This is a genomic window from Caulobacter sp. GW821-FHT10A10, assembly GCF_059415745.1.
Genome location: NZ_JBWKNV010000008.1, coordinates 1 through 57,671 on the forward strand (window position 1 = coordinate 1; position 57,671 = coordinate 57,671).

A 57,671-nucleotide genomic window follows, 5' to 3' on the forward strand; every position below is an offset into this window, starting at 1 on the left:
GACCTTCAAGTTCCACACCATCGGCGCCGACGGCCAGCGCGTGGTCGTCTCCTATCCCCCGCAAACCCAAGCCTGAGTTCGTGTCGTCGTGCTGATCGCTACTCTCGCCGCGGCGGGCGCATTGGGTCTTTCCTGGCCCAGCCTGCCGCACTCCATCCCGTTCCCGACCGAAGGGATGCATCGGCGCGCCGGCTACAAGGTCAAGACCAAGGCCTATCACCTCAAGGGCTGGGAGATGCGCATCGAGCGCGACGGTTTCACGGGCCTGACCCGCTGCCGGCTCTATGCGCCCTCGACCGTTCTTCAGGGGCGCATCACCTACGCCCGCGACGTGCTCGGCTTCCATCTGGGCGAGGACGTCGATGTGGGCGAGGCCTGGTACAGCATCGACGACAAGCCGCCGGTCGCCTGGCGCGATGACTTCCCGACCCTGGCCGCCCGGCGCGAGCCGCTGTCGACCGACAACCTGTTCAACCCTACCGGCGGCGTCGTGCTGATCCCGCACGAGAAGCTGGACGGCGCGCGCACCGTGACCATCCGGGCCGGTCGCGACCAGACTCCCAAGCGCTTTCGCCTGAAGGGGTTCGAGCCGGCCCTGGCGGCGGCGCGGGCCAATGGTTGCGGCGCGGCGGGTGGTGAAGCGGGGAGCGACGCGTTCCAGCGCGACGCCCTGACGCCGTGAGGCGGACCAACGGCGCCGCGCTCGCTCTCTGCCTGATCGCGATCACCCCCGCCGCCGGCCGGGCCGAGGACCTCGCCGACGCCTTGGCGCGGGCTTATCAGAGCAATCCCTCCCTGCAGAGCCAGCGCTACGAACTACGCGCGCTCGACGAAGCCTATGTCCGCGCCCACGCGGGCGTGCGGCCGTCGGCCGAGCTGCGGCTGACCGGCGACTATGCGGACAACCGGTTCGGCGACGCGGCCCAGGCCCTGCGGCTGGTGGCCGATCCCACGGTCGGACGCCGCCTGGAGACCAACCAGGGCGAGGCCACGGTGATCCTGGAGCAGCAGCTCTACAGCGGCGGCCAGGCCAGCGGCGCGATCGACGCCGCCGCCCTGCGCATTCGCGGCGGCCGCGCGGCGCTGCGGATCGCCGAGGGCGACCTGCTGCTGCAGGTGATCGCCGCCTATGCCGACGTTCGCCGCGACCGCCAGGGCCTCGAGGTGCGGCGCAGCAACCTGGCGGCCCTGGAGCGGCAGCTGGACATCACCAAGGCCCGCCAGGAGGCGGGGGAGGTGACCCGCACCGACGTCGCCCAGGCCCAGGCCCAGCGCGAGGCCGCCCTGGCCCAGATCATGGCCGCCCAGGTGCAGCTCGAAGCCAGCCGGGCCAACTATGCCGCCCTGGTGGGCGAGAATCCCGGCGAGCTCGATCCCGAGACCCCGCTGCCGCTGCTGCCGGGTACGCTGGATGAGGCCTTCGATCGCGCCGAACGCGATAATCCCGATCTCGAGCAGGTCCGCCTGACCGAACGCGAAAGCCATCTGCAGGCCCAGCTGGCCAAGACCGCCGCCCGGCCGACCGTGACCGCGCGGACCGCCTATGGCACGTCCGGCGAGTTCGCCCCGTTCTACAGCCAGGACCAGGACAGCGCCTGGACCGCCACCATCGCGGTCAGCAAGCCGCTGTTCGCCGGCGGCGCCTACCAGGCCTCGTACCGCGAGGCGCTGAACCGCAACGGCGCCGACCTGCTGCGGGTCGAGGCCGCGCGCCGCCAGACGATCCAGAACGTGCTGTCGGCCTGGAACCAGGCCGCGGCCGGGCGGGCCAACATCAAGGTCCAGATCGCCCAGGTGCGGGCCGCCGAGATCGCCTTCGACGGCATGAGCGAGGAGTTCAGGGTCGGCCAGCGCTCGACGCTCGACGTGCTGGTGGCCGAGCAGACCCTGCGCGAGGCGCAACTGGCCCTGCTGGGCTCGCGTCGCGACGCCTTCGTGGCCGAGGCGGCGCTGCTGCGCCAGCTGGGGTTGCTGGAGATGGGCGTGCTGACCACGGGCGTGCGGCTCTACGACCCGTCGGCCCACCTGCGCGAGGTGCGGGGCAAGGGCGCCGTGCCGTGGGAAGGCCTGCTGGTGGCGCTGGACCGCGCGGGGCGGGGTGGGCTCGACCCGCTGCCGGTGACCCGGGCGAGCGGCGGACAGGCCGACTTCGCGCCGGCCGCGCCGCCGGTCGAGCGGCCGCTGGCCGTCACCACGCCCACCGAGCCGCGAGCGACCCGCCGCTAGAGGGGGCGCTCGACACGACGGCGCGGGGCGCGTAACTCCGACCTTTCCGTCCGTCGTTCCGCTGGAGCCATGCTGCAGTCGCTGAAGCTCCTCCTGCCGGCCCTGGTCCCGTCGTGGAACTTCTTCGACGTGATCGCGCCGTCGCCGCGGATCGAGTACGCGCTGCTGGCCTCGCTCGACGCCGAGCCGGACTGGCGCGAGTTTCGGCCGCGACCGCGGCGCGTCTCGCCGGCCGCCATGCTGGCGCGCCTGTTCTGGAACCCGCGCCGCAATGAAGACCTGTTCCTGGTCAGTTGCGCCGAGCGTCTCGTCGATCAGCCCGGCGCCCACAGCGAGGACGAGATCTTCCGCCGGATCGCCGCTGATTTCGGTCCGGAGACGGGCGGCTGGCTGGGCTTTCGGCTGCTGTTCCTGGCCTGGGAGGACGGGGCGATCGTCGGCGAGGTGCTGTTCACCGCGCAGCCGCGCCGGTGGAAGGACGCGGCATGACCCTGGAGGCCGCCGCCCGCCTGAGCCAGGTCCTGGTGGCCCTGGCCCTGATCCAGCAGAGCCTGGAGCATCTGGCCGTCTCGCGCCCGGACCGTCCGCTGTTCGCCGCGCGCATCGTGCTGTGCCTGCTGGTCGTGGCGGGGGTGGTCTTGCCCTGGCCGCTGGTCGGCCTGGCGCTGGTGTCGCTGATGGTGCTGTGGCGCTTCCAGGGGCCCTATAACGGCGGCAGCGATCGCATGGGCCTGCTGACCCTGTGGTGCCTGATGCTGACGGCGTTCATGCCCGCGCCGCGCCTGAAGGAGCTGTTCTTCGGCTATCTCGGGGCGCAGCTGATGCTGTCCTACGTGGTGTCAGGCTGGGTGAAGATCGTGAACCCGGATTGGCGCTCGGGCGTGGCGCTGCGGCAGGTGTTCCAGTTCTCGGCCTATCCGGTCGCCGAGAGCCTGCGCGGCTGGGCGGCGCGGCCGCGCCTGCTGCTGGCCATGTCGTGGTCGGTGATGGCCTTCGAGCTGGCCTTTCCGCTGACCCTGCTGTCGCGGCCGGCGCTGATCGCGGGCCTGGTGGTGGCGGCGACCTTCCACCTGGCCAACGCCTGTCTATTCGGCCTCAACCGTTTCTTCTGGACCTGGCTGGCGGCCTATCCCGCCATTCTCTGGCTGCAGGATCGGCTGTTCTAGGCCTGTTCAGGCGAAGATCTTGATCACCGAGGCCAGGATCTCTTCTTTCGAGCGCACGCCCATCTTGCCGTGGATGTGCTTGATGTGGGTGCGGACGGTCAGGATCGAGACGCCCTTCTGGTCGGCGATCCGTTCGGCGCTGTTGCCGGCGATGATCTCGGCCAGGATCCGGGCTTCCATCGTGCTCAGCCCGAACATCGCCTCCAGGCGGGGCAGGTGGGCCGGGGCGTCGAAGTCCTTGAGCACGATGACCAGGGCCCGGTCGTCGCCGTCCTGCACCACGCGCATGCGCATCAGGTAGCGTTCGTCCTGGTCGCAGTCGATGATCTGGCAGACCTCCTGGCCGGCGAGGGCCTCGGCCATGCGCTCGACCAGGAACTGGTGGGCCCGGCGATCGACGCCGCCGACCTTGCCGCCGCGATCGACCAGGGGGCTCACGCCCGACAGCAGCACGGCCGCGGCGCGCGAGCGCCACAGCACGTTCCCGTGGGTGTCGATGACGATGCGGGCGATCTCGTCTTCGTCCAGGCAGAAGCGTATCGCGCTGATGTCGATGAGCGAAGCGTGGGAACCATCCATGGCCTCTTCCCTCCCTTTCGTAGGCGCGGCTACTTGGGGCGCGCCATTTTTATGCCTTACTTAAATCGAGTTACGGCCGAGTTATCCACAACCTAGGATGAGGGTGTATCAATTCGCGTCAGTTTGACGCATTGGGTGCTGATAATGATTATCATCTGAATTGAGATCATCGATCTGTATTACTAAGTTCAATTTAGTTTTCAAAACTTCTCCTGATTTTCCATCAATTCTCCTGACGGGTGAAACTGTATTCTGTACCCAAGGTGGGGGATTTCAGGCCCTCGGTTCTCTGCAATCGTTCATTAAGAACTTGTTAAGAGAAGCGAGGATCGGGACATGGCCGGCAAGCTATCGACGCTTCCTCGCGCCCTGCGCAGTCAGCGCAAGCCGTCCTTGAAGGACTGGATACTTGGCGGGAGCTTGCTCGCGGGCGCTCTATTCGTGGCTAGCGTCGGTGAAAGCCGCGCCCAGGTCACCGCTTATGCGGGCGGATCGCCTTCCAACATCGTGCTGTCCATTCCGGTGACGGCCTCGGTTGGCGGCCGCTGCGGCTTCTCGCCGGGCGCCGCGCCCAGCGGCACGAAGGACGTCGGCGAGGTCAACAACGCCTTCACCGCCGACTTCCCGTTCACCCTGCAGTGCACGGTGCCGTTCCGGGCGGCGGTGATCTCGACCAACGGCGGCCTGCTGGCTTCCAGCGTCACCCCGGCGACCGGCTACACCAACCTGGCGCCCTACCTGGTCGACCTGAACCTGGTGGGCGACGTCGGCGTCGGCACGGTCAACGCCACCTGCGACACCGGCGACCTGAAGACGACCTCGGGCGCGACCTGCGGCTTCAAGGGGCCGGCCTCGGCCAGTCAGGGCCTGCGCCTGAACGGCTCTTCCTACGACGTCAGCGGCTCGTACCTGCGGGTCCACCGCGGCGCCTATGCCGGCGCTCAGATCCTGGCGGCCGCCAACACCTATTCGGACTCGCTCACGGTGACGCTCAGCGTCTCGCCGTGACCGCGCTTACGGGTCCGCTCCCCCGGCGGATCCGGCGTCCTTTCAGGGGGAGGGGGCCTCGGCCCGAACAACAGAGAAAGCCGGTCCGCCGGCGCGACATTTGGGAGTGAAGAGATGAACAAGACGATCCTGATCGGCGCCGCCGCCCTCCTGGGCCTGGCGCTCGCCCCGGCCGCCATGGCCCAGACTGTGACTGGCACGGTCAACGTCACCGGCAGCGTCGCGGCCAAGTGCGTGGTCATCACCGGCGGCAGCGGCGGCACCTTCTCGGGCTCGATCCCGCTGGGTGAACTGGCCCAGGCCGACGGCACCCTGTCGACCACCCTGTCGGGCTCGACCAACGCCAGCCCCGGCGGCTCCACCCAGTTCCGGGTCAACTGCAACAGCGCCGCCCCCAAGGTGACCCTGAGCTCGACCCGCCTGGCCCTGACCCCCAGCGCCTCGGCCCCGACCGGCTATACCGGCGTGATCGACTACACCGCCGCGCTCGACGCCGCCCTGGCCAACAGCACGACCCAGACGGTCAGCTACGTCACCGCCGCCGCCCTGCCGGCCGCCACGGTCCAGAACCTGTCGACCAGCCTGGCCAACAGCGCCGGCAACCTGACGGTCAAGGCCTACGCGCTGAACACCGCCTCGGGCGCGCTGCTGATGGCCGGCAACTACGCCAGCACGATCTCGATCACCATCGAGCCCTCGTGATCGCGCGGGAAAGGGGAGAAACGCCATGCGTAGCGCCCTTCTCCTGACCGCCGCCGCGGCGAGCTTCGTGCTCGTCGCGGCCGGTGGGCAGGCCCAGGCCCAGAGCGTCACCGGCACGGTGCAGGTGAATGGAACGGTGGCCAACCGCTGCCTGTTCGTCACCGACAACGTCGTGCTCGACCTGGGCGAGCTGTCGCTGCAGACCGGTGACGTCGCGGCCATCGGCCGCCTCGACCAGGCCAAGCTGACGAGCCGGACGGCGACGTTGAACGGCTGGTGCAACGGCGTGTCGGCGACCATGGCGGTCGAGGCCCAGCCGATCCTCAACACCAGCTTCACCGACACGCCGCCGACCGGGTTCGAGCGCCGGATCGACTACACCGCCACCGCCTCGGCCGCTCCGGCCAGCGGCTCGGTGTCGGCGTCCGACACCACCGTCACCTCCGGCGGCGGCTCGGCCAGCACCACTGGCATCTTCGCCAGCGACATCGTCGTCAGCTTCGCCGACGCGGCCACGCCGGCCGGCGGCCGGCTGATCTCCGGGTCCTATTCGGGCTCGGTGGCCGTGACGCTGGCTCCGGCCACCTGAAGGGGAGGAAAGGTCGTCATGATCCAGCACCGGACCTGTTTCGCCAATGGCGTTGCGAGCTTTGCGGCGGCCCTGGCGGCCTTCGGATCGCTGTCCGCCGCCACCGGCGCCCACGCCCAGGATCCCGTCCAGGGAACCGTCGGCCTGGACGCCCAGGTGGCCCAGGTCTGCGTGCTGGGGACGCCCAATCCCGGAACCCTGGCCCTGGGCCAGATCTCCGAAGCCTCGGGAGCGCGGGTGGGCCGGCTGACGACCATCGCCAGCCAGTCCATCCAGCTTCCCGGCACCTTCTGCAACTACGCCGGCGCGGCCCTGGCCATCTCGGCCTCGCCGCTGGCGGTGACCACCACGACCCAGACCGGCTTCGTCGGCTCGGTGGACTACACCTGCACGATCAGCGCCTGGGGCGCGACGGCGGCGACGGTTCGCACGGCCGCGGGCAGCAGTTCGGGCACGGGCTCGAGCGCGACCAATCCCGCGCCGCAGGAAACCGACCTGACCCTGGTGGTCTCGGACTTCGCCGTCAGCAGCGACGACCTGCTGCAGCCGGGCGCTTACCTCGCGCTCGTCACCATCACCCTCGGGCCCGATGCGGGCCTGGCCGCCTCGGGGAGCTGAACCATGCGGCGCGCCTTCCTCATCCTGGCCCTGGCCCCCCTGGCTTTCGCCCCCTTTGCAATGACGGGCGCGGCTTCCGCCCAGACCTACGGTCCGTCCGACAGCGTCGGCCCGATCCAGATCACCGCCACCGTGCCCGACAACATCTGCACGATCGGCGACCTCTCCGACGGCGACAACCTGTTCGACGTCGGGGTGATGATCGACACCACCACGGGCCTGCTGCTGTCGACCCTTTCGGCGCCGCCCAAGGTGCTGACCGGCACCCAGTGCGGCGCGCCGAGCCAGCTGACCATCTCGGCCACCCAGATGACGGCCCAGGCCTTCACGACCACGCCGCCGGACGGTTTCTCGCGCGGGGTCGACTACACGGCCACGGCCTCGGGCTGGACCACGGTGGACGCCAGCTACGCCACCGGCGACGCCGCCAACACGGCCGCCACCCAGACCCGCGACACCGGCGGTTCGGGCCAGATCACCATCAGCCTGTCGGACTTCGCCACCGCCGGCGGCCCCAGCCTGCGGCCGGTCGCCGACGACACCTACCAGGGGGCGATCGTCGTCACCCTGGCGGCGATCAGCTGAGCGGGGAGGGCGTCATGACCAGAACCAACCGCATGAAGGCCGCCGTTCTCGCCGGGGCCTCGGCCGTCACGCTGCTGCTGCTGGGCCAGATCGCCCGCGCCCAGACCGACGACAACACCCGCGATTTCGTGGTCCAGGGCCAGGTGCCCAAGGTCTGCACGATCGCCTCGCCGACGCTCGGCGCGGGCCAGCTGGTCAACTTCCTGACCCTGACCGGCGGCACGCTGCAGGTCGATCAGCTGACCGATCCGGTCACCCTGTCGACCCGCGCCGCCTCGGCCCAGGTGACCTTCGCGGCGGTGTGCAACTACGCCCACCAGATCGTGCTGGAGAGCCAGAACAACGGCCTGTGGCGCTCGGAACTGGGCCTGACCCCGGCCCCGACCGGCTTCAGCGACGCTGTGCCCTACACCGCCACCCTGGCCTGGGGTCCGATCAACAACCGCTTCGAGGCCGACGCCAGCGCTCGCCAGATCCGCGACAGCGCCCAGGCGGTCGACCAGCCGGTCGTCGGCGACGTGACCCTGCGCCTGGATATCCAGCCGGGCGCCACGAACCTGCAGACCAATGCTCCGCTGGTGTCCGGCGTCTACCGCGACACCCTGCGACTGACGGTGGAACCCCAATGAAGACCGTCCTGATCCTCGCCGCCGCCGCGACGCTGGGCGTCGCCGCCCCCTTGGCTCCAATCGCCTCGGCCCAGACCGCGAACTCCACGGGCGACCAGGCCGCCAGCCAGCTGGAGCTGATCGCCCAAGCGCCAAGCGCCTGCGTGCTGTCGCCGCCTTCGGCGGCCAGCGGCGCCAACACCAGCTTCACCGCCCAGGGCGGCCAGGCCGGCGTCGTGCGCTTCACGCAGTTCGTCGATCCCCAGACGGCCCAGCCGCGCGACGCTTCGATCAGCCTGGCCTTCCCGGTGGTCTGCAACTCGGCCCACCGCCTGGTGGTGCGCACCGACGGCACGGGCCTGTCGCGCACCGCCGGCGCCGCGCCGGCCGCGGGCTTCCGCGACAGCCTCGACTTCCAGGTCACGGCCGACTGGGCCGGGGCCAGCGCGTCGGGCTCGAGCACTGCCCTCACTCCGATCGACCTGGTCACCGCCAACGGCGCGGCCGGACAGATGAACCTCGTCGTCGCCGTGGCTGGCGGCGGGGCGCCGATGGTGGCCGGCGACTACGCCGGAACGCTCGTCGTCGAACTGGAAGCCCAGAACTGAACTGTCGAACACCCATGAGGAGCGGACACCGAATGACTCGTTCGAAAAACTACCGGGGGCGTTGGCTGGGGGCGGTCGCCGCCCTCTGTCTCTCGGCTCTCGCGGCGCAGGGGACGCCGGGCCTGGGCGGAAGCGCCCTGGCCATGACCGTCCAGCCCGTCGTCATCGACCTCAAGCCGACCGGTCGGGGCATGTCCCAGATCGTCACGGTGCAGAACACCTTCGCCAACCCGCTGCCGGTCGAGCTGCACGCCGAGGAGCTGTCCTTCGACGACAAGGGCGCCCATCCCAGCGATGCGCCGACCAACGACCTGCTGATCTTCCCGCCCCAGGCGGTGATCCAGCCGGGCGAGACGCAGTCGTTCCGGATCCAGTGGGTGGGCGATCCGGCCCTGGCGCAGAGCAAGCACTACTACGTCACCGTGGCCCAGATGCCGGTGAAGCTGCCGGAGGGCCAGTCGGCCATCCAGATCCTCTACAACTTCCAGGTCCTGGCCAGCGTCGGCCCCGCCGGCGGCAAGCCTTCCCTGGCCCTGTCCAAGAGCGAGATCGGAACCGACGCCGAAGGCAAGCCGGTGCCGGTCGTCTACGTGGCCAACACGTCCAACACGCACGGATACCTGTCCCGCGGAAAGCTGCGGATCATCGAGAAGGACGCCGCGGGCAAGGCGGTCTTCACGCGGACCATTCCCGGTCCGGAGATCCAACAGACGATCGGCTTCGGCCTGATCGCCCCCGGCCAGACGCGGCGGATCGCCGTTCCCATCGAACTGCCCTTGACGGCGGCAGCAGGAGGCTCCCTTGAGGCTCAATTCTCGTCCGACGAAGGGCGCTAGGTCCTTGACCTACCGCCGCTGGCTGCTGGCGGGATGCCTGGCCGGCGCGACGCCCCTCGTCGCGCCCCTGGCAGCCCTGGCCGAGCCGATCCCCTATGCGATGCTGGCCGCGGCCCAGGAGCCGACCAGCGCGCCTTCCCCCGGTGCGGCCACCGCCGCCGATGCTCGCCGCCAGCTCAATCCGACCGGCCGCGACGTCAATCTGACGGTGCCGCTGAAGACCGGCGACTACTATCTGGGCGACATGCCGCTGGCGATCTCGGCCGACGGCCAGCTGTCGATGCCGTCGGACCGGCTGCTGAGCCTGCTGGCTCCGTTGCTGGACACCCCGGCGATCGCGGCCCTGCGCTCGTCGCTGGCCGGCCGCAGCACGGTCTCGCCCGAGGCGGTGACCGCCGCCAACATGAGCATGACCTACGACCCCCGGGCGCTCGAACTGCGGATCGTGATCCCCGCCGAGCTGAAGGTGGTGCGCAGCCTGCAGGTCGCGCCGATGGACCGCACGGGCGTGGGGACCTACCTCCCGCCGGCCGGCTTCAGCGGCTACATGAACATCCGCGGCTCCGTCGACTACGTCGAGCAAGGCTTCGACGAGGGCTTCGGCGACCCGACCTTCCTGCTCGACAGCGCGCTGCGCATGAACGGGCTGGTGTTCGAGAACGAGGCCGTCTGGCAGCCGGGGGCGGACAATGACTTCCAGCGGCTGGGCACGCGCTTCGTCTATGACGACGTCAAGAACGTGCTGCGCTGGACCGCCGGCGACCTTCAGCCCGTCGGCCGCGGCTTCCAGTCCGCGCCCGACATGGTCGGGATCTCGATCTTCCGCTCCTACAGCGTGCTGCAGCCGCAGACGATCGCCCGGCCGCGCGGCCGCGAAAGCTTCACCCTGGCCCGGCCCTCCGACGTCAGCGTGATCCTCAACAACCAGCTGACCCGGCGCCTGCGCCTGGATCCCGGACGCTACAACGTGCGCGACTTTCCGTTCGCGCAGGGCTCCAACGACGTCCGCCTGGTCATCGAGGACGACACCGGCCGGCGCGAGACCTTGCAGTTCAACGTCTTCTTCGACCGCGCCCAGCTCGATCCGGGCCTGTCGGAGTTCGGCCTGTTCGCCGGGGTGAAGGCGCCGCTGCTGCTCGACGGCCCCGACTACACCGAGGAATGGACGGTCAGCGCCTTCTATCGCCGCGGCATCACCGACAGGGTCACCCTGGGCGTCAACGGCCAAGCCGACGACACCACCGTCATGATGGGCGCCGAAGGTCTGTTCGGGACCAAGATCGGCACGCTGGGCGTCGACTTCGCCCTGTCGCATATCGACGTCTACGGCTCGGGCTATGCGGCGATCGTCAGCTTCCAGAGGCTGTTCCAGTTCTCCGGCGGCCGCGCCGACGCCCTGAACCTGTCGTTCGAGACCCGCAGCCGCGACTTCGGACCGGTCGGGACCTTCATTCCGGACAACCGCTACGCCTACGAGATCGGGGTCGGCTATTCGCACGCCTTCAGCGACGCGATCTACGCCAGCTTCGACGGGCGCTATTCGGCCGGCCGCGACGCGTTCCCGGACGCCAGCGCCTACCGGCTGGGCATGGGCTACCGCCTGACCTCGAACCTCGCGGTCACGGCCAACCTCATGTACGACGACGTGCCTGGGCGCCGTGAAACCTCGGCCCTGATCTCGCTGTCCTGGCAGTTCTCGAACAACTCCAGCCTGCGGGCCGAGTACGACGGCCGCGAAGACCGGGCCCGGATCGCCTACCAGACGATCCACGGCCAGGGCGTGGGCTCCTACAACGCCTTCGCCGAGGTCTCGCGCTCGCCCGACGACTCCGCCTTCAACGGCAGCGTCAACTACATCGCCAACAGGGCGGAACTGGGCCTGTCCCACTTCCAGGCCTTCGACGGTCCCGACAATGGCCGCACCTCGATGCGGGTCGGCACCTCGTTCGGCTTCGCCGACGGCGCGGTGTCGGTCGGCCGGCCGATCTACGACAGCTTCGCCATCGTCCAGGGCCACAAGAGCCTGAAGGGCGCCGACATCGTCGTGAACCCGACGCCGTTCGGCTACACCGCCAACAGCGGCAAGATGGGTACGGCGCTGGAGACCGGCCTGGCCGCCTACGCCGAGCGCACGATCACGGTCGACGCGCCCAACGCCCCGGCCGGCTACGACCTCGGCTCCGGCTCGTTCCGGGTCTTCCCGCCGTACCGCTCGGGCTATCGCCTGGTGGTGGGGTCGGACTACTCGGTCACCGCCATCGGCCGCCTGGTCGACGCCGACGGCCAGCCGCTGGCCCTGGTGTCCGGTCGCGCCGTCGAAATGGCCAAGAGCGGCGAGGGCGCCGAGCCGATCACCATCTTCACCAACCGCGTGGGCCGCTTCGGCGCCTCGGGCCTGAGGCCCGGTCGCTGGCGGCTCGAAATGGGGACCACGCCCCCGACCGTCTATTACCTCGACGTGCCGGAAAGCGCCGAGGGCTTCGTCAAGGCCGGGGACCTCAAGCCCGCCGCGTCCGGAGGCTGACATGAAACGCCGATCGCATCTCCTGCTTCTCGGCCTGGCCGCCGGCCTCGGCGGATCGCTGCTGGCCTCGGGCTCGGCCCTGGCCCAGTGCGTGACCTTCGATCCCGTCGTCCTGTCGGGCACCTTCGATCCGTTCAATCCGACGGGTACGACGGTGCAGACCCTGTCCATCACCGCCCGGCGTCCGCCGGCGGTGGGCGGCAAGAAGACGCAGGAGGTGAACTTCATCTACCTGCGCCGGCCCGACACGCCGTCGAGCCTGACGATCGTCCAGACCTCGACCGGCGGTCAGATCCTGGAAAATCCGCCAGGGCACGTGCTCGACCCCAACAACGTCAATCCCAACGAGGTCGAGCTGAATTTCGGCGGCGTCGGCCAGCCGGACGTGCAGACCTTCATGGTCACCATCACCGTGCCTAGCGGCGCCGATCTGCCGGCCGGGACCACCGACCTCTATCTGGACCAGAAATACTACTGCAAGCGCACCGGCGGCGCGGCCGACGAGCAGGGGGTGATCGCCAACTCGCTCGACGTGCGGATCAATGTGCTCAGCGCCCTGCAGGCCAGCTTTGTGGGTCCGGCGCTGGATTTCGGCGAGATCGGGACGCTGGCCACGGCCGACCTGCCCACCACGCCGAACTCGGTCAAGCAGCGCACGGGCAATGTCCGCGTCGCCAGCTCGGGTCCGTATTCGGTGGCGCTGACCTCGGCCAACCAGTTCCGGATGACCTATCCGGGCGGCAACCTGGCCACGACCAACCAGCGGATCCCGTACCAGCTGGCCTTCCTGGGCCAGACCAAGACCACGGCCTCGCCGACCTTCAGCACCGTGACCTGCGCGCGGGCCGGGCTGTCGGGACAGTATCTCGCCGTGACTCCGACCCTGCTGGAAGGCGGGGCGGGCAAGGTCCCCGCGCCCAACTACCAGGACATCCTGACGGTGACCGTGACTCCTCTGGCGGTGCCGACCGGCACGACTCCCGTCTCCTGCATGTGACCTCGGCCCAGCCTGAAAAAGCCCCGCCGGCGCGAGCCGACGGGGCTTTCTTTTATCCGGTCGCCCGAGAGGGGCGGGCGGCGGCGGATCAGAGGGCGGTGATGTTCACCGAAAGGTCGCCGACCTGGCCGGCGTCCGCGCCCGGATCCAGGCGCAGGGCGTGGCTCTGCGAGGCGGCGGTGCTCGATCGGCTGATCAGGGTGACGCCGGTCGACGACAGCTGGATCTTCTCGCCGTCGACATAGACCGCGGCGTCGGTCAGGCCCTGGGCGTGGGTCAGGCGCACTTCGTAGCCGGCGGCGCTGTTGCAGAACTCGGTCATGCGGCCCAGATCGGTCGACTCGGTGGTCGAGGCCGTCGAGGCGTCGAGGGTGACGCGGCAGATGACCGGCACGTGCCCTTCGAGACGAAGCTCGTAGCTGGCCGGCGCGGCGGAAGCGGTGGTGGCGGCCAGGGCGGTGACGGCGGCGGCCAGGATCATCGGAAAGCGCATTTAAAACCCCAGGAACGAGGATGACGGGAGGATCATCCCGGGTGAGGGTTAAGCACCTCGCCCTAAAACATGGTAAACAAAATTAGTAGTAAGAATGACAGGGTGTCGCAATAGAATATTCGTTAGGTGGGAAGTCTAATGATGTGTGCGTAATGCATTCTTACTATATCGGGGATTGGCAATAAAATGCCGCCCATGTGGCGGCTCTAATGCTGGGTTGTGTTGATTGGCTCGCGCGAGCGGCGGCGATCGACCGGCGCCGGATCAGGACGAGGGGGTGCTGATGTCCTGATCCGGCGCTCGACGGGCGGGGCGGCTCCGCCGAGGACCGTCGAGGCGTTGCGGACAGCCCCGACGAACCGGTCATTGTCGCGGCGGTGACAAAACGGGGGGATTTGCCCTCGCGACCTGTAAATATTAACATATACAGGTCGGGCCACAATAACGCAGCCTTATTATAGGCAAAGAATAGAGTCCTTGAGTTATCTCATTCGAGGATGTCGGCGGAAGAAATCACCGAGACCAGTTCGGCTTGTCGGTGAACCCCAACCTTGACCATGGCCGAGGCCATCTGGACGCGCAGGGTGTTGATGCTGACCTTGCGCTCGGCGGCGATCTCGGCCGGCTCGCGGCCCTGGGCCACGCGTGAGACGATCTCGGCCTCGGCCGGCGAGAAGTTGAACATCATCCGCGCACGCTCGGCGATGCGGGCCGAGGCTCGGCCGACCTCGCGGACCGTGACCAGGGCGCAGCGGAAGCCGCTGTCGTCGGTGCTGAACGGCTCGACCAGCACGACCAGCGGCTTCTGGCTCCGCGAGCGGTGGATCAGCATGGCGCCGGACCGGCCCTGGCGCACGGCCGCAGCGATGCGGTTGTGCAGGGCCTCGGACTCGAAGCCGTTCTCGGCGGTCAGCAGCCCGCCCTTCTCGGACAGGCCGTCGCCATGGACGACGTAGCTCCAGGCCAGGTCGTTGGCCGCGTAGACGCAGCCTTCGCTGTCGGAGACGATCACTCCGAAATTCAGCAGGTTGAGGATGGCGTTGGCGACGTGCGGTTCGAACACGCCGCGTTCGACTTCCGAATCCACCACCTCGATCATCTTGATCAGTCCCATGTGCGACGCCCCGTGTGGTCGCCTCTCGGGCCTCGAAGACAAGATCTGTTCTGAAAACTGCAATGCATCCGTTGATTGTGCTTGCGGAAATTCAAAAACAGATTTGTTTAATTTCGACCCCGAAGGCTTGTGTAATTGATTTGATATTATTTCTCGGGGTGTCGCATACCCTGCCTTGGGTAGTCAAAAAGACTATGTGCGGAAGACAACGCTATCAAAGCAGGGCGCGTCTCCGGGTTTTCTCCTGGCGGGCGATATCTCTGTAAATGCAGTGAAATGCAGTTTCACTACTTTCAGAGTTGAAGGTGGACCAGGCGGTGGCTAACGGCCAGCAGGCCGGAGTCCACGCCGACCTGCAGGGCGCCGACCGCGATGGCCACGCCGTAGGGCACGCCTGCCCGGGTCCGGATCCAGCCGGGCATGGCCACGGCGTAGGGGCGGGCGACCAGGGCGACCAGGGCCAGGGCCCCGCCGGCGATCGCGGTGGCGATGGTCAGCAGCAGCAGGTTCTCCATGCCGGCGAACAGGGCGGCGACCGCCATCAGCTTGACGTCGCCGGCTCCGACCAGGCGGCGTGCGAACATCGGCACGCCGGCCAGCATGACCAGGCCGAAGGCCATCAGGCTGGAGAGCCAGCCGGGCGCCGGCCAGAACAGGAACTGCGCCGTCAGGAACAGGGCCAGCAGGGCGGCGGGGATCCAGTTGGGGATCTTGCGGCTCCACATGTCCCACAACGCCGCGACCACGAAGAAGCCGGCATAGGCGATCGAACCAGCCAGGCGGACGAAGTCGATTTCCATCCCAGGTCTCCTGGCTATGTCTCAGGACCCGCCGCCGGGAAGCGGCGCGACGTCGTCGGGCGGTCCGCCGGCCAAGGGAGCGGCCAGCGGGGGCGCTGGCGCCGGCGGCTGCGCGGCGGCCTGCAGCACGCCCGGCGCGACCTCGCGGCCTTGCAGCCTGGCGGAATAGGCGATGTTGCTGAGCACGATGCGAGAGCTCGGATCGACCGCCAGCGCCCGTTCGTAGTAGCGGGCGCTGAGGTCGAAGCGGCCCAGCTTGTCGTAGACCACGCCCTGGGCGTTCAGCACCCGCACGTCCCTAGGCGCGCGTTCGGCGGCCAGCTGCAGCAGCTCCAGCGCCAGGGCGTAGTCGCGGGCGTTGATGGCCTCGGCGGCGCGGCCGTACAGGCGATCGACCGCCGCGGCGGGATCGGGCGCGGGCAGGGCGGCCAGGGCGCGGATTTCCAGCGGCGGCTGGCGGTGCGGCGAGACCAGGGCGGCCAGGCGCGACAGCGTCGCGCAGCCGGAAAGCGGGATCAGCAGCAGGGCGATCAGCAAGCGTCGCATCTCGGCTTCTCCTCTAGTGCCGCTTTAGGGCGGGCATCAGGTTGTGGACGACGTCGAGACCCGCCGGCAGCAGCAGGGCGGTGATGATCACCGGCAGGATGCAGGCCACCAGCGGCAGGGTCAGCAACACGGGGATGCGCATCGCCTTCTCCTCGCCGCGCAGGAACCGCCGCTCGCGCAGCTCGCCCGAATAGGAGCGCAGGGTCTGGGTGATGCTGGCCCCCAGGCTGTCGGTCTGGATCATCAGGGCGGCGAAGGCGCGCAGGGCGTCGACATTGACCCGGTCGGCCATTCGCCGCAGGGCGTCGGCGCGGCTGCGCCCGGCTCGCAGCTCCTGCGATACGCGCCCGAACTCGCCCGAGATCTCCGGGTGCGAGGGCGCGATTTCCTGGCTGACGCGGATGAAGGCCGCGTCCACGCCCAGGCCCGCCTCGACGCAGACCACCATCAGGTCCAGGGCGTCGGGGAACTGGTTTTCCAGCCGCTCGCGGCGGCCCACGGCGCGCAGGTCGACGAAGATCGCCGGAACCACCAGGCCCAGGCCGCACAGCAGCAGCGCCCCGGCGATCACCGGCAGGCCGACGACGGGATTGGGCGACAGCTTCTGGGCGATCAGCAGGGCGGCGGGCAGGCCCACGGCCCCGACCACCCGGGCCAGGAAGTAGAGCGGCACGGCCGAGGGGGAGTCGAAACCGGCCTCGGCCAGGGTCTTGGCCAGGCGCGAGCGCTTCTTCTCGTCGCCGCTCGCGGTCCTGGACTGCAGCCAGCCCAGCCACGAGGCCTTGGGCTTGGTGTCCTTGAGCAGGCCCGCGCCCGGGCCGGCGGTCATGGTCGCGCCGCTGACGGCCCGCTCGCGCATGCGCCGCCGCAGGGCCGAGCCGGCCTCGACCTGGCGGAAGGCCAGCAGGGCCATGACGGCGACGGCCAGGAAGACCCCCAATTGCAGACCGATGGAGAAGAGAGCGTCCATGGCGCGGCCTCAGTATTTGAAGTTGACGATCCGGCGGATCATCAGCTGGCCGATGAAGTAGAGGCCGATCACGCCGGCCACGACGGGCCAGAAGGCGGGATCGGAGAACTTGTTGGTGTAGAATTCCGGCCGGAACACGCTGACCACGCCGACGCAGAACACCGGCAGCAGGCTGAGGATCAGGGCCGACATCCGGCCTTCGCTGGCCAGGGCCCGGATCCGTTTGGCCAGCGAGGCGCGACCCCGGATCACGGTGGCCAGGCCCGCCAGGATCTCGGCCAGGTTGCCGCCGGTCTCGCTCTGGATGGCGATGCTGACCGAGAAGAAGGCCACGTCGGGCGAGCCGGTGCGGCGGGCGAGGTTGGCCAGGGCGTCGCGGAACTCCACGCCGTAGGTCGTCTCGTCCAGCACCAGGCCGAACTCGCTGCCGATCGGGTCGGGCATCTCCTGGGTCACCAGGCCGACGGCCGAGATCACCGGATGGCCGGCGCGCAGGGCGCGGATCATGACGTCCAGCGACAGGGGCAGCTGTTCTTCGAGCTTGGCCAGGCGCGTGGCGTGGCGGTTGATGATCCACATGGCCGCGACGGCCACGCTGATCGCCGCCGCGCCGATCGCCGTCACCAGCACCTGCGAGACCGGCGTCTCCACCGGCTGGCCGCGCAGGAACACGAGGGCCAGCAGCCACAGGCCGCCGGCGACCGCCGCCGTCACGCCCAGCACCTGCAACGGCCCGGCGGTGATCCCCGCCTGGCGCAGATAGAGCACGGCCTTGCCGTAGAGCGCGCCGAACGAGGAGCGGTCGATCCAGCTGCCGCGCGGATCGCGCACCAGAGCCTCGTAGACCTTGTCCTGGCTCATGCCGCCGGCCATCAGCGTCAGGCGGCGATTGACCCTCTGGGTATGTTCGCGGGCCGACAGCAGCAGGTCGAAGATGGTCTGGCCGGCCAGCACGGCGGCCACGAAGGCCAGCACCAGCGCCATCGGAAAGAGCAGGTTGTCCATGGCGTCACCCCGAGATCCGGCCAGGCGAGAACAGGTTCGACGGCAGCTCCACGCCGCGGGCGTGCAGCACCTCCATGAACCGCGGCCGCACGCCGGTGGCCTCGTAGGCGCCGGCGACCTTGCCGTCGATCGTCCGTCCCGCGCGGCGGAAGCGGAAGATCTCCTGCATGCAGATGACGTCCTCCTCCATGCCGGTGATTTCCGAGACCGACACGATGCGGCGGGCGCCGTCCTCCATCCGCTCGGCCTGCACCACCACGTGGATGGCCGAGGCGATCTGGCCGCGCACCGAGCGGGCGGGGATGTCGAGCCCGGCCATGCCGACCATCTGCTCGACCCGCGAAAGGGCGTCGCGCGGGGTGTTGGCGTGCACCGTGGTCATCGAGCCGTCGTGGCCGGTGTTCATGGCCTGCAGCATGTCGAAGGCCTCGCCCGAGCGGACTTCGCCGACGATGATGCGGTCGGGCCGCATGCGCAGGGCGTTGCGCACGAGCTCGCGCTGCTGGATCTCGCCCTGGCCCTCGATGTTGGCGGGGCGGGTCTCCAGCCGGCCGACATGCGACTGCTGGAGCTGCAGCTCGGCGGAGTCCTCGATGGTGATGATCCGCTCGTGGTCGTCGATATAGGCCGACATGGCGTTGAGCAGGGTGGTCTTGCCCGAGCCGGTGCCGCCCGAGATCAGCACGTTGCGCCGGGCCTTAACGACCGCCTCCAGCACCAGGGCCATCTCGCTGGTGATGCTGCCCAGTTCGACCAAGCGGGACATGGCCAGGGGCACGCGCGAGAACTTGCGGATCGAGACCAGCGGTCCGTCCACGGCCAGCGGCGGAATGATGGCGTTGACGCGGCTGCCGTCGGCCAGGCGGGCGTCGACCATCGGCTGGCTCTCGTCGATGCGCCGGCCCACGGCCGCGACGATCTTGTTGATGATCCGCACCAGGTGGCGGGTATCCTGGAAGCGCACATTGGTGCGGTGCAGGCGCCCCAACCGCTCCACATAGACCGTCTCGTGGGTGTTGATCAGGATGTCGGTGACGGTGTCGTCCTTAAGGAGGGGCTCGAGCGGGCCCAGGCCCAGCAACTCGTCCAGGATCTCGTCGACCAGCTGGTCGGTCTGGGCCGGAGTCAGCAGGCGTTTTTCGTCGGCCAGCAGGCCGCTGACCGCGCCGCGGATCTCCTGACGCAGGGTCTCGCGCGGGGTGCGGTCCAGCAGGCTGAGGTTTAGCAGGTCGATCAGCCGCTGGTGCAGCCGCACCTTCAGGCCAAGGGCGTCGTCGATCGGCGGGGCCTGGGCGTAGTCGGCGGCCGCCGCCTGGGTCTCGACGCGGCGGGTTTCCTCGCTCCACAGCATGGCGATCACCGTCCGGCCTGGGCGACGGCGAGCCTTTGCGCCGGCGCGAGAGTTTCGGTCAGGCGGCCGATCGCCGCCTCCAGCTTGCTGCCCCGGCGCACCGCGCCCAGGGCCACGCCCTGGTCGATGGCCTGGTGCATCAGCTTGCGATCCTCGGGGATCACGAGGTCGAAGTTCCGCCCGATGGCCTGCTCGGCCGCCTTCAGCGAGAGGCCGCTGGCGCTGTCGGGTTCGACCTGGTTGCACACCAGGGTCAGGGGCACGTCATCCAGCCGCTGGGCGGCCAGCATGTGCAGTTGCCGCCGCACCAGATGCACGTGAGGCACCGAAAGACGGGTGACCAGCACGATCCGCTGCGACTGGCGCAGCAGGCGGTTGGTCCAGGCCGTCCAGACGGTGGGCAGGTCGACGAGCGTCGTTTCGAAGTCACGGCGCAGGGCGGCCATGAGGCCATCGACCAGGGCCGGGCTCAGGGCTTCGACCGGCATCATCTCCTGGGGCGCGCCCAGCACGGCCGCGCCGCTGCGATGGGCGGGCAGGGACGAGGCGAACGGCATCTCCTCGACCGCGCCGCCGGCGGCCAGCACCTGGCTGATCGTCACCGCGTCGCCGACGTCGAGATAGAGGGCCGCCGCGCCCATCTGCACGTCCAGGTCGGCCAGGCAGACGCCGCCGCCCCCGCGCCCCGCCAGCATCACCGCCGCCTGGGCTGCCAGCGAAGTCGCGCCGACCCCGCCGCCGGCCTTCAGCAGGCTGATGATTTCGCCGCTGCGCTTGTGGGCCCGGCCGGTGTCGAGCCGGCAGAAGATCCGCTCCAGGGCGATGGCCAGGGTCGTGTCGCTGACCGGGGCCGGCAGCACGTCGGCGGCGCCCTGGTGCAGCAGTCGACGGGTGGCGTCGATCTCGGCGCCGCGCATGGCGACCAGCACCTCGATGCGGCCGGCGCTGGCGGCGATGCGCTGGGTCATCCGCTCGACCTCGGCCGGATCGGCGCCGTCCAGTCCGACGATCAGCAGGTCGAAGGTGTGGGCCGCGCGCTCGGGCCAGGCGCCCTCGAGCAGCCGGAAGGTCACGGCCGGGAACATCGCCGACAGCATGGCCACCGGCGGATCGGCGCCCAGGCCCGCCCCGCACAACCCCACGCGCCAGGCGGTGGGGCGCTCGGGGGCGGCTAGCGGCGGGGTGGTCTTCGGACGGCCGAAGTGGAGCAGGCTCATGACAGGCTCTCTCCGCTGAGTGTCGACGTCATGGTGGGAAGGGTGAAGGGCGCGACGCCGAAGATCTGCAGGGCGGCGCTCTGGAAGGTCAGGCCGGTCACGCTGACGCTGACCAGTGGCTCCATGTCCGGGGCGTAGGGGTTGCCCACCTTGCCGATGCCGACATGGCGATAGACGATCGTGACCTTGGCGGCCGTGATCTCCGGATCGTAGTGCTGCATCTTGGTCACGACGGCGGCGAAGGTGGTGTTGTCGAAGCCCGCCGAGCCGCCGCTGCCTTGCGTCTGGGTGCAGGTCGAGCTCGAGCCGGCGCAGCTGAAGGCCATGTCCGGCACGGTCCCGCCGCCGCCATAGGTGGCCGTGCCGTCGTAGGTGGCCATGTAGGTCGAGACGATCGGGCTGACCACGGCCAGGCGCGCGCCCTCGCGGGTGGCGGTCTTGGCGGTGTTGATGGTCCAGCCCAGTCGGCCCATGTCGATCACCGCCAGCAGCATCGAGACGAAGGCGAAGCAGACAAGGCCGAACTCGGCGGCCGTCGAGGCGTCGTTGTCGCGGGCCAGGCGCCCGAGGAGGGGGGGAAGGCGGGTCATTCGGTCCACGCCTGCTGGGCGCTGACCGTGAACGAGGTCAGCGTGACGCCCGTCAGCGGGCCGAAGGATTCGATGTAGGGCGGGGTCGCGGAAACCTGCACGCGGGGCACCGAGGTCATGCCGTCGTAGCGGCCCGAATAGGTTCCGCCGGCGTTGCTGACGCACGAGACGGTGACCGTCACGGTGGCGTTGCTGGTCCAGGTGGCGATCAGGGGCGAGCCCGAGCCGTCCGCCGTACCGGTGCGGGTCACGTTCTGCACCTTGGTGGTGTCGCCGGCGTTGGTCAGGCCGCCGCAGCTCATCGGCAGGCGGGCGGCGTAGCGGGCCGCGTCGCGCACCGACGAGACGGCGATGTGGTAGTTCCAGAACAGCCGCCCCGCGCCGACGAAGGCGAAGCTCAGCAGCACCATGAACGGCAGCACCAGGGCGAACTCGACCGCCGCCGAGCCGCTGCGCCCGGCCAGAAGCCGGCGGAAAAGGGCGGGGCGGCTAGTCATAGAGGCGCACCGAATAGAGCGTGGTCTCGGCGCCTACCGCCGAGGTGTCCGTGGTCGCGCCGATCACCTCGCCGTAGATCGAATTGCTGACGGCCGGGCCGATCAGGAACAGGTCGACATAGGCGATGACGTGCACCGTCGAGCTGCCGTGCACGTTGTCGGCGTTGCAGTTGACCACCACGGCCGAGATCGTCCGCCGGTCTGGCGAGACCTGGGCCCCGGTCTTGTTGCACTGGGGCGCGGCGTAGTCGTGCGAGCCGCTGGTCGCGGTCTGGCTGTCGGAGAAGGCGCCGGCGGGCTTGGAGATCGTCCCGCTCAGCATGGCCAGCTCCCACTTGTAGACCTGGTAGCGGGTGGGGCTGGTGGCGCCGGTCACCGGGGCTGGGCCGTAGGCCGCCCAACCGGTTCCGGTCGAGCCGGCCGGAACCTGCGGGGTGTAGGTGGTCGGGTTGATGCCCGAGTGGTTGGTGGCGAAGTACTGGGCGACGTTCCACACGCCGCTGCCGACCACGCTCGACTGGTTGCAGTCGCGAGGGAAGCCCATGCCCGTGCTCACCGCGGCGCTGCTGGAGCAGCTGTTGCTCGGCACGGAGACGCTGGGCGTGCAGGCGCTGTTGCCGGCGTTGGTCTTGGCGCCGACCATGGTGTTCATCGCCGGCAGGTACAGCGGGTCGCTCTTCAACCCGCTGGCCGAGGACTTGTAGATGTCGAAGCGGACGTTGAAGTAGTCGTCGGCCGAGGCGATGTTGCCGGTCTGGGTCTGCACCGTGGTGCCGAAGCACTCGGTCAGGGGCGGATTGCGGCCCATGGCGTTCTTGACGTCGGCGGCGCCCGAGCCGACCGACAGGAAGCCGAAGTTCCCCGGTCCCCAGGCGCCGTTGCCGCCGGGTGGCGGGGTCAGGACGAAGTTCTTGCCGATGTAGTTGTCGCCGTCGAACACCAGGCTCGTGCTTTCGTTCGGATTGCAGATCATCAGCGGCGGCGACTTGCAGAGCGCCGTGCCGTAGCCGGCCACCGCCCGGGCCGTGGCGTTGAAGCCGGCCGCGCCGGTCAGCGCCCCGAACACCAGGCCCCGCGCCCTGGGCGCCAGGTTGATGCGGATGAACTTGGCGGTGGCGTCGGTGGTCGCCGTGACGTCCGGATCCCGGCTGGACAGGAAGGTGATGTCGCTGGCGGCGACGGCGACGTTGCTCTCATAGGTGTCGCCCAGGGCCTGGCGGTTGCTGACCAGGCTGCCCATGGCCGCCGTCTGGGCCCGGCCCATGGCGCCGCTCGTTCCGTCCAACTGGCTGGCGCCGGCCAGGGCGGCGGCGTCGACGGCGTTCTCCAGTTCCGCCCGCAGGGCCAGGGCGCGGCTGACGTCGAAGGCCAGGCCCCCGATCGCCACCAGCCCGATCAGCGCCACGCCGGTCAGGGTGGCCACCGTGCCCGAACGGTCCTGGACAAAACGCCGGAAGAGGGAAGAAGCGCGCGACATGGTCAGTTGGCCGGACTCTTGGCCGCTCCCTTGTTGTCGATGCTGGAAGTGTTGGCCTGGACAGGCTGGATCACCTGGTTCTTGCCGTAGCGGGTGGCCGCCAGGGTCGCGCGGACCCCGTCGCCGCCGGGCTGCAGCACGCCCTCGTAGCGGGCCTCCGGATCGGCGATCTGGGCGGTGAGGTTGGACCGCAGGGCGACGCCGAAGTCGGGCGACAGGTCCTTGCGGGCGTCGGTGCAGCCGGCGAGGGCGGCCCCGGAAGCGGCGAGCGACGCGGCGGCGAGCAGGATCCTATTGAAGGACATGGCCTTGAGGCGCATCGGCCCCTCCCTTGGACGTGGACGGCTGCTGGCTCGACTGGGTCTTGCCCAGCAGGAACAGCTCGGTGTCGGACGGCGGCACGAAGCGGTCGGCGGGCGTGGCCTGCCGGGCCCGCGTGGGCCGCACGAGATGCGGCGTGACCAGGATCACCAGTTCGGTCTGGTTGCGCTGGTAGCTGGTCGAGCGGAACAGGGAGCCCAGGATCGGCAGGTCGCCCAGCATCGGGAACTGGCGGATCTGGTCCTGGTAGTCGTCGCGGATCAGGCCCGCGATCGTGAAGGACTCGCCGTCGCGCAGCTCGACCGTGGTCTTGGCCCGCCGCACCTTGATGCCGGGGATCCGCAGGCCGTTGCTGACGAACGACGCGTTGGGGTCGATGCTCGAGACCTCGGGATTGACCACCAGGTTCACCAGCCCGTCCTGCAGGACGGTGGGGGTGAAGGCCAGGCCGATGCCGAACTGCTTGAACTCGACCGTGATCGTCGTCTGGCCGCCGCTCTGGTTCTGGGCCACGGGGACGGGGAACTCGCCGCCGGCCAGGAAGTTGGCGGTGTCGCCCGACATGGCCGTCAGGTTCGGCTCGGCCAGGGTCTTGACCAGGCCCTTGGTCTCCAGGGCGTCGAACAGCACGTCCAGATCAACGTCGCCGGCCCGCAGCGGGAACTTCAGCAAGCCGAAGGTGTCGGTCAGGGTGGTGGCCACCCCGGTGTCGCCGGTGCCGATGACGAAGTTGTGGTAGTTCGGCGAGGCCGGGTTGGCGGTGTTCATGTTCAGCCGCAGGGCCTTGGCCGTGGCGCGCTCCATCTCGACGATGCGCACCGACAGCGTGACCTGCTGGCTGCCCTGCACCGACAGCATGTTGACCACCTGGCCGGGCGCGTAGCTCTCGGCCAGGGCAGCGGCCCGGCCGGCGACCGCGCCGCTGCTGGCCGTGCCCGATAGCACGATCGACTGGTTGCCCGAGGCGACCTTCAGGCCGTCCTCGTCGGGCAGGGCCTCGCGCATCCGCTGGCGCAGGGTCTCGACGTCTGCGCCGACCACCACGTTGGCGGCGGCCACCAGCCGGCGGCCCGGGCCGTAGGCGGTCAGGGTGGTGCCGCCCAGCTTCTTGCCGACCACATAGACCGAGCGCGAGGTGAGGGGCAGAACGTCGGCGGTGTCGGGGTTGCCGATCATGATGTCCGTGTACGGAGCGGGCAGCTCCAGCACCTGGGCCTTGCCCACGGCGACATTGACCTCGACCTTGCGGACGGCGGCGTCGGAGAGGGCGGCGGGCTGGGCTTTGGCGGATTGGGGGGCGGTGGTCGGTAGGGCGACCGCCATCAGCGGCAATAGTCCGGCCGCCGCGGCCAGCAGCGTGTGTTTCAGGGTCATGTGAGCGGATCCTGCGCCGCGCGCCGTCCTGGCGCCGCGGCTGGAGGGATGAGGAGCGGGCGTGGCCATGGTCTAGAGCCCCACCCGATAGCCGGTGGTCTCGACGCCGCGCGTCACGCGGACCTCGGTCGACATCGGCGGCATGGTCGTCGTCGCGGGACGGCGGACGGGCGGGCGGCGCGGCGCCGAGGCCCGCACCGGCCCGGCCGCGGCCGGGCTGGAGACGGGCGTCGGACCCATGCCGCGCGACAGGTCGGCCAGGGTCATGGTCCGGCGGCCCAGCGGCGACTGGTCGGAGATCTGGCGCAGGGCCAGCGACAGCGCGCCCACGGCCTGGGCCAGGGTGATGGCCTGGGCCTGGTCGGGGGTGACCTCCACCGTGATCGCCTTGACCACCACGGGCTTGTCGGCGCTCTGGTCGTCGGATTGATCGACGCCCACGACCCGCACGTTCTCGGCCAGCACCTGGGTCAGGCTGGTCTCGGGCTGGTTGTTGTCCTGGCTGCGGGTCAGCATGACGTCCACCCGGTCGCCGGGCAGCACGAAGCCGCCGACACCGGCCACGTCGTTGGCGCGCAGCGACACCGCCCGCATGCCTTCGCCCAGCGAGCTGGCGAGGTTGGAGCGTCCGCCCGCGCCGGAGACCCGGTCGGCCAGGATCGGCTCGTTGGCGGCGATGTCCTTCAGCGCGATGCGGGCGCCGCCGGGACCGGAAGCGGCCTCCGGAATGGTGCGGAACGCGCCCTGCGGCACGGCGTCGGCCGGATAGTGCGCGACCTTCAGCACCGCGCCCTGAAGCTTGAAGCCCCTGGCGAGGGGTTGCGAGGCGACGACGACGGGCGTCGAGCCGGTTTCCTTGACGGCCGGCGCGTCATCGCGCCCGGCGCTCATGTAGACCCGTGCGGCGAGCACGGCGCCCAGGCCCAGCACCGCGGCTGCGCCCAGCGATATGATGGTCTTGGTCTGCATCGTTCGACCCCCTCCCCACGTCGACGGCGGGCCTGTCCTAGCCCTTCGTCATGGGTCGGCGACGCGGCTTGCCGCCCGCGTCGCCGACGACTTGGTTCAGCAGTTGGCGGCCGACGGATTGGCCACGCAGGTGGCGGCGTCGGTGATGGCGGTGCCGATGTTGGTGCCCAGCAGCACGGCCGCCACGGCGATGGCGCTGCCGATGATCGCCAGGATGAGGGCGTATTCCGCGGCGGCGGCGCCGTCTTCCTCCAAGATCAGTTTGCGCAGAGTATTCATTCTCAATTCCTCCTCTTAATGTCCTGCCCGAGCTTCTATTGTTACGGGCGAAGAAGAGGTTTCCCCCTTCGGAGGGAATTAAGATCTTAATGGATTGGTAAGTAAATACATCGATCGGCCTAATTAAAACGCGCTACGGTTTCCTGGGTCGCATATGTGATGCGCACTATTTTGCAGTACTGGAGGGGTAATGGTCGCGTCTCGGGTGAATACATCTTTGCGTGTGTAGTTGCTCGCGGCGTCGCAGGGTTGTCGGAGAGCCGGCTTCCCTGGACGCCGCGACCGGACGTCAGGCGTCGTGAGCCCTCGTCGGACGGGCCAACCGCGCGGCCAGGCTCGGCAGGGCCACCAGCGTCAGCAGGGTGGCGACGGCCAAGCCGCCGATCACCGCCGTGGCCAGGGGCTTCTGCACCTCCGCGCCCGCGCCGTGGGCCAGGGCCATCGGCAGGAAGCCCAGCATGGCCACCAGGGCGGTGGTCAGCACCGCCCGCAGCCGCGACATCGCCCCTTCGACGGCCGCGACCGCCGGATCGAGGCCGGCCTCCAGCCGCTCGCCGATGGCCTGCAGCAGCACCAGGCCGTTTAGGGTCGAGATCCCCGACACGGCGATGAAGCCGACGGCGGCCGACACCGAGAACGGCATGCCCCGAGCCGCCAGGGCCAGAGTTCCGCCCACCAGCGCCAAAGGCGCGCAGGCGAACACCAGCGCCGCCTGCCGGGCCGAGCCCAGCGCCATCCAGAGCAGCCCGCCGATCAGCAGGGCGACAGCGGGAACCAGCAGGCCAAGCCGCGCCTCGGCCCGCTGCAGGTTCTCGAACTGCCCGCCCCAGTTGGCCCAGGTCCCAGGCGGCAGTGGGACCTCGCGACCGATCGCCGCACGGGCCTCATCGACGAAGCCGCCCAGATCGCGGCCGCGCACATTGGCCTGCACCACGATGCGGCGCTTGCCGTTCTCGCGGCTGATCTGGTTGGGGCCTTCGCCCTCCTTGAAGCGGATCACCGAGCCCAGCGGCGCGAAGCCCGCCCCGTCGTTGATCGCCAGCGGGGTCTGGGCGACCACGGCCAGGTCGTTGCGCGCGGCGTCGGGCAGGCGCACCACCACGTCGAAGCGCCGGTCGCCCTCGAACACCCTGCCGGCCTCGCGGCCGGCCAGGGCGATCTGCACGGCGTCGGCGGCGTCGGCCGCGTGCAGGCCGTATAGAGCGGCCGCCGCGCGATCGACCTCGGCGGTGATCATCGGCAGGCCCGAGACCTGCTCGACCCGCACGTCGGCCGCCCCCGGGATCTTGCCGAGCGTCGCCGCGACCTCGCCGGCCGTCCGTTCCATGGCCGCCAGGTCGTCGCCATAGATCTTCACCGCCACGTCCGAACGCACGCCCGAGATCAGCTCGTTGAACCGCATCTGGATCGGTTGGGTGATCTCGTAGGCCGAGCCGATCTGGCCGGCGGCCGCCTGCTCGATCTTCTCGACCACCTCGGCTTTCTTCAGGCCGCGGTCGGGCCAGTCGCGCGTCGGTTTCAGCACCACGAAGGTGTCGCTGATCGACGGCGGCATTGGGTCGGTCGAGATCTCGGCCGTGCCGGTCTTGGAGAACACGAAGGCCACCTCGGGAACCTTCAGCAGCGCCTTCTCCAGCCGTCCCTGCATCTCGATAGACTGCTCGAGCGAGGCGCTGGGCGTGCGCAGGGCCTGAACCAGCACATCCTTCTCATCCAGAGTGGGCATGAACTCCCGTCCCAGCGACAGGAAGGTCAGCAGCCCGACCAGCACCGCGCCGGCCGCGCCGAGGCCGACCACCAGCGGCCGATCGACCGCCCAGCGGGTGGCGGGCTCGACCAGCCGCCGCGCCAGGCTCTCGACCCTGGTCTCTTGGTGCGCCGTCCTGGGCGCCTTCACCAGCAACGCCGTCATCGCCGGCACGAAGGTGAAGGTCAGGACGAAGGCGCCGGCCAGGGCCAGCATCACCGTCGCCGCCATCGGCTGGAACATCTTGCCCTCGACGCCCTCCAGCGCCAGCAGCGGGGCGTAGACCAGCAGGATCACCGCCTGGCCGAAGGCGGCCGGTTTGGCCATCTTCGCGGCCGCGCCGACGGCTTCCTCCAGCCGCTCGGCCAGGGTCAGGTCACGGCCCTCCAGCGCGCGGCGGGCTCCCATGCGGGTCAGGGTGCTCTCGACCACCACCACGGCCCCGTCCACCAGCAGGCCGAAGTCCAGCGCCCCCAGGCTCATCAGGTTTCCGCTGACCCCGAAGCGGTTCATGCCGATCACGCCGACCAGGAAGGCCAGCGGGATGACCAGGGCGGTGATGATCGCCGCCCGCACATTGCCCAGCAGCAGGAACAGCACCACCACGACCAGCAGCGCGCCCTCGGCGAGGTTCCTACGCACCGTGGCGATGGTGCGGTCGACGAGGTCGGTGCGGTCCAGCACCGTCTTGACCGCCACGCCCGGCGGCAGCGAGGGCGCGATGGCCTTCAGGCGTTCGCCGACCGCCTTGGCTACCGTGCGGCTGTTCTCGCCGGCCCGCATCAGGGCCGTGCCGATCACCACCTCCTCGCCGTTCTCCTGAGCCGCGCCCAGGCGCGCGGCCTGGCCGATCTCGACCTGGGCGACGTCTGAGACGCGCACCACCAAGCCGCCCCGGCTGGTCACCGGCGCCGAGGCCAGGTCGGCCAGCGAGGTCACCCGCGCGTCGGCTCGCACCACGAAGGCCTCGCCGCCGCGCGAGACATAGCCGGCGCCGGCCACGGTGTTGGCGTGCTCCACCGCCTCGACCAGTTCGTTCAGGCCCACGCCATAGGCCGCCAGCCGCGCCGGATCCGGCCGCACGGCGTATTCCTTGACGTAGCCGCCGATGGCGTCGACCCCGGCCAGGCCCTTGGTCGTGCGCAGCTGCGGCGTCACGATCCAGTCCTGCACCGTGCGCAGATAGGTGGCCTTGTCCTTCTCACTGAACAGCCGTTCGCCCTCGGGCGTCAGGTAGCTGCCGTCGGGCTGCGGACCGGGGACGCCGGCCCTGGGCGACTTCACCGGCCGGTATTCGACGGTCCACATCATCACCTCGCCCAGGCCCGTGGTCACCGGGGCGATGGCCGGCTTGGCGTCGGCGGGGAGGTCGGCACGCACGGCCTCCAGCCGCTCGGCCACCTGCTGGCGGGCGAAATAGATGTCGACGCCTTCCTCGAAGACGGCGGTGATCTGGCTGAAGCCGTTGCGCGAGATCGAGCGGGTCTCGATCAGGCCGGGCACGCCGCCCAGGCCCGTCTCGACCGGCGTCGTCACCCGCTGCTCGATCTCCTCGGGCGACAGGGCCGGGGCGACGGTCGTCACCTGCACCTGCTTGTTGGTGATGTCGGGCGTGGCGTCGATCGGCAGCTTGAACAGCTCCACGACCCCGAACGCGGCGACGGCGAGGGTCGCGGCCACCACGGCGAAGCGGTGGCGGACCGAAAAGGCTACGAGTTTGCTCAGCATGGTTCAGTGGTCCCCATGCCCGGCTTCGCCCTTGGCCAGTTCGGCCTTCAGCACGAAGGCCCCGCGGCCGGCGACCCGCTCCCCGGCCTTCAGGCCCGACAGGATCTGGGTCAGGCCCGCGCCCGACTTGCCCACGGTCACCGGCCGGGCGCGGAAGCCCTTGGCCTCGGCGACGAACACCATCGGCGCGCCTTCCAGGGTCTGGACGGCCTCCGACGGCACGGCCGGCTGGCCTCCGCCGCCGCTTCCAGTGGCGAAGGCGGCGCTGACCGCCGCGCCCGCCGCCAGCCGGCCGCCGCGCGGCCGGGCGCGGATCACGGCCGCGCCGGTGGCGTCCTGGGCCATCGGCGCGACGCCGACGATCACGGCCTCGGTCTCGGTCCCGTCAGGGCCGAGGATCCGCAGCGGCGTTCCGACCTTCAGGGCGCCCAGCGCCTCCGCGGGCGCGTTGAACACCGCCTCGACCTGGCCGGGATCGGCGACCTCGGCCACCGCTCCGCCTTGGGCGACGAAGCCGCCCTGCGCGACCGGCAGGGCCAGCACCACGCCGGCGATCGGACTGCGGATCGTCACCAGGCCCGAAGCGCCCGGACCGCCCGAGGCGGCGCTGCGGGCGCGAGCGGCGACGGCCTGGGCCTCGGCGCGGGCGGCGGAGGCTCGCGCGGCCTCGACCTCCTGGCGGGCGGTGACGCCGGCCGCGAACAGGCGCTCCTCGCGGGCCAGGGCGGCGCGGGCGGCCTGGGCCTCGGCGGCGGCGGCGCGGGTCTCGGCGGCGAAGGCGGCGGCTTCTGCGCTGCGGATGCTCGCCAGCGGCGCGCCGGCGGCAATGGTCAGACCGGGCGCGGTCAGCACCCGCTCGACCGAGCCGCTGACCGGGGCCGCGACGGCGGCGCGGCCGCCGGGGGCGGCGACCACCCGGCCGGTCAGCCGCAGGTCGCCGACGCCCGACGGGGCGGCTGTGACGACCGCGACGCCGGCCGCTCGAGCAGCCTCGCCGGTCAGGGCCACGAAGCCTTCTTCGGCCTCGTCGTGGGTCTCTTTGGTTTCCGCCGAGCCTTCGGCTTGGGCGGCGGGGCGGTCGCCCAGGCGGGCCAGGCCGTAGCCGGCGCCGAGGGCGACGACCACGGCGGCCGTGGTGGTCAGGATGCGTGCGTCGAATTTCATGGTCAGCCTCCGAACGGAGCGCGGCCCGTCAGGCGGGCGATGTCGATCTCGGCCCGGGCCTTGGCCAGGCGGGCGTCGAGGGTGCGGATGCGGGCGGCGGCCAGGACGCGCCGGGCCGAGGACAGCTCCAGCAGCGGCAGGCGGCCGGCCTCGTAGCCGATACGGGCCAGGCGATAGGCTTCGGCGGCCGCGGTCTCGGACGCACCGGCGGCCTCCGCGCGACCGTCGGCGGCGCGGGCCTGGGCGCGGGCCGCGCGCAGGTCGGCGGCGGCGTCGAACTGCGCCTGGCGAAGCCTCGCCTGGCTGGCGGTCAGCTCGGCCTCGGCGGCGGCCCGGGCGCCGCGGTTGCGGTCGAACAGCGGCAGGGGCAGCGAGATCCCGGCCACCAGGGCCGTGGCGTCGTCGCCCGCCAGCCGGCGCAGGCCGGCCGAGACGGTCACGTCCGGAACCGACAGGCCCCGCTGCACGGCGCGTCGGGCGTCGGCCGCGTCGCGCTCGGCCCGGGCCACGGCCAGGGCCGGGGTCTCGACTTCGGCGGCGTCCAAGCGCGTCGGCCGCGCCAGCAGGCTTTCGCCGACCGCGTCATAGACGACCGAAACGCCGGCCAGGGCCGAGAGCTTGGCGAAGGCGGCGTCGGCGCTCGCCTGGGCTTCGTCGCCCTCGGCGCGGGCGGCGGCCTGTTCTGCCTGGGCCTGCAAGCCGCGCAGCTGGGCCTCGCGTCCGGCCGCCACCAGTTCGGCGACCGCGCGGGCGTCGGTTTCGGCGGCCAGCCGCTGCTCCTCGGCCTGGACGACCCGGGCCAGGGCGGCTTCCGCTTCGGCATAGGCCAGGGCGAGGTCGGCGGCGAAGTCGGAGCGTTCGGCGCTCGCTCGGGCCTCGGCGGCGCGGACGTCGGCCTGGCCGGCGGCCATCCGCGCGGCGCGCTTGCCGCCCAGCTCCAGGGTCTGGGACAGCGAGGCCGTGGTCTCGGCGAGATCCATCCCGCCATAGGGACCCGACCCCGCCAGGTTCTCGACCTCCAGGCCGAGCACGGGATTGGGCCGGACGGCGGCCTGTAGCGCCAAGCCCCGAGCCTGATCGGCGCCGGCTTGCGCGGCGGCGAGGCGAGGGGAGGCGTTGCGGGCCTGGGCCAGCAGGGCGGCGTAGGGCGGTGCGGGTTCGGCCGAGGCGGACCCGGCAGCGAGTGGGACGGCCGCGTACACGGCCGCGCCGAGCAGGACCGCGGACAGCGGCCTGCGCAGGGAAGGCGACATGGATTTCCTCTTGGGAGGTCCTAAGGGTCTGACGGTTCTCGGGCGCGCGTCGGCGCGGGCGAGGTCAGGCCCTGGGCGGTCGCATCAGGTCGAACTGCCGGTCGGCCGGCGGGGCTGCGTCCCGGTCAGGCGTCAGGCGCGCGGCGGCGTAGGCCAGCGAGGGCGCGGCCGAGGTGGCCGGCTCCGGCGCATAGGGCGCGCCGTGATGGCAGTGGCCATGCACGCAGCCGTCGAGCCGTCCATGGTCGTCGGCGTGGCCGGTATCGCTCGCGAGCAGAAAAGCGGCCGCTTCGGCGGGGGCTTCGTCGGCGCAGAGCGCGGTCTCCAGGCTCGGACCCAGCGCGAGCACGGCCAGCACCAGGGCGGCGAACACCGCCCCGAACCTGCGCCATGCTGTGAGCCCTGCACCCATGCTCGCCCTATAGCCGAGCCGGGCGCGGGCGTGAACGCGTTACAAGATCACGTCGACCGGGACAGCTCCGACGCCAGCCTACTCATATTGGGCCGGCCGCGCGCCGACCAGGATCACGCTCCAACCCTTTCCTTAGACCGCTTGGCCCTTCGTCGACCACCCGACGAACGCGCGGTTTTGGTTACGTTTTTTGTCAACCGCGACGAGAAAGCGCTGGCTTGGGATTTCAAATATCACCATTCAGTCACCGAACTGCGCCGTGGGGGATTCAGATCGTGGCCAAGAAGCAACCCGTTTCCCGGCTGGCCCAGGCGGCCGTCCTCGTCGATCAGCTGATCCACGCCATCGAAACCGAGGGCCTGTCCCGCTCCGAAGCGGCCGCTGCCGCCGGCCAGGTGTTGGGTCTCGTCCAGACGCTGTCGCTGCGCGGCGATCCCGACGCCCACGCCCTGAAGGCCGCCCTCGGTCGCCTGGCCGAACGCCTTTCGCAGGCCAAGGACGACCCGACCGCGCCCGAAGTCGCCGTCGCGACCTCCACCGCCGGCTCGCGCTTCGCCAAGCGCCTGCGGCGCCTGGCCATGATCGTCACCGCCGGCGCGGTGCTGTCGGCCCCGCTGGCCGCCGCCGCGCACGAGAGCGCGGGCCTGGGCGCGCACCTGGCCGGCTCGTCGGTCGCCGCCGTCGCCCTGATGGGCGCCCTGCCGGTCTACGCCGTCGGCGACGCCGTGCTGAACCCGGTGACCGGAAGCAACGAGCAGGTGGTCGAGGTCATCGCTCCGGCCGCCGTCCGCACCGCCAGCGGCAACATCATCTTCCTGGCCACCACGGTCGGCGACACCTACACCAACACCAAGACCGGCAAGTCCTACGAGGTCACGGCGGTCACCAAGAACGCCGACAACCGGGTGATCAGCGTCACGGTCAAGGAAGTCGGGACCAGCACCACCCAGTCGCAGGCCGTGGTCACCGACAAGTCGGGCGACATCGTCACCGGCGCCCCGCCGGCCGGCTCGGCCGGCGCCGGTGCGGGCAGCTATTCGTTCCCCACGGCCTCGGGCGACATCCACACCTTCGCCGACGCCCGCCATGGATCCAACGGCGACAATGGCGACGACGGCGGCGGCCTGGAGATCTGCATCCCGCTGATCGGCTGCGCCACCATCGGCTACAACCCGACCTCGGGCGACAATGGCGGCGACGGTCCCTCGTTCGGTCACACCATCACCACGGTCAACAACGGCGATATCGAGGTGGTGTCCGACAAGCTGCCGGGCATCGTCATCTCCAGCGTCGGCGGCGACGGCGGCCAGGGCGGCGACGCCTACGGGAACATGGACGGGGCCCCCGGCGGCAAGGCCGGGGCCGGCGGGAACATCACACTCGACGCCAGCGTCGACATCACCACCGACGGCGTGGAGTCGCACGGCATATTCGCCCAGAGCCGCAGCGGCGTCGGCGGCGACGGCGGCACGGGCTACATCTTCAGCGGTGGCGGCTCGGGCGGTTCGCCCGGCCAGGGCGGTTCGGTCACGGTGACCAGCACCGGGACGATCTCGACCACCAAGGAAGGCGCGATCGGCATTCTCGCCCAGAGCCTGGGCGGCGCGGCCGGCAATGGCGGCGACAGCTACGGCATCGTCGGCGACGGCGGCGGCGGCTCGTTCGGCGGCGACGGCGGCGCGGTCTCGGTGACCCAGGGCGGGATCGTCCACACCGCCGGCCGCAACGCCCACGGCGTGCTGGCCCAGTCGATCGGCGGTTCGGGCGGCAGCGCGGGCGACTCCATCGGCCTGGTGACCTTCGGCGACAGCGGCGCGGCCGGCGGCAAGGGCGGCTCGGCGACCATCACCGCCTCGGCGGGCTCCAGCACCACCACCAGCGGCGACGGCGCCTACGCCCTGTTCGCCCAGTCGGTGGGCGGCGGCGGCGGCTCGGGCGGCCTGGGCATCGGCGTGGTCTCGCTGGGCTCCGACGGCGGCACGGGCGGCGACGCGGGTCTGGCCAAGATCACGGTCGGAACCGGCGCGATTGTCGGCACGACCGGCGCGGGCTCGCACGCCATCGTCGCCCAGTCGGTCGGCGGCGGCGGCGGCAGCGCCGGCGTGGCCGGCGGCGTGGTCGCCCTGGGCGGCAAGAGCAGCTCCGGCGGCAAGGGCGGAACGGTCGAGGTCTCCAGCGACGGCGACGTGACCACCGACGGCCTCGATGCGCGCGGCGTCTTCGCCCAGAGCGTGGGCGGCGGCGGCGGCGCGGCCTCCGGCACGGGCGGCCTGGTCGCCCTCGGCGGCGAGGGCGCGGCCGGCGGCGCGGGCGGCTCGGTCACGGTGACCACCGGCGCGAACGGCTCGGTCAAGACCACCAAGGACGGCTCGGACGCCATCTTCGCCCAGTCGGTGGGCGGCGGCGGCGGTTCGGGCTCCAGCTCCGGCGGCGTCGTGGCCCTGGGCGGCACGGCCGGCGGCGGCGGGGCCGGCGGAACGGTCGGCGTCACCAACGGCGGCGAGGTCGAGACCAAGGGCGACAAGGCGCGCGGGATCTTCGCCCAGTCGGTGGGCGGGGGCGGCGGCACGGGCGGCGACGGCGGGGGTCTGGCCACCCTGGGCGGCACCGGCGGCGCGGCAAGCGCCGGCGGCGACGTCACCGTCACCAACACCGGGTCGATCACCACCGGCGGCGCGCTCTCCAGCGGCATCCAGGCCCAGAGCGTGGGCGGCGGCGGCGGCGACGGCGGCAGCACCGGCGGCGTCTTCCTGACCATCGGCGGCGGCGGCAGCACCGGCGGCGCGTCGGGCAAGGTCACGGTGGCCCATAGCGGCGAAATCTTCACCGGCGGCAACGATTCCCATGGCATCTTCGCCCAGTCGGTCGGCGGCGGCGGCGGCAACGGCGGCTCCAGCGTCTCGATCAGCGCCTTCGCGGGCGTGGCCATCGGCGGCGAGGGCTCGGTCGGCGGCGACGGCGGCACGGTCGACATCGACCTGACCCAGAGCGCGATCACCACCGGCGGCTCCACCGCCTATGTCGATCCGCTGATCGTCACCGGCGGCGAGCGCTCGCGCGGCATCTTCGCCCAGAGCGTGGGCGGCGGCGGCGGCTCGGGCGGCTTCGCGGCCCAGGTCTCGGCCGGCTACGGCGTCGGGGCCAGCGCGGCGGTCGGCGGCAAGGGCGGGGCCGGCGGCGACGGCGGCCTGGTCGACATCGACGGCGCCGTACGCATCCTGACCACGGGCAACTACTCCGAAGGCCTGTTCGCCCAGTCGGTGGGCGGCGGCGGCGGCTCGGGCGGTTTCGCTCTGTCGTTCTCGTTCGCGGCCGGCGAGACGGCCGCGGCCGCCTTCTCGGTGGCGCTGGGCGGCAAGGGCGGCGACGGCGGCCTGGGCGGCACGGTGGACATCGACTCCGGCGGCGCGATCGTCACCGAAGGCGACTTCTCGACGGGCCTGGTGGCCCAGTCGGTCGGCGGCGGCGGCGGCAATGGCGGCTTCACGGTCGCCTTCGCGGGCGCGGCGGCGGGCGCGGCCTCGGCTTCGGCGGCCGTGGGCGTCGGCGGGGCCGGCGGCAAGGGCGGCGACGGCGGCACGGTCGACGTCGACTTCGACGGCACGATCGCCACCGAGGGCGACGACGCCATCGGCGCGCTGATCCAGTCGGTCGGCGGCGGCGGCGGGGGCGGCGGCTTCAACGTCTCGGGTGCGATCGCCGTGGCGGGTACGGCCGGGGTCGGCGCCTCGGCGGGCGTCGGCGGCTCGGGCGGCGACGGCGGCGTCGGCGGCTCGGCCACCGGCCGCATCGGCGACGACGTGACGACCGAGGGCGACCGCTCGACGGCGGTCATCGTCCAGAGCGTCGGCGGCGGCGGCGGCAGCGGCGGCTTCAACGTCAACGGCTCGATCGGCGGCGGCGGCACTGTCGGCGTGGGCGTCGCGGTGGGCGTCGGCGGTTCGGGCGGCGGCGGCGGCGACGCCGGCGCGGCGACCGGCACGGTGGTCGGCGACATCTGGACCAAGGGTGAGCAGTCCGGCGGCCTGCTGGTGCAGAGCGTCGGCGGCGGCGGCGGTTCTGGCGGCTTCAACGTCTCCGGCTCGATGGGCTTCGCCCAGACCGTGGGCGGCGGCGTTTCGGTCGGGGTCGGCGGCGCGGGCGGCGGCGGCGGCGCTGGCGGTCTCGTCGTGGCGACCATGACCGGCGACGTCCTGACCGAGAAAGCCGACTCCGACGGGATCGTGGCCCAGAGCATCGGCGGCGGCGGCGGCAGCGGCGGCTTCAACGTCTCCGGCTCGATCGGCGGCGCCGGTTCGGTGGCCGGAGCGGTTAGCGTCGGTATCGGCGGGGCCGGCGGCGACGGCGGCGACGCCGCCAAGGTGACGCTCGACGTCACCGGCGCGACCGGCACGAAGGGCGCGCGCAGCGACGCGATCATCGCCCAGAGCGTGGGCGGCGGCGGCGGTTCGGGCGGCCTGGCCATCGGCGCGGGGATCGCGCTGTCGGGCAACGGCGCGGGCACGATCAGCGTGGCCGTGGGTGGCGCGGGCGGCGGCGGCGGCGACGCCGGCGTGGTCGAACTGCGCGTCAACGAAAGCGTGGCCGATCCGCTGGGCGACCTGATCGCGGCGGTGACCGAAGGCGAGGGCGCGCGCGCCATCGTCGCCCAGAGCGTGGGCGGCGGCGGCGGCAGCGGCGGCTTCACGATCGCTGGCGGACTGTCGGCCGCCAAGAGCGGCGCGGGCAACATCGGCGTCGGCGTGGGCGGCGGCGGCGGCGACGGCGGCAACGCCTCGTCGGTGCTGGGCAAGGTCACCGGCGACGTCGGCACCAAGGGCGCCGACGCCTCGGCCGTGCTGGTGCAGAGCGTGGGCGGCGGCGGCGGCAGCGGCGGCTTCAACATCACCGGCGGGATCTCGGCCTCCAAGAGCGTGGCCGGCAACATTCTGGTCGGCGTGGGCGGTTATGGCGGGGCGGGCGGCGACGCCGGCGCCGTCACAGGCGGCGTCACGGGCGACATCTCCACCGAGGGCGATCGCGCCTTCGGGGCCAGCTACCAGAGCCTGGGCGGCGGCGGCGGCTCGGGCGGCTTCAACATCACCGGCGGCGTCAGCCTGGCCGCCAGCGGCGGCGGAACCGGCACCCTGGGCGTCGGGGTCGGCGGCTTCGGCGGCGACGGCGGCGACGCCGGCCTGGTGAACGCCACTCTGATCGGTGACATCAGCACCAAGGGCGCCGACGCGCACGGCGCGCTGCTGCAGAGCGTCGGCGGCTCGGGCGGTTCGGGCGGCTTCAACATCACCGGAACCGTCAGCGCCTCGGCCGGCACGAACGGCGCGATCGGCTTCGGCCTCGGCGGCTTCGGCGGCGGGGGCGGCAACGCCAGCACGGTCGACGGCGTGCTGACCGGCGACGTCACCACGGTCGGCGACAATTCCTTCGGCGCCATGCTGCAGAGCCTGGGCGGCGGCGGCGGCAACGGCGGCATGAACGTCACCGGCTCGGTCGCCCTGTCGGCCAGCAACAGCGCGGCGGTCTCCATCGGCTTGGGCCTCGGCGGCTTCGGCGGCGGCGGCGGCGACGCCCAGGCGGTCACCGGCGCGGTCACCGGCCGCTACCAGACCTCGGGCGACGAGGCCGACGGCGTCGTCGCCCAGTCGATCGGCGGCGGCGGCGGTTCGGGCGGGCTCAACGTCTCGGGCGCGGTCGCGGTCAGCGCCGGCACGGCCGGGACGGCTTCGGTCGGCATCGGCGGCTTCGGCGGCTCGGGCGGCGATTCCGGCGCGGTGACCCTGACCCGGGTCGGCGACACCATCACCGACGGCGCCAATTCCGACGGCGTTATCGCCCAGAGCGTCGCCGGCGGCGGCGGCCAGGGCGGGATCAACGTTTCCGGCGGCCTGTCGGCGACCACCAAGGGTAGCGCCGGCAGCTTCGGCTTCGGCCTGGGCGGCTTCGGCGGCGACGGCGGCGACGCCGGCGACGTGACCGCCAGCGTCACCGGCAACGTCTGGGCCCAGGGCCTGGAGTCCGACGTCACGACGCCCGAGATCACCATCCCGATCCCGCTGCTGGGCATGAACTGGACCATTCCCGCCGACCGCACGCGGCTGAACGGCTCCAACGGCGTCGTGGCCCAGAGCGTGGGCGGCGGCGGCGGCTCGGGCGGGCTCAATGTCACCGGCCAGCTGTCCCTGACCTCGCCGGGCTCCTCGACCTCCAGCCGCGCCATCTCGCTGGGCATTGGCGGCTTCGGCGGCGCGGGCGGCGACGCCGGCAAGGTCGATCTGACCATCGCCGGTCCGACCGCCGACTACGTGCAGGTCACCGCCGTGGGCGACGACCGCTACGCCGCGGTCGCCCAGTCGATCGGCGGCGGCGGCGGCGCGGGCGCGATCAACGTCTCCGGCGGCGTCTCGCTCGACGGCCAGCTGACCGTCGGCATCGGCGGCTTCGGCGGCGACGGCGGTTTGGGCAAGGACGTCACGGCCGACGTCACGGCCAACCTGTTCGCGGCCGGCGATCGGTCGCGCGGCCTGATGGTCCAGTCGATCGGCGGCGGCGGCGGCGCGGGCGGCATCAACATCTCGGGCGGGATCAGCGCCGACACCTCGGGCACGGAGCCCTCGGTCGTGTTCGGCCTGGGTGGTTCGGGCGGCGCGGGCAACGCCAGCGGCGACGTCACCGTCGCCCAGGACGGCCAGGTCTGGGTCGAGGGCGTCGACGCCATCGGCATCCTGGTGCAGAGCGTCGCCGGCGGCGGCGGCTCGGGCGGCCTCAACGTCGCGGCCGACGTCAATCTGGGCGCCTCGACGTCCAGCGCCAACGGCTACTCGGTCGCGGTCGGCATCGGCGGCCAGGGCGGCACCGGCGCCGACGCCGGCGACGTCTCGCTGACCAGCCTCGGCGACGTCATCATCAACGCCCAGCTCAAGGCCAATCCGGCGGCCGGCGAGGATCGGCTGGAGGCGGTGGAGTTCACCGGCGGCGCCAAGGGCGTGCTGGTGCAGTCGATCGGCGGCGGCGGCGGCGTGGGCGGCATCAGCGCCACCGGCGCGATCGCTCCCTTCGGCAACCCGATCGCGGTCGGCGTCGGCGGTTCGGGCGGTTCGGGCGGTAACGCCGGTTCGGTCACGGTCGTGCGCGGCTACGCCGATGACGGTTCGGCCGATCCGCACCTGATCCGCACCTTCGGCGACGATTCCGACGGCCTGATCGCCCAGAGCATCGGCGGCGGCGGCGGCACGGCGGGGATGAACTTCACCATCGCCGCCACCGTGGCCAACAAGGCCGAGAACCCGATCGCGGCGATCATCACCATCGGCGGCGACGGGGCCGGCGCGGGCTCGGGCGACACGGTCGACGTCACCCACAACGGCAATATCGTCACCGACGGCGCGCACAGCGACGGCCTGATGGCGCAGAGTGTCGGCGGCGGCGGCGGTTCGGGCAATTTCAACATCGGCGCGGGCGTGCTCAAGGACGCCAACGCCCTGAACATGGCCATCGGCGGCGCCACCGGCGCGGCCGGCGACGGCGGCGACGTCTCGGTCGACCATGTCGGCACGATCGTCACCCTGGGCGACGACTCGGTGGGCCTGCGCGCCCAGTCGATCGGCGGCGGCGGCGGCAACACCGGCCTCGACATGGCAATGGGTCCGCTGAACCGCAACGAGATCAACATCACCATCGGCCGCCTGGGCGGCTCGGGCGGCGTCGGCGGCAAGGTCGACGTCACCTCGAAGGGGACGATCGACACGACGGGGAACGAGTCCTCGGCGATCTTCGCCCAGTCGGTGGGCGGCGGCGGCGGCGCCTCTAGCGCCACCACCGTCAGCATCACCGGCACGCGCGGCCAGGGCGACAACGCCGAGTCCTTCGGCGGTTCGCTCAGCGTCGGCCTCGATGGCGGCCTCGGCGCGGAAGGCGGCGACGTCACGGTCAAGGCCGAGGGCGACCTGACCACCCGCGGCGACGACTCCCGCGGCGTCTTCGCCCAGAGCCTGGGCGGTGGCGGCGGCGTCGGCGGCGGCGCGTCCAACACCATCGTCCGCTCCTCGGCGGCCGCGGCGGTGGCTGTCGGCGGCGCCGGCGGCGTCGGCGCGATCTCCGGCTCGGTCGAGGTCGACAACGCCGCGACCATCGTCACCGAAGGCGCACGCTCCGACGGGATCCTGGCGCAGGCGATCGGCGGCGGCGGCGGCCTGGGCGGCATGGCCCGCACCATCGCCTTCCAGGTCGGCGGCGCGCCCTCGGGCACGACCACCCGCACCGCCACGGTCAGCGTCGGCGGGACCGGCGGCGATGGCGCGGTCGGCGGCCTTGTCGATGTCACCAACACCGGGGTGATCTACACCCAGGGCGAGGCCTCGTTCGGCGTCCGCGCCCAGTCGATCGGCGGCGGCGGCGGCATCGGCGGCGCGGTCCTCCAGGTCCGCGCCCAAGGGACCAACAGCAACGACTCCTTCGACCTCAACATCGGCGGCTCGGGCGGAACCGGCGGGGCCGGCGGCGTGGTTCAGGTGCTCAACGAGGGCCTGATCGTCACCGAGGGCCGCGGTGCGGCCGGGATCAGCGCCAACAGCATCGGCGGCGGCGGCGGCGACGGCGGGCTCGTGATCGACGTGGTCGGCGGCTACACCGGCGCCGACAAGCAGAGCCACCGCTACGTGCTCAACATCGGCGGTTCCGGCGGCGATGGCGGCACGGGCGGCGACGTCACGGTGACCAACCGCGCCGTGGCCGGAATCGAGGATTCCGGCACGATCGCCACCTCCGGCGACCGCGCCTACGGCGTCTTCGCCCAGAGCCTGGGCGGCGGCGGCGGCAACGGCTCGACCATCCTGTCGCTGACGGCCCTGAAGAGCGCCGAGAACAGCGCCTCGGTCGGCCTCAACATCGGCGGCATCGGCGGCACGGGCAATTCGGCCGGGACCGTCAAGGTCGACAACGCCGGCCTGATCCAGACCACCGGCGCGGACGCCTACGGCGTGTTGGCCCAGTCGATCGGCGGCGGCGGCGGCAACGGCGGCCTTGTCATCGCGGCCAACCTGCTGATCGGGGCCACGGCCAACTCGCCGCTCATCTCGCTGGGCGGCCTGGGCGGCGACGGCGGCGACGGCGGTTCGGTGACCGTCGACAACAGCGGCCGGATCCTGACCACCGGCGCGCGCGCCCACGGCATCGTCGCCCAGAGCATCGGCGGCGGCGGCGGCGACGCCCAGATGGGCTTCAGCCTGACCGGCGAGGCCAAGAGCCTGATCATCTCCAACGCCCTGGCGGCTGTCGTCGGCGCGGTCGGCGGCGGCTCGGGCGGGCAGGGCGGCGACGTCACCGTCAACCACTCGGGCGACATCACCGTGCTCGGCGACGGCGCCATGGCCATCAAGGCCGAGAGCATCAACGGCGGCGGCGGGACCCTGACCCTCGACTTCTCGGGGATCGTCGGCCTGCCGGGCCAGCCCTATCTCAAGCCCGACGGCTCCACCGGCCGCGTCGATCCGATGGTCGTCGCCAAGGCCGGGGCCGAGAACACCTCCGGCGCGGCCGGCGGCAAGGTCACCGTCAACTCCACCGGCACCTTCGGCGCGGCGGGCGACAACGGCGTCGGCTCGTTCGCCCAGTCTATCGGCGGCGGCGGCGGCACGATCGACCTGAACCTGCTGCTGGCGGCCGAACTTGACGAGGTGAACGTCGACGCCCCGGTCGGCACGCAGGTTCAGCTGGGCCTCGGCGGCTCAGGCGGATCGAACGTCGGCGGCGGCGCGATCGACAGCACGCACACCGGCCAGATCCTCACCACCGGCGCCAACACGCCGGCCGTGCTGGTCCAGTCGATCGGCGGCGGCGGCGGTCGCGCCACGGGCGACGTCACGGTTCCCACCGGCGCGCTGCTGGGCCTGACGAACCTGACCCTGGGCGGCGAGAACCAGACCGGCGCGGCCGGCGGTGACGTCAGCCGCACCCAGGGCGGCGCGGTCGTCACCACGGCCGACAACGCCTTTGGCGCCATCCTGCAAAGCGTGGGCGGCGGCGGCGGTTCGACCGGCTTCACCGTCCAGGGCGCGGGCGCCTCGGCCACGGCCAGCCTCGGGGCGACCGGCGGTTCGGGCCTCGGCGGCGGGGCGGTCCAGGCCGCCTTCACCGGCGGTGTCGCCACCCTCGGCGACCACGCGACCGGCCTGCTGGTCCAGTCGATCGGCGCGGGCGGCGGCGAGGTCCACCTCTCGGGCGTCTCCAGCCTGGGCGTGACCCTGGGCGGCGCCAGCGGCGCGGCCGGCGACGGCGGCGACGTGGCCCTGGTCAACACCGGAACCGTCTATACGGCAGGCGACGGCTCGCACGGCGTCTTCCTGCAGTCGGTCGGCGGCGGCGGCGGCGCGGTGTTCGGCGGGCCTTCGAGCGCGACCGTGACCCTCAACGACGGCGGCGTCGGCGACGGCGGCGACATCGACTTCAGCCAGGCCGGCGACATCGTCGCCGAGGGCGCGGGGTCCTACGGCGTCGTGGCCCAGAGCCTGGGCGGCGGCGGCGGCTGGGTCGACGGCAAGTTCGCCGGTTCGGCCGGCGGCGCGGGCGAGGGCGGGGCGATCGACCTCGTCCTGGCCGGTCAGGTGCTGGCGACCGGCGCCGGCTCCACCGCCGTCTTCGCCCAGAGCCTGGGCGAGGACGGGGCGGGCGACATCGCCGTCTCGACCACCAACTTCGTGCGCGGCGGCTCGGGAACCGGCGCCGGCGTCCAGTTCAGCGGCGGCGCGGCCAACACCCTGGCCAACACCGGCCTGGTCTCGGCCGTGTCGGGCAAGGCGATCGTCGGCGGTATCGGCGACGAGCGCATCGACAACCGCGGCGTGGTCATCGGCGACATCGACCTGGGCGAGGGCGTCAACGCCTTCGACAACAAGGCGGCCGCGACCTTCATGGCCTTCAAGACCATCGACCTGCGCGATCCGGCCGGAACCGGCCCGCTCTCGGTCTCGGCGGTCTCGACCTCCGGCCTGTCGACGCAGGGTATCTCGGCCCAGGCCGTGCCCGGCGGCGCGGCCACCTTCACCAACGCCGGCGAGTTCCTGATGGGGCTGTCGGCCACGCGCACGCCGATCGATCTCGCGGCCGGGGCGACCTTCGCCAATCTCGACGCCATCGGCACGCCCGCGACCAACCCCTACTATGGGGCGCGGGTGATCAACACCGTGGCGCTGGACGGCCACTATGTGCAGACCTCGACCGGCCACCTGGCCTTCGACGTCGCCTTCGGCCCCTACGCTTCGGACCGCGTCAACGCCACCGGCGACGTGGTGGTGGCCGGCACGGGCGACGTGATCCTCACCTGGCTGCAGGATTCCAAGCCCGTCACCCTGTTCGCGGCCGGCGGCTCGGTCACCGACAACGGGCTGAAGATCGCCGACACCCTGGCCATGGACTACCGCATCCAGACGACGTCCGGCGCGGTGCAACTGGCCTTCGACACCCACTTCGACCAGGGCTTCCTCAATGTGAACGGCCGCGCCCTGGGCCGGCACATGAACTCGGCGATCGCCGTGGGCGACTCCGGCGGCATCGGCCGCCTGATGGCCCTGATCGGCAATCTCCAGGCCGGCCAGGAAGCCACCTACACGCGGATCTTCCAGAACCTGAACCCCGAGCCGCACCTGGCCCCGCTGCGCAGCCAGCTGGCCTCGTCCAACGCCTTCTCGGCCCAGCTGTTCGGCTGCGCCAACCCGACCCTTCAGGTCGACGGCAAGTGCTCCTGGGCGACGATCGAGCGGGCCACGGCCGACGGCGAGAGCGACTTCGACACCCTGGGCGTCAAGGCCGAGGGCGGGCGCCTGCGCGGCGGGTTCGAGCAGTCGCTGGACGGCGGCTGGTCGTTCGCGGCGGCCGCGGGGCTCGAGCGCCTCGATCGCGTCAAGGTCGACGGCGTGCGGTCGTGGTCGCAGGGCCAGGGCCTCAGCGCCGGGGCCGGCTTCAAGCGCCGCACCGGCGCGGCCGAGATGGCTTTCTCGCTGTCGGGCGGCTGGCAGTGGATGGAGACGGCTCGTCTGGTCGACATCTTCACCATCGGCCGCGCGGAATCGGATCCGGAAAGCGGCTATGTCCGCGCCGACGCCCGCTTCGCCTACGTGATGGAGAACGGCCGCCTGTTCGTGCGCCCGGCGCTGAACGTCTGGGCCACCGGCCTGCACCAGCAGCGCTTCGAGGAGCGCGGGCTCGACGGCATGGGCGCGCGGGGCCTCTCGCACACCCAGGTCATCGGCACGGCCAATCCCGAGGTCACCCTGGGTTTCGTGCTGAAAGAGACGGCCAAGAGCGAGGCGGCGGTGTCGTTCACGGTCGGCGGTCTCTTCAACTCGACCGACCGGATCGAGATGCCGTTCCAGCTGATCGGCTCCAACCCGTCGTCGGATCCGGCCGACATCCGCACCGCGCTCGACAAGTCGGGCTGGCGCGCGGGCGTCGACCTGCACGTGATCGGCGACGACCGCGTCTCGGTGAAGTTCAACTACACCACCGAGTTCGGCGACCGCACCAGCAACCAGGCCGCCGGCCTGAACGTGCGGGTGCGGTTCTAGGGGAGGGGGCGACCCCTTCCTTCGGTCCTTTCTCCGAGCATCCCCGCGCAGGCGGGGATCCAAGCCGAGGCTGTGGGTGATCCATGGCGGCGCCCCATCTCGGACGTCAGCTTGGATCCCCGCCTTCGCGGGGAAGAGCGGGGTAGGGGAAGGCCGTCGAAGGTCATCCAAACGCCGTCGTCCCCCGAGGCTTCGGAAGGCTCCGCCCGGGACGACGCCGTTCGCCGAAATGGTCAAGCTGTAGCGCCCGCCGACGGCCGCCTCCCCAATATCGGGTAGTCGCTACCCAACCTTGGTGAGGCGCCGGGGGCACAGTCGCGTTTAATTGACGCTGCGGCGTGCGGCGCACTGGCGGCGACGCGCGTTGATCTCCATGTGGGGACCTCGAAGGATCCCCATGGACACTCTGCTCAAGACCATCGCCGCTTTTGTCACTGAGCATCAAGCCTGGGCCGGCGTGATCCTTGGCGCCCTGACCTTCGCCGAATCCCTCGTCCTGATCGGCGCCTTCGTGCCGGCGACCGCCCTAATGCTGCTGGCCGGCACCCTGATCGGCGGCGGCGTGCTCGACCCGTTCGAGGTCCTGGCCTGGTGCACGCTCGGCGCGGTGCTGGGCGACGCGGTGTCCTATGGCCTGGGCCGGCGCCTGGGTCCGCGCGCTCTGCGCGCCCCGGCCTTCCGCGCCAACCGCCGCACCATCGCCCGCACGCGCCTGTTCGCCCGCCGCTATGGCGTGGCCTCGATCTTCATCGGCCGCTTCTTCGGGCCGCTTCGGGCTTTCGTGCCGATCATGGCCGGCATCCTGCAGATGAAGTCCTGGACCTTCCAGACCGCCAACGTCCTGTCGGCCGTGGTCTGGATCGCCAGCCTGCTGGCCCCCGGCTATCTGGCCGCCCGCAGCCTGTCGGGCGTCAGCCTCGAGCTGGGCCTGGCCATCGCCGCCGGCGTCGCCCTGACGATGCTCGGAGCCGTCCTCGCCTGGCGCCTGACCGCCTCGCGCCGCGTGTCCCAGGCCGTCGTGGTGGCGCGTTCGGAAGCGTAGAGAGCAACCCTCTCTCATAGAGAGAGGGTCTAATCTCACGCCGCCACGCCTTCGCTTACCCACCGCCCCACCAGCCGCCCGCCGCGGTCGTGGATCCGCACCTCGACCGGCCGCTCGGACTCGGCCGCCAGCCGCCGTGCGCGGCGTTCGGCCTCGCCGCCGCCGGTGAAGCGCAGCACCTCGCCGGCGCCGTGAACCCGCACGCACCAGCCGCCTTCGCACGGCAGGACGTCGATGACCCCAAACATGTCGCACCCCTGCGTACGCTGAACTCGGGCACCCAAACGCCGGCTTGGCCGAAAGGTTCGAGGGCGTCGCGACACCGTTTTGCGACGAAGTGTGACGAGGGCTGGCGCTCGCGTGGAAAGTTCATAAAATGACATAAAATATCAAAATGTGGGACGCGCCTTGGTGCGCGACCCCAGGGAGAAAACGATGGCTCACCCTTCGCTGCGAGGCGTCTCGCGTCTCGTCCTGGCCGCCTCGCTCGGCCTCGCGGCGCTGCCCGCCCTGGCCGCGGACCGGGTGACGACGCCGCTGGCCGAAGGCTGGACCTTCTTCCAGGGCGACCCCGAGGGGGCCGAGACGGCCGCTTTCGACGACGGCGCCTGGGCCAAGGTCTCGGTGCCGCACGACTGGGCCATCACCGGCCCGTTCGACATCAAGGCCCGGGCCGGCGGGGCGGGCGGCTTCCTGCCCACCGGGATCGGCTGGTACCGCAAGACCCTCGACATCAAGCCTTCCGCGCCCGGCCGCCGTGTCTTCGTCGAGCTGGACGGGGTGATGGAGCGCAGCGGCGTCTGGATCAACGGCCACCACCTGGGCCATCGCCCCAGCGGCTATGTGGGCCTGCGCTATGACATCACCGACTTCATCCGCGCCGATGGTAGGAACGTCCTGGCCGTGCGCGCCGACACCGACCACGCCCCGTCGTCGCGCTGGTACGCGGGCTCCGGCGTCTACGGCAAGGTGCGGCTGATCGAGACCGCCGGCCAGCATGTCGAGCAGGGCGGGGCCTTCGTCAGCGTCACGAAGATCAGCGCCGATCGCGCCACCGCCGACATCGCCATCGACGTGATCAACGACGCCCATGACGCCGCCAAGGCGGGCCTGGAGGTCGTGATCCGCGACCCGTCCGGCGCCGAGGTCGCCCGTGGCAAGGTCGCGCCCGTGACCATCGATCCGGCCCGCACCGAGACCCTGAAACTCTGGCTCGACATCGCCTCGCCCAAGCGCTGGGACCTGGAGGCGCCCAACCTCTATCGCGCCGAGATCCGCGTGATCGGCGAGGGCGGGCAGGGGCTGGACGCCGAGACCGTGCGCTTCGGTGTGCGCGACGCGGCCTTCAAGGCCGACAGCGGCTTCTGGCTGAACGGCCGGAACGTCAAGCTCAAGGGCGTGGCCGTGCACATGGACGGCGGCGCGGTCGGGGCCGCCGTGCCCATGGCCGTCTGGCGCCAGCGCCTGACCGCCCTGAAGGCCCTGGGCGTCAACGCCATCCGCACCGCCCACAACCCGCCGTCGCCCGACTTCCTCGACCTGACCGACGAGATGGGCTTCGTGGTGATGGACGAGCTGTTCGACCAGTGGAACGTCTCCAAGACGCCCGGCGACTACCACCTGTTCTTCAGCGACTGGCACAAGCGCGACGCCCGCGACATGGTCCGCCGCGATCGCAACCACGCCAGCATCGTCCTGTGGAGCGCCGGCAACGAGATCCACGACACCGCCTATCCGGTCCAGGCCAAGGCGGCGCTGAAGAGCCTGCTGGCCGTCATGCACGCCACGGACCCGACCCGGCCGGTGACCATGGGCCTGTTCCGCCCCAACGTGACCGGCGACTACCAGAACGGCTTCGCCGACATGCTCGACGTGGTCGGTCAGAACTATCGCGAGAACGAACTGATCGCCGCCCACGACGCCAAGCCCACGCGGATCATCGTCGGGACCGAGAACAGCAAGACCCGCACCTCCTGGGTCGCCGTGCGCGACTACCCGGCCTATGCCGGCATGTTCCTGTGGACCGGGATCGACTATCTGGGCGAGGCCGACCGCAGCGGCTGGCCCAATATCGACAATCCCGCCGGGATCATCGACCGCACCGGCCTGGCCAAGCCCATCGGCCTGCAGCGCGCCTCGTGGTGGGCCGAACAACCCGTCCTCCACGTGGTACGCAACGCCATGCCCGCCGCGCCGCCGCCCTCGTCCGACGGCGCCGGTCCCGCGCCGGCCCTGCCGACCATGATCGCCGTGGCCACGCCCCAGCCCAAGGTCGCGGTCTTCGACGACTGGACGCCGGCCGACTTGTCGCCGCACGACGAGACCATCGAGGTCTATTCCAACTGCGCCAGCGTCGATGTGGCTCTGAACGGCCGCTGGCTGGGCGCCAAGCCGCTGCCCGCCGACGCCTCGCCGCGCCAGTGGAGCGTGACCTTCGCGCCGGGCGAGGTGAGGGCGGCTTGCCGCGATTCTGGGGTGAAGCTGGAGGACGTGCTGCGCACCGCCGGCAAGCCGGCCCGCGTCGAGCTGTCGGTCGAGGGCGACACGGTCGGGACGAGCTTCGACGATCTCGCCATCGTCCGCGCCCGGGTGGTCGACGCCAAGGGCGTCACCGTACCCTCGGCCCAGGACGCGATCAGCTTCCAGGTCTCGGGCGCCGGCGCCTTCGTGGCGGCCGACAACGGCGCGCCGAGCGATCACACATCCTTCGCCTCGCCGACTCGCCAGGCCTGGCAGGGCCGGGCCGTGGCCCTGGTTCGCGGAGCCGGGCAGGGCGGCTCGCTCAACGTCACGGCGACGGCCCCGGGTCTGACGCCCGGCAAGGTCGTCTTGAAAACTGTTCGTTGAACATGTTCCGCGACAAAGCGTCACTTTTTGGCGGAATGCTCTTGAATTCGCCGTTGGTAGCGCTAACTACAGCCTCGTGAGGCGCGAGCGCCTCTGCCCTTCCTGGGCGTTTCCTCCCTAATGAACTAAGCCCGGCGGGTAACCGCCGGGCTTCTTTTTTGCTCGTTTTCCGCTGGCCTACTTCTGCGTCGTCAGGCGGAAGATCATCACGTTCTTGTAGGTCTGGCCCGGATCCAGGCGAACCGGCGCGAACTGCGGCTTGTTGGGCGCGTCGGGGAAGTGCTGCGGCTCCAGCGCGATGCCGTCGCCCTGGCGATAGATCTTGCCGCTCTTGCCCACGGTCGTGCCGTCGATGAAGTTGCCGGCGTAGAACTGGATGCCCGGCTGGTCGGTCAGGATCTCCAGCACGCGGCCGCTCTTGGGATCGGCCAGCTTGGCCCCGAGGCGCAGGGCGCCGCCCGACTTGCCGTTCAGCACGTAGTTGTGGTCGTAGCCGCGGCCGGCGACGATCTGGGCGTCGCTGGCGTCGCGGATCCGATCGCCCACCGCCGTCGGCTTGCGGAAGTCGAACACCGTGCCGGCCACCGGCGTCGTCACGCCCGTCGGGATCAGCTCGCCGTCCACGGGCGAATAGCCCTCGGCCGGGATGGTCAGTACGTTGCCCATCGCGCCTTCCGACGCGCCTTCGCCGGCGACGTTGAACAGGGCGTGGTTGGTGATGTTGACGATGGTCGGCTTGTCGGTGGTCGCGCCGTAGGTGATCGTCAGCTGGTTGTTCTCGTCCAGCGCATAGGTCGCCGTGGCCGTCAGCGTGCCGGGATAGCCTTCCTCGCCGTCCGGGCTGACATGCTCGAAGGTCACCGAGGCGGTCGGGCCGGCCTTGGCGTCGCGCACCGTCCAGACCACCTTGTCGAAGCCTTTGACGCCGCCGTGCAGGGCGGCCACGCCGTTGTTGTTCAGCGCCAACTGGTAGGTCTTGCCGTCGAGGGTGAACTTGCCCTTGCCGATGCGGTTGGCGAAACGCCCGACCGAACCGCCGAAATAGTTGGCCGCCTTCACATATTCGGCCGCGTCCTTGTAGCCGAGCACGATGTCGGCCTTCTTGCCGGCGCGGTCGGGGGCGACAAGCGACTGCAGGGTCGCGCCATAGGTGATGACGGTGGCCGACACGCCCTTGGCGTTGGTCAGGGTAATCGCCTCGACGGCCTGGCCGTCAGGGGTTTGGCCGAAGGATTTGCGGCTGATCTCGGCCGCCCAGGAAGCCTGGGGGAGGGCTGCCGACGCACCCGCGACGGCGGCGAGTACGGCAAGGCTCGGCAGGACGTGGCGCCAGGTCTTCATCAGTTTCCTCTCCGGATCGGGCCCGCCGCGCTCTGTCGGCGTTGACGGCCATTAGGCCGCCATATACTCAGACAAAAAACTAGGGCGCAACGTCAAGACGTCGCCCTTCGCCAACGGGAGACCCGGGAATGCCCGCACCGATCACCACGCCCCAAGGAGCTGGCGCGGCCAGCGTGGGCGATCCCCGCGCCCAGCGCTCCGCCCTGACCCTGCTGGCCAGCCTCTTCTTCATGTGGGGCTTCATCACGGTCATCAACAACACCCTGCTGCCGCACCTGCGCTCGGTGTTCGACCTCAACTACACCCAGACGACCCTGATCGAGTCGGTGTGGTTCATCGCCTACTTCTTCGCCTCCATCCCGTCGGCCAAGCTGATAGAGAAGATCGGCTACAAGAAGTCGATGGTCACCGGCCTGCTGATCATGGCCTTCGGGGCGCTCTTGATGATCCCGGCCGCCCGCATCCCGTCCTATGGCGTGGTGCTGACCGCCCTTTTCATCGTCGCTTCGGGCATCACCCTGCTGCAGGTCGCCGCCAACCCCTACGTGGCCGTCGTCGGCCCGCCGGAGACGGCCTCCTCGCGCCTCAACCTGGTGCAGGCCTTCAACTCGCTGGGCACCACGCTCGCCCCGCTGTTCGGCGGCTACCTGATCCTCAGCCGCAGCGCCTCGGGCAACGCCGAGGCCGGCAAGGTGCTGACCCAGGCCGAGCGTCTGGCCGACGCCCAGTCGGTGCAGCTGCCCTACTTCATCGTCGCCGTGGTGCTGGTCGCCCTGGCCGTGGTCATCGCCCGCTACAAGCTGCCCGACCTCGGCAGCTCGACCCGTCGTGCTGCTGTCTCGGAGCGCAAGAGCCACTCGCTGTGGAAGCACCGCAACCTGGTGCTCGGCATCCCGGCCATCTTCATCTACCTGATCGCCGAGATCGGCGTGTCGAACCTCTTCATCAACTTCGTCTCCGATCCGAAGATCGGCGGCCTGACCCACACCGAGGCCTCGCGCTACCTGTTCCTGCTGTGGGGCGGGATGATGGTCGGCCGCTTCATCGGCAGCGTCTGGATGCGCAAGGTCGACCCGGCCAAGGTGCTGGCGATCTTCTCGAGCCTGGCCTTCGTGGTGATGATCATCACCACCTTCTCTAGCGGTCCGGTCGCCATGTGGAGCCTGATCGCCGTGGGCCTGTTCCACTCGATCATGTTCCCGACCATCTTCACCCTGGGCATCAAGGGCCTGGGCGCGCTGACCGAGGAAGGCTCGGGCCTCTTGGTCATGGCTATCGCCGGCGGCGCCCTGGTCATCGTTCAGGGCAAGATCGCCGACACCTACGGCCTGCAGATCTCGTTCCTGGTCACCGCCATCTGCGAGCTCTACGTGCTGTTCTACGCCCTGTGGGGCAGCAAGGTGACGGCGGAGGAGGAGCCCGTGGCCCTCGAAGCCGAGCCGGCGACCGCCGCCGAGTAAGCGGGGCAGGGGAGCGGCCCGCCGCTCCCCATCGCTCCAAACGAAAAGGCCTCGCACCATCGGGTGCGAGGCCTTTTTGCTGTCTGCTTCTTTTATCCGAGCATCCCCGCGAAGGCGGGGATCCAAGCCGAGTCTGCGGGCCGAGCTACGAACGCGCCCCCATCCTGAGAGCCAGCTTGGGTCCCCGCCTTCGCGGGGACACTCGGATTTTATATGGAAGATCAGAGCGCCTTCACCGTCACGGTGACTTCGGCCGGCGCGGCGTCCTGGGCCAGCGGGTTGCGCACCGGCAGGGTGAACGGCGAGGCCTCGATCTCGAACACGTCGCCCAGTTGCGTCTGGAAGCCTTCCGAGAACGACAGGGTGGCCGTGCCGAAGAAGTGCACGTGCACGTCGCCCGGGCGGCGGAACAGCGCGTACTTGAAGTGGTGGTGCTCCAGGTTGGCGATGGTGTGGGACATGTTGGCCTCGCCCGACAGGAAGGGCTTCTCCCACACGGTCTCGCCGCCGCGCACGATGCGGCTGGCGCCGCGCACGTCGGCCGGCAGCTCGCCGCTCAGCAGTTCGGGGCCGAGCGCCGCCTGGCGCAGCTTCGAGTGGGCCAGCCACAGATAGTTGCCGCGCTCGATCACGTGGTCGGAGAACTCGTTGGCCAGGCAGAAGCCCAGGCGGTGCGGCGTGCCGTCCGGACCGATCAGGTAGACGCCGGCGATCTCGGGCTCCTCGCCGCCGTCCTTGGCGAACGAGGGCGAGGTCAGGGCCTGGCCGGGACCGACCAGTTGCGTGCCGTCGCCCTTGTAGAACCACTCGGGCTGCACGCCTTCCTGGCCGTCGGCGGGCTTGCCGCCCTCGACGCCCATCAGGAACATCCGCATGGAGTCGGTCAGCTGCTCGCCCGATTGGGCGGCCTTGTGCATCTTGTCGCGACCCTCGGCCGAACCCAGGTGGGTCAGGCCGGTGCCGGTCATCACCAGGTGGGCGGGATCGGCGTGGTCGATCGGGGCCAGCACCCGGCCTTCGGCCAGGGCGGCGGCGACGTCGATCGCCTCGCCCAGGGCGCCGGCGGCGTCGGCCAGGCTGACGCCCTTGTCGACGGCCAGCTGGGCCAGGGCGTAGAGCGTGTCGGCGGCGCCGACCTTGCGGGCCGCGCCCGTGTCGTCGATCGCCGCGAGGGCGCGGGCGCCGTCGGGCGTCTTCAGCTGCACGAACCGCAAGGGCATGGTCGATCCTCTCGTTTGTAATTAGTCAGACAAATAGCGATCGCGGCGGGCAAGTCAAACCCGGATATATGGGCTTCGAACCGTCCGTCGAACGGCCGGCGAGGGGGCTGCGGATCGGCCGCCAACCGTTCTATCACCTGATTTATCATACTTTTACCAGGCGGGGTCGCAGCACCTGAATGTTCGCCTTGAGGTGAATTTCCTTGTCGTCAGACAATTAGTCTCGCTAGAGTCGACTCCATCACCGGCGGCGACGCCGTTAGGCGACAGTGGAGGCGGCGTGGGCAAGGCGAAGGGTTCGGGCGCGGACGGCGAGTTCGAGCGCGAGGAGGGCTTCTCCGGCCGGATCCACGGGTCGATCGCGCGCACCCTGGGGATCGCCATCGTCTCGGGCCAGTACCAGCCGGGCGACGTGCTCAACAACGAGATCGACGCCAGCGAGCAGCTGCACGTCTCGCGCAGCGCCTATCGCGAGGCCATCCGCATCCTGGCCGCCAAGGGCCTGGTCGAGAGCCGTCCCAAGGCGGGCACCCGCGTCAGCGCCCGTTCGCGCTGGAGCCTGCTGGATCCCGAGGTTTTGGCCTGGTTCTTCGAGGCCGAGCCCAGCGAGGAGTTCCTCACCGGCCTGCACGAACTGCGGATGATCGTCGAGCCGGCCGCCGCCGCCCTGGCCGCCGAGCGCCGCGACGAGGATCAGCTGGAGCGCATGCGCACGGCCCTGATCCAGATGCAGCAGCACACCCTGGCCACCGAAGCGGGCCGGGCCGCCGACCGCGACTTCCACGACACCGTGCTCGAGGCCACCAGCAACGAACCGCTGCGCACCCTGTCCAGCAGCATCGGCGCGGCCGTCCGCTGGACCACCATCTTCAAGCAGCGCGACCGCGAACTGGCCCGCGACCCGATTCCCGACCACTGGAAGGTCTTCGACGCCATCGCCGCCGGCCGCGCCGACCAGGCCCGTCAGGCCATGGAACGCCTCGTCGGCCTGGCCCAGGACGACACCCGCGCTGCGATTTCGCGACGCGCGCCGGCCTAGATCCTCCCCCTCTGGGGGAGGTGGCCCGAAGGACCGGAGAGGGGGCGGTTTCAGCTTTCGAACCGTCGGCCTTGCATTCCTCTCCCGTAAAATCCCCGCGAAAGCGGGGACCCAGGCTTTTTCACCGCCCCACTTCGCCTCCCTCGCCCTTGTGGCGAGGGCCCATGGCGGCGACCGCTCAAACCTAGGCCGTCCTTGCTCGGTCTGAGCAGGCTGAACGATGGATCCCGGGCACAAGGCCCAGGAAGGCGATTTGGGGTTGGGCTGACGGGGATTGGCGAGCGTCGGTCCCCAATGTCGCGCTTGCGGACGCGAACAAAATCAACCCCTTGCAACTTTGTCACCGCTCTGGATCAGACGCGTCCAAACCACGCGCATAATGGACCCCGTCCCGTCGCAGGGAGAGGGCGCAAGGATCCGGCCCGAAGCGTGCGACGGCGATGCGATCGAGCGGGTTTAGAGGATGGGGGACGTAAACCCATCCATCGGGGGTCTGCCCAATAGGCTCCCGCCCGTCCGAGGGTCCGCGCCCTGACGCACTCCTGGCCGCATGAACGGGGGGAGCCTTGCGTGGGGAAGGGGTGAAGGGCGGAAGAGGCCCGCGCGCCCCGGCCTGAGGCATAACGATCGCGCGGGGCGTCTATGCTTCGTCGAAACGGTATTCAAACTCACACATCCGGGCGAGGCCCGGACGCCCCGCGCCCTCTCCATCAGCTCAGCGGTTCACCGCGTGAGCGCAAAGCCGCGCGTCCAGGAACCTCCCCCTCTGGGGGAGGCGGCCGAAGGCCGGTGGGGGGACGTTTTCAGCTTTCGAGGCGTCGGCCGATCCCGCGCCAATTCCCCCCTCCGATCGCTGCGCGATCGCCTCCCCCAGAGGGGGAGGTTCCTCGCGGGCACCCGCCACCTTCTCCCGCAAGGGGAGAAGGACTCCTGGAAATCATCCGACAAGCCCCGAACCTCCGCTGCCTGACTATGTCGTTGTATTGCTGGCCCCCACACGGCGCCCCGCCTCGATTGACGCTCGGTACGCCCGAGTATACTCAGACAAATAACAACGTGCCGTGTCGACACCCGTGCGACCGAGCCGCGTGGCGACGAGAGGGAGAAATCAAGTGAACTCGAAGATGCTGAAGCACGCCCTGTTGGGCGGCGTCGCCGTGATGCTGCTGAGCGTCGGCGCCGCCGGCGCCCAGACCAAGGCCAGCGGGACCCTGCGCGCCGACCAGCCCGGCGCGGTCATCCAGCCCGAGGTCTACGGCCAGTTCGCCGAGCACCTGGGCCGCGGCATCTACGAAGGCGTCTGGGTCGGCGAGGACAGCAAGATCCCCAACATCAAGGGCTACCGCAAGGACGTCGTCGACGCCCTCAAGGCCCTGAAGGTGCCGGTCGTGCGCTGGCCGGGCGGCTGCTTCGCCGACGACTATCACTGGCGCGACGGCATCGGTCCGCGCGACAAGCGCCCCGTGCGCGTCAACGTCCTTTGGGGCGGCGTCGAGGAGCCCAACAGCTTCGGCACCCACGAGTTCATGGACTTCGCCGAACTGATCGGCACCAAGACCTATGTCGCCGGCAATGTCGGCGCCGGCACGCCCCAGGAAATGGGCCAGTGGCTCGAGTACCTGACCTCGCCCACCCAGTCGACCATCGCCAACGAGCGCCGCGCCAACGGCCGCGACAAGCCTTGGAAGGTCGACTACTTCGGCGTCGGCAACGAGAACTGGGGCTGCGGCGGCCAGATGACGCCCGAGCACTACACCAACCTCTACCGCAACTTCGCCGAGTTCGTGCGCGCCCCGCGCGGCAACCGCCCGGTCAAGGTGGCTTCGGGCCCCAACGCCCAGGACTACAACTGGACCGAGGTCCTGATGAAGGGCGCGGCCAAGAACATGGGCGCGCTCAGCCTGCACTACTACGTCATCCCGACCGGCGACTGGGGCAAGAAGGGCTCGGCCACCGTGTTCGACGAGCAGGCCTGGGGCGACACCCTGGTCCAGGCCGAGAAGATGGAAGAGCTGGTCTCCAAGCACAGCGCCATCATGGACAAGTACGACCCCGAGAAGAAGGTCGGCCTCTATGTCGATGAATGGGGCGTCTGGTATGACGTCGAGCCGGGCACCGAGCCGGGCTTCCTCTACCAGCAGAACACCATGCGCGACGCCATGGTGGCCGCCACGACCCTGAACATCTTCCACAAGCACGCCGACCGGGTGCGTCTGGCGGCCATCGCCCAGATGGTCAATGTGCTGCAGGCGATGATCCTGACCGACAAGGAAAAGATGGTCCTGACGCCCACCTACTGGGTGTTCGACCTCTACAAGCCCTTCCAGGGCGCGACCTACCTGCCGGTCGAGATCGACACCCCGCAGTACGTGATCGGCAAGTCGTCGGTGCCGTCCGTCACGGCCACGGCCGGCAAGGGCGTGGATGGCCAGGTGCACCTGGCCCTGACCAACGTCGATCCGAACAAGACCGTGACCATCTCGGTCAAGCTGGCCGGCCTGTCGGCCAAGACCGCCAAGGGTCGCGTCCTGACCGGCCCGGAAATGGCCTCGCGCAACACCTTCGAGAAGCCCGACGCGGTCAAGCCGGTCGAGTTCAAGGGCGCGACCATCAAGGGCGACGTCCTGACGGCGACCCTGCCGGCCAAGTCGGTGGTGGTGCTGGACCTGAACTAAGGCTTTTGACAGCCTGAAACCACAAAGAGCGCCGGTGAAAACCGGCGCTCTTTTTCGTTCCGCCCTCAAAGCTCGTCATCCCGGCCGAAGCGCGCAGCGCGTAGAGCCGGGACCCAGGGGCCGCCGCAATGCGTTGGCGACCGCCAGGGCGCTCGACCTTACCGCTGCGCCCAGTCCCCTGGGTCCTGGATCGGCCTTCGGCCGTCCGGGATGACGATCAGGGGTTACGGGAGGTTCGTCGGGCCGCGCGGCTCGGCCGGCGGGGCAGGAGCCGCCGGAACCGGAACCGGCGCGGGAGCCACCGGCGCCGGAGCCGTCGGATCCACCGGCGCCTCGCCTTCGACCGGCGCGGCTTCCGGCGGCAGGGGCAGGCCGTCGGGGCCCAGTAGCGGTTCGGCCAGGCTCGGATCCTCGGCGGCCGTGGTCGCGTCGTCTTCGGCCGGCTTGGGCGCGCCGCCGGTGGCCGACAGGGCGAAGGCCTTCCAGATCTTGGCCGGCAGGCCGCCGCCGACCACGCCGTTCATGGCGCTGTTGTCGTCGTTGCCGACCCAGACGCCGATCACCAGATCGCCGACATAGCCGACGAAGATCGCGTCGCGATAACCCTGCGTGGTGCCGGTCTTGCCGAAGGCGCCGGGGATGGCGGCCTCGACGCCGGTGCCGCGGTGCACGGCCGAACGAAGCAGGTCGCGCATGCCGGCCAGCTCCGCCTTCGACAGGGCGCGCGGCTTCTTCGACGGCTTCCAGTCGGCCAGGCCGTGGGCGACGACCGGGGTCTCGCCGGCGGCGATGGCGGCGTAGGCGCTGGTCAGTTGCACCAGGCTCATCGGGCCGGTGCCCAGCGCCAGGGTCAGGTCGTCGGGGATCGGCTCGGTGACGCCCAGGTCGCGGGCCGTGGCCACGATCGCCTTGCGGCCGACCTGCTGGGCCAGGCGTACGGCCGCCACGTTGGACGAGCCGGCGAAGGCGGTGATCAGCGGCACTTCGCGGCCGGCGTACTTGCCCTCGTGGTTCTTCGGGCTCCAGCCGCGCACATCGACCGGCGCGTCGAGGATCGGCGAGGTCGGGGTCATGCCCTGGCGGATGGCGGCCAGGTAGACGAACAGCTTGAAGGCGCTGCCCGGCTGGCGGCCGGCGTCG

44 protein-coding genes (1 of these 44 running past the window's edge) are annotated in these 57,671 nt (G+C 70.8%); 20 read left to right on the forward strand and 24 right to left on the reverse strand.

Features of this window, described 5'->3' with window-relative positions:
- Window positions 1–88 precede the first annotated feature (88 nt).
- From AC07NS_RS20800 to AC07NS_RS20815, 4 genes are all read left to right on the forward strand, one after another.
- Window positions 89–682 (forward strand): hypothetical protein, encoded by a 594-nt coding sequence (locus AC07NS_RS20800; RefSeq protein WP_494606311.1) that lies wholly within the window; start codon window positions 89–91, stop codon window positions 680–682.
- Complete coding sequence (locus tag AC07NS_RS20805) at window positions 679–2,226, forward strand: TolC family outer membrane protein (RefSeq protein ID WP_494606313.1); 1,548 nt, start codon at window positions 679–681, stop codon at window positions 2,224–2,226. The genes AC07NS_RS20800 and AC07NS_RS20805 overlap by 4 nt, the downstream gene beginning before the upstream one ends.
- 69 nt (window positions 2,227–2,295) lie before the next feature.
- Window positions 2,296–2,715 (forward strand): hypothetical protein, encoded by a 420-nt coding sequence (locus AC07NS_RS20810; RefSeq protein WP_494606315.1) that lies wholly within the window; start codon window positions 2,296–2,298, stop codon window positions 2,713–2,715.
- Window positions 2,712–3,392, forward strand: a complete 681-nt coding sequence (locus AC07NS_RS20815; protein ID WP_494606317.1) for an HTTM domain-containing protein — start codon at window positions 2,712–2,714, stop codon at window positions 3,390–3,392. Before AC07NS_RS20810 ends, AC07NS_RS20815 begins: the two co-directional genes overlap by 4 nt.
- Window positions 3,393–3,398: 6 nt before the next feature.
- On the opposite strand, the gene AC07NS_RS20820 is transcribed toward AC07NS_RS20815, so the two are convergent.
- Window positions 3,399–3,971, reverse strand: a complete 573-nt coding sequence (locus AC07NS_RS20820) for a helix-turn-helix transcriptional regulator (RefSeq protein ID WP_494606319.1) — start codon at window positions 3,969–3,971, stop codon at window positions 3,399–3,401.
- A gap of 441 nt (window positions 3,972–4,412) precedes the next feature.
- Here AC07NS_RS20820 and AC07NS_RS20825 point away from each other — a divergent pair, with 441 nt between their 5' ends.
- From AC07NS_RS20825 to AC07NS_RS20870, 10 genes are all read left to right on the forward strand, one after another.
- Window positions 4,413–4,979, forward strand: a complete 567-nt coding sequence (locus AC07NS_RS20825) for a hypothetical protein (RefSeq protein WP_494606321.1) — start codon at window positions 4,413–4,415, stop codon at window positions 4,977–4,979.
- Window positions 4,980–5,093: 114 nt separating this feature from the next.
- Window positions 5,094–5,681, forward strand: coding sequence for a hypothetical protein (locus AC07NS_RS20830; protein ID WP_494606323.1), 588 nt, complete (start codon window positions 5,094–5,096; stop codon window positions 5,679–5,681).
- A gap of 25 nt (window positions 5,682–5,706) precedes the next feature.
- Complete coding sequence (locus AC07NS_RS20835) at window positions 5,707–6,270, forward strand: hypothetical protein (protein WP_494606325.1); 564 nt, start codon at window positions 5,707–5,709, stop codon at window positions 6,268–6,270.
- Between the two features lie 18 nt (window positions 6,271–6,288).
- On the forward strand, window positions 6,289–6,888 hold the full coding sequence (locus tag AC07NS_RS20840; protein ID WP_494606327.1) for a hypothetical protein: 600 nt from the start codon (window positions 6,289–6,291) through the stop codon (window positions 6,886–6,888).
- A gap of 3 nt (window positions 6,889–6,891) precedes the next feature.
- Window positions 6,892–7,473 (forward strand): hypothetical protein, encoded by a 582-nt coding sequence (locus AC07NS_RS20845; protein ID WP_494606329.1) that lies wholly within the window; start codon window positions 6,892–6,894, stop codon window positions 7,471–7,473.
- 14 nt (window positions 7,474–7,487) lie between these two features.
- Window positions 7,488–8,102 (forward strand): hypothetical protein, encoded by a 615-nt coding sequence (locus AC07NS_RS20850; protein ID WP_494606331.1) that lies wholly within the window; start codon window positions 7,488–7,490, stop codon window positions 8,100–8,102.
- On the forward strand, window positions 8,099–8,689 hold the full coding sequence (locus AC07NS_RS20855) for a hypothetical protein (RefSeq protein ID WP_494606333.1): 591 nt from the start codon (window positions 8,099–8,101) through the stop codon (window positions 8,687–8,689). Before AC07NS_RS20850 ends, AC07NS_RS20855 begins: the two co-directional genes overlap by 4 nt.
- Window positions 8,690–8,721: 32 nt before the next feature.
- On the forward strand, window positions 8,722–9,525 hold the full coding sequence (locus AC07NS_RS20860) for a fimbrial biogenesis chaperone (RefSeq protein WP_494606335.1): 804 nt from the start codon (window positions 8,722–8,724) through the stop codon (window positions 9,523–9,525).
- 4 nt (window positions 9,526–9,529) lie between these two features.
- The gene (locus AC07NS_RS20865) at window positions 9,530–12,049 is read left to right on the forward strand and encodes a fimbria/pilus outer membrane usher protein (RefSeq protein ID WP_494606337.1); all 2,520 of its coding nucleotides are present in this window, start codon (window positions 9,530–9,532) and stop codon (window positions 12,047–12,049) included.
- A gap of 1 nt (window position 12,050) precedes the next feature.
- On the forward strand, window positions 12,051–13,046 hold the full coding sequence (locus AC07NS_RS20870; protein WP_494606339.1) for a hypothetical protein: 996 nt from the start codon (window positions 12,051–12,053) through the stop codon (window positions 13,044–13,046).
- Between the two features lie 88 nt (window positions 13,047–13,134).
- Here AC07NS_RS20870 and AC07NS_RS20875 read toward each other — a convergent pair whose 3' ends face one another.
- The 19 genes from AC07NS_RS20875 to AC07NS_RS20965 form a co-directional block, all read right to left on the reverse strand.
- The gene (locus AC07NS_RS20875) at window positions 13,135–13,539 is read right to left on the reverse strand and encodes a hypothetical protein (protein WP_494606341.1); all 405 of its coding nucleotides are present in this window, start codon (window positions 13,537–13,539) and stop codon (window positions 13,135–13,137) included.
- Between the two features lie 487 nt (window positions 13,540–14,026).
- On the reverse strand, window positions 14,027–14,653 hold the full coding sequence (locus AC07NS_RS20880; RefSeq protein WP_494606343.1) for a helix-turn-helix transcriptional regulator: 627 nt from the start codon (window positions 14,651–14,653) through the stop codon (window positions 14,027–14,029).
- Window positions 14,654–14,946: 293 nt separating this feature from the next.
- Window positions 14,947–15,453 (reverse strand): A24 family peptidase, encoded by a 507-nt coding sequence (locus tag AC07NS_RS20885; protein ID WP_494606345.1) that lies wholly within the window; start codon window positions 15,451–15,453, stop codon window positions 14,947–14,949.
- A 21-nt stretch (window positions 15,454–15,474) separates the two neighbouring features.
- Window positions 15,475–15,999 carry a tetratricopeptide repeat protein gene (locus AC07NS_RS20890; RefSeq protein ID WP_494606347.1) on the reverse strand — a complete coding sequence of 175 codons (525 nt, stop codon included), beginning with the start codon at window positions 15,997–15,999 and terminating at the stop codon, window positions 15,475–15,477.
- A 13-nt stretch (window positions 16,000–16,012) separates the two neighbouring features.
- A complete protein-coding gene (locus AC07NS_RS20895; protein WP_494606349.1) occupies window positions 16,013–16,969 on the reverse strand; it encodes a type II secretion system F family protein in 957 nt (318 codons plus the stop codon).
- Between the two features lie 9 nt (window positions 16,970–16,978).
- The gene (locus tag AC07NS_RS20900) at window positions 16,979–17,974 is read right to left on the reverse strand and encodes a type II secretion system F family protein (RefSeq protein ID WP_494606351.1); all 996 of its coding nucleotides are present in this window, start codon (window positions 17,972–17,974) and stop codon (window positions 16,979–16,981) included.
- Between the two features lie 4 nt (window positions 17,975–17,978).
- Window positions 17,979–19,325, reverse strand: a complete 1,347-nt coding sequence (locus tag AC07NS_RS20905; protein ID WP_494606353.1) for a TadA family conjugal transfer-associated ATPase — start codon at window positions 19,323–19,325, stop codon at window positions 17,979–17,981.
- A 5-nt stretch (window positions 19,326–19,330) separates the two neighbouring features.
- Window positions 19,331–20,542, reverse strand: a complete 1,212-nt coding sequence (locus tag AC07NS_RS20910; protein ID WP_494606355.1) for a CpaE/TadZ family protein — start codon at window positions 20,540–20,542, stop codon at window positions 19,331–19,333.
- Window positions 20,539–21,132 carry a TadE/TadG family type IV pilus assembly protein gene (locus AC07NS_RS20915; protein WP_494606357.1) on the reverse strand — a complete coding sequence of 198 codons (594 nt, stop codon included), beginning with the start codon at window positions 21,130–21,132 and terminating at the stop codon, window positions 20,539–20,541. The genes AC07NS_RS20910 and AC07NS_RS20915 overlap by 4 nt, the downstream gene beginning before the upstream one ends.
- Window positions 21,129–21,629, reverse strand: a complete 501-nt coding sequence (locus AC07NS_RS20920) for a TadE/TadG family type IV pilus assembly protein (protein ID WP_494606359.1) — start codon at window positions 21,627–21,629, stop codon at window positions 21,129–21,131. The genes AC07NS_RS20915 and AC07NS_RS20920 overlap by 4 nt, the downstream gene beginning before the upstream one ends.
- Window positions 21,622–23,106 (reverse strand): TadE/TadG family type IV pilus assembly protein, encoded by a 1,485-nt coding sequence (locus AC07NS_RS20925; RefSeq protein WP_494606361.1) that lies wholly within the window; start codon window positions 23,104–23,106, stop codon window positions 21,622–21,624. The genes AC07NS_RS20920 and AC07NS_RS20925 overlap by 8 nt, the downstream gene beginning before the upstream one ends.
- A 2-nt stretch (window positions 23,107–23,108) precedes the next feature.
- Window positions 23,109–23,426 carry a hypothetical protein gene (locus AC07NS_RS20930; protein WP_494606363.1) on the reverse strand — a complete coding sequence of 106 codons (318 nt, stop codon included), beginning with the start codon at window positions 23,424–23,426 and terminating at the stop codon, window positions 23,109–23,111.
- Entirely contained in the window at window positions 23,398–24,801 is a 1,404-nt protein-coding gene (locus tag AC07NS_RS20935; RefSeq protein WP_494606364.1) for a type II and III secretion system protein family protein, read from the reverse strand. The genes AC07NS_RS20930 and AC07NS_RS20935 overlap by 29 nt, the downstream gene beginning before the upstream one ends.
- Window positions 24,802–24,873: 72 nt before the next feature.
- Complete coding sequence (gene cpaB / locus AC07NS_RS20940; protein WP_494606366.1) at window positions 24,874–25,770, reverse strand: Flp pilus assembly protein CpaB; 897 nt, start codon at window positions 25,768–25,770, stop codon at window positions 24,874–24,876.
- Window positions 25,771–25,866: 96 nt separating this feature from the next.
- A complete protein-coding gene (locus AC07NS_RS20945; protein ID WP_494606368.1) occupies window positions 25,867–26,049 on the reverse strand; it encodes a Flp family type IVb pilin in 183 nt (60 codons plus the stop codon).
- A gap of 289 nt (window positions 26,050–26,338) precedes the next feature.
- Window positions 26,339–29,524: an efflux RND transporter permease subunit gene (locus AC07NS_RS20950; RefSeq protein WP_494606370.1), complete on the reverse strand. Its 3,186-nt coding sequence runs from the start codon at window positions 29,522–29,524 to the stop codon at window positions 26,339–26,341.
- Between the two features lie 3 nt (window positions 29,525–29,527).
- On the reverse strand, window positions 29,528–30,688 hold the full coding sequence (locus tag AC07NS_RS20955; protein ID WP_494606372.1) for an efflux RND transporter periplasmic adaptor subunit: 1,161 nt from the start codon (window positions 30,686–30,688) through the stop codon (window positions 29,528–29,530).
- Window positions 30,689–30,690: 2 nt separating this feature from the next.
- Complete coding sequence (locus tag AC07NS_RS20960) at window positions 30,691–31,941, reverse strand: TolC family protein (RefSeq protein WP_494606374.1); 1,251 nt, start codon at window positions 31,939–31,941, stop codon at window positions 30,691–30,693.
- Between the two features lie 64 nt (window positions 31,942–32,005).
- Window positions 32,006–32,353: a hypothetical protein gene (locus AC07NS_RS20965; RefSeq protein WP_494606376.1), complete on the reverse strand. Its 348-nt coding sequence runs from the start codon at window positions 32,351–32,353 to the stop codon at window positions 32,006–32,008.
- A gap of 275 nt (window positions 32,354–32,628) precedes the next feature.
- Between AC07NS_RS20965 and AC07NS_RS20970 the strand changes: the two genes are divergently transcribed.
- Complete coding sequence (locus tag AC07NS_RS20970; RefSeq protein ID WP_494606378.1) at window positions 32,629–44,907, forward strand: hypothetical protein; 12,279 nt, start codon at window positions 32,629–32,631, stop codon at window positions 44,905–44,907.
- Window positions 44,908–45,304: 397 nt separating this feature from the next.
- A complete protein-coding gene (locus AC07NS_RS20975; protein WP_494606380.1) occupies window positions 45,305–45,949 on the forward strand; it encodes a DedA family protein in 645 nt (214 codons plus the stop codon).
- A 35-nt stretch (window positions 45,950–45,984) separates the two neighbouring features.
- On the opposite strand, the gene AC07NS_RS20980 is transcribed toward AC07NS_RS20975, so the two are convergent.
- A complete protein-coding gene (locus AC07NS_RS20980) occupies window positions 45,985–46,197 on the reverse strand; it encodes a DUF2188 domain-containing protein (RefSeq protein WP_494606382.1) in 213 nt (70 codons plus the stop codon).
- Window positions 46,198–46,384: 187 nt separating this feature from the next.
- On the opposite strand from AC07NS_RS20980, the gene AC07NS_RS20985 reads away from it, so the two are divergent.
- Window positions 46,385–48,796: a glycoside hydrolase family 2 TIM barrel-domain containing protein gene (locus AC07NS_RS20985; RefSeq protein ID WP_494606384.1), complete on the forward strand. Its 2,412-nt coding sequence runs from the start codon at window positions 46,385–46,387 to the stop codon at window positions 48,794–48,796.
- Between the two features lie 177 nt (window positions 48,797–48,973).
- On the opposite strand, the gene AC07NS_RS20990 is transcribed toward AC07NS_RS20985, so the two are convergent.
- Window positions 48,974–50,137: an aldose epimerase family protein gene (locus AC07NS_RS20990; RefSeq protein WP_494606386.1), complete on the reverse strand. Its 1,164-nt coding sequence runs from the start codon at window positions 50,135–50,137 to the stop codon at window positions 48,974–48,976.
- A gap of 128 nt (window positions 50,138–50,265) precedes the next feature.
- Here AC07NS_RS20990 and AC07NS_RS20995 point away from each other — a divergent pair, with 128 nt between their 5' ends.
- Complete coding sequence (locus AC07NS_RS20995; protein WP_494606388.1) at window positions 50,266–51,597, forward strand: sugar MFS transporter; 1,332 nt, start codon at window positions 50,266–50,268, stop codon at window positions 51,595–51,597.
- 221 nt (window positions 51,598–51,818) lie between these two features.
- Here AC07NS_RS20995 and araD1 read toward each other — a convergent pair whose 3' ends face one another.
- A complete protein-coding gene (araD1, locus tag AC07NS_RS21000; RefSeq protein ID WP_494606390.1) occupies window positions 51,819–52,817 on the reverse strand; it encodes an AraD1 family protein in 999 nt (332 codons plus the stop codon).
- 280 nt (window positions 52,818–53,097) lie between these two features.
- Here araD1 and AC07NS_RS21005 point away from each other — a divergent pair, with 280 nt between their 5' ends.
- Entirely contained in the window at window positions 53,098–53,856 is a 759-nt protein-coding gene (locus AC07NS_RS21005) for a FadR/GntR family transcriptional regulator (RefSeq protein WP_494606392.1), read from the forward strand.
- A gap of 1,112 nt (window positions 53,857–54,968) precedes the next feature.
- A complete protein-coding gene (locus AC07NS_RS21010; protein ID WP_494606393.1) occupies window positions 54,969–56,531 on the forward strand; it encodes an alpha-N-arabinofuranosidase in 1,563 nt (520 codons plus the stop codon).
- A gap of 224 nt (window positions 56,532–56,755) precedes the next feature.
- On the opposite strand, the gene AC07NS_RS21015 is transcribed toward AC07NS_RS21010, so the two are convergent.
- A protein-coding gene (locus tag AC07NS_RS21015) for a transglycosylase domain-containing protein (RefSeq protein ID WP_494606395.1) crosses the window boundary here: on the reverse strand, window positions 56,756–57,671 show its 3' portion. The gene runs 1,157 nt beyond the window's last position; 916 of the gene's 2,073 nt are visible here — the last part of the coding sequence; its start codon lies off the right edge, out of view; it ends in the stop codon at window positions 56,756–56,758.

Bases quoted from the DNA above. Each gene is read 5' to 3' on its own strand.
- AC07NS_RS20810 (WP_494606315.1), top strand. From the start codon at position 2,296: ATGCTGCAGTCGCTGAAGCTCCTCCTGCCGGCCCTGGTCCCGTCGTGG.
- AC07NS_RS20815 (WP_494606317.1), top strand. From the start codon at position 2,712: ATGACCCTGGAGGCCGCCGCCCGCCTGAGCCAGGTCCTGGTGGCCCTG.
- AC07NS_RS20820 (WP_494606319.1), bottom strand. From the start codon at position 3,971: ATGGATGGTTCCCACGCTTCGCTCATCGACATCAGCGCGATACGCTTC.
- AC07NS_RS20830 (WP_494606323.1), top strand. From the start codon at position 5,094: ATGAACAAGACGATCCTGATCGGCGCCGCCGCCCTCCTGGGCCTGGCG.
- AC07NS_RS20835 (WP_494606325.1), top strand. From the start codon at position 5,707: ATGCGTAGCGCCCTTCTCCTGACCGCCGCCGCGGCGAGCTTCGTGCTC.
- AC07NS_RS20840 (WP_494606327.1), top strand. From the start codon at position 6,289: ATGATCCAGCACCGGACCTGTTTCGCCAATGGCGTTGCGAGCTTTGCG.
- AC07NS_RS20845 (WP_494606329.1), top strand. From the start codon at position 6,892: ATGCGGCGCGCCTTCCTCATCCTGGCCCTGGCCCCCCTGGCTTTCGCC.
- AC07NS_RS20850 (WP_494606331.1), top strand. From the start codon at position 7,488: ATGACCAGAACCAACCGCATGAAGGCCGCCGTTCTCGCCGGGGCCTCG.
- AC07NS_RS20855 (WP_494606333.1), top strand. From the start codon at position 8,099: ATGAAGACCGTCCTGATCCTCGCCGCCGCCGCGACGCTGGGCGTCGCC.
- AC07NS_RS20860 (WP_494606335.1), top strand. From the start codon at position 8,722: ATGACTCGTTCGAAAAACTACCGGGGGCGTTGGCTGGGGGCGGTCGCC.
- AC07NS_RS20870 (WP_494606339.1), top strand. From the start codon at position 12,051: ATGAAACGCCGATCGCATCTCCTGCTTCTCGGCCTGGCCGCCGGCCTC.
- AC07NS_RS20875 (WP_494606341.1), bottom strand. From the start codon at position 13,539: ATGCGCTTTCCGATGATCCTGGCCGCCGCCGTCACCGCCCTGGCCGCC.
- AC07NS_RS20880 (WP_494606343.1), bottom strand. From the start codon at position 14,653: ATGGGACTGATCAAGATGATCGAGGTGGTGGATTCGGAAGTCGAACGC.
- AC07NS_RS20885 (WP_494606345.1), bottom strand. From the start codon at position 15,453: ATGGAAATCGACTTCGTCCGCCTGGCTGGTTCGATCGCCTATGCCGGC.
- AC07NS_RS20890 (WP_494606347.1), bottom strand. From the start codon at position 15,999: ATGCGACGCTTGCTGATCGCCCTGCTGCTGATCCCGCTTTCCGGCTGC.
- AC07NS_RS20895 (WP_494606349.1), bottom strand. From the start codon at position 16,969: ATGGACGCTCTCTTCTCCATCGGTCTGCAATTGGGGGTCTTCCTGGCC.
- AC07NS_RS20900 (WP_494606351.1), bottom strand. From the start codon at position 17,974: ATGGACAACCTGCTCTTTCCGATGGCGCTGGTGCTGGCCTTCGTGGCC.
- AC07NS_RS20905 (WP_494606353.1), bottom strand. From the start codon at position 19,325: ATGCTGTGGAGCGAGGAAACCCGCCGCGTCGAGACCCAGGCGGCGGCC.
- AC07NS_RS20910 (WP_494606355.1), bottom strand. From the start codon at position 20,542: ATGAGCCTGCTCCACTTCGGCCGTCCGAAGACCACCCCGCCGCTAGCC.
- AC07NS_RS20915 (WP_494606357.1), bottom strand. From the start codon at position 21,132: ATGACCCGCCTTCCCCCCCTCCTCGGGCGCCTGGCCCGCGACAACGAC.
- AC07NS_RS20920 (WP_494606359.1), bottom strand. From the start codon at position 21,629: ATGACTAGCCGCCCCGCCCTTTTCCGCCGGCTTCTGGCCGGGCGCAGC.
- AC07NS_RS20925 (WP_494606361.1), bottom strand. From the start codon at position 23,106: ATGTCGCGCGCTTCTTCCCTCTTCCGGCGTTTTGTCCAGGACCGTTCG.
- AC07NS_RS20930 (WP_494606363.1), bottom strand. From the start codon at position 23,426: ATGCGCCTCAAGGCCATGTCCTTCAATAGGATCCTGCTCGCCGCCGCG.
- AC07NS_RS20935 (WP_494606364.1), bottom strand. From the start codon at position 24,801: ATGACCCTGAAACACACGCTGCTGGCCGCGGCGGCCGGACTATTGCCG.
- cpaB (WP_494606366.1), bottom strand. From the start codon at position 25,770: ATGCAGACCAAGACCATCATATCGCTGGGCGCAGCCGCGGTGCTGGGC.
- AC07NS_RS20945 (WP_494606368.1), bottom strand. From the start codon at position 26,049: ATGAATACTCTGCGCAAACTGATCTTGGAGGAAGACGGCGCCGCCGCC.
- AC07NS_RS20950 (WP_494606370.1), bottom strand. From the start codon at position 29,524: ATGCTGAGCAAACTCGTAGCCTTTTCGGTCCGCCACCGCTTCGCCGTG.
- AC07NS_RS20955 (WP_494606372.1), bottom strand. From the start codon at position 30,688: ATGAAATTCGACGCACGCATCCTGACCACCACGGCCGCCGTGGTCGTC.
- AC07NS_RS20960 (WP_494606374.1), bottom strand. From the start codon at position 31,941: ATGTCGCCTTCCCTGCGCAGGCCGCTGTCCGCGGTCCTGCTCGGCGCG.
- AC07NS_RS20965 (WP_494606376.1), bottom strand. From the start codon at position 32,353: ATGGGTGCAGGGCTCACAGCATGGCGCAGGTTCGGGGCGGTGTTCGCC.
- AC07NS_RS20975 (WP_494606380.1), top strand. From the start codon at position 45,305: ATGGACACTCTGCTCAAGACCATCGCCGCTTTTGTCACTGAGCATCAA.
- AC07NS_RS20980 (WP_494606382.1), bottom strand. From the start codon at position 46,197: ATGTTTGGGGTCATCGACGTCCTGCCGTGCGAAGGCGGCTGGTGCGTG.
- AC07NS_RS20985 (WP_494606384.1), top strand. From the start codon at position 46,385: ATGGCTCACCCTTCGCTGCGAGGCGTCTCGCGTCTCGTCCTGGCCGCC.
- AC07NS_RS20990 (WP_494606386.1), bottom strand. From the start codon at position 50,137: ATGAAGACCTGGCGCCACGTCCTGCCGAGCCTTGCCGTACTCGCCGCC.
- AC07NS_RS20995 (WP_494606388.1), top strand. From the start codon at position 50,266: ATGCCCGCACCGATCACCACGCCCCAAGGAGCTGGCGCGGCCAGCGTG.
- araD1 (WP_494606390.1), bottom strand. From the start codon at position 52,817: ATGCCCTTGCGGTTCGTGCAGCTGAAGACGCCCGACGGCGCCCGCGCC.